Raw genomic sequence first — 57671 nt, 5'->3', positions numbered from 1 at the left:
ATCACGAAGAAACACTTGTAGTGCATTAACTTTTAACTGGAATTTTAGTAAAATTTAGCAGTCCATATTATTTGCGTAGCTTTATTTAAAGCAGGAATGCGTAAATAATTTTTTAAAAAAGAGGAATAACACCGTGCTAGAAGCTTACCGCCAACACGTTGAAGAACGTGCCGCACTCGGAGTCCCACCGAAGCCACTTGACGATGCTCAAACAGCTGCATTAGTTGAATTATTAAAAAACCCACCAGCTGGCGAAGAAGCATTTTTAGTTGATTTACTAGAAAACCGTGTTCCAGCGGGTGTTGACCAAGCTGCATACGTTAAAGCTGCTTTCTTAGCTGCTTTGGCAAAAGGTGAAGCGACTTCTCCACTAGTAACTAAAGAACGTGCGGTTTACCTACTAGGTACTATGCTTGGTGGTTATAACGTTGCTCCTTTAGTTGCACTTCTTGATGATGCAGAGCTTGGTGAATTAGCTGCTGACGCACTTAAGAAAACTCTTCTTGTATTTGATGCCTTCCACGACGTTGCTGATAAAGCAAAAGCGGGCAATGCGAATGCACAAGCAGTTATGCAATCTTGGGCAGATGCTGAATGGTTCACTAGCCGTAAAGACGTTCCTGAAGAAATCAAACTTACAGTTTTCAAAGTAACTGGCGAAACGAACACAGACGACTTGTCACCTGCACAAGACGCGTGGAGCCGTCCAGACATTCCGTTACATGCTAACGCAATGCTTAAAAACGTACGTGACGGTATCAATCCAGAAGTTCCTGGCGAAGTTGGTCCACTTAGCCAAATCAAAGAGCTTATCGCGAAAGGCAACCAAGTTGCTTACGTAGGTGACGTTGTTGGTACTGGTTCTTCTCGTAAGTCAGCAACTAACTCTGTACTTTGGTTCTTTGGTGACGAAATTGCTCACATTCCGAACAAAAAAGACGGTGGTTATTGCTTAGGTTCTAAAATCGCTCCGATTTTCTTCAACACAATGGAAGATGCTGGTGCATTGCCAGTAGAAATCGATGTTCAAAACATGAACATGGGCGACGAAATCACGCTTAAAATCGACCACGCTGCTGCTAAAGTAACTGCGTTCAAAGACGGCGTTCAAATCGCTGAATCTGAACTTAAAACTCCAGTTCTTTTAGATGAAGTACGTGCTGGTGGCCGTATCAACCTTATCGTTGGTCGTGGTTTAACAACTAAAGCTCGTGAAGCTCTTGGTCTTGCACCTTCAACTTTATTCCGTACTCCAGTTCAACCTGCAGCTACTGGTAAAGGCTTCACTCAAGCTCAAAAAATGGTTGGTCGCGCTTGTGGTCTTCCTGAAGGTCAAGGTGTACTTCCAGGTACTTACTGTGAACCTAAGATGACTACTGTTGGTTCTCAAGATACAACAGGTCCAATGACTCGTGACGAACTTAAAGATCTTGCTTGCCTAGGCTTCTCTGCTGACCTAGTTATGCAATCTTTCTGTCATACAGCTGCGTATCCAAAACCAGTTGACGTTCAAATGCAGCACACGCTTCCTGATTTCATTATGAACCGTGGTGGTGTTTCTCTACGTCCAGGTGATGGTATTATCCACTCTTGGTTAAACCGTATGCTTCTTCCAGATACAGTTGGTACTGGTGGTGACTCGCATACTCGTTTCCCAATCGGTATTTCATTCCCAGCGGGTTCTGGTCTTGTAGCGTTTGCTGCTGCAACTGGCGTTATGCCACTAGACATGCCTGAGTCTGTTCTTGTTAAGTTCAAAGGTAAAATGCAACCTGGTATCACTCTACGTGACCTAGTACATGCGATTCCTTACGTTGCGATCCAAGAAGGCGACTTAACTGTAGAGAAAAAAGGTAAGAAGAACATCTTCTCTGGCCGTATCCTTGAGATCGACCTTACAGAAATGGAAACTGACCTTACTGTTGAGCAAGCGTTCGAACTTTCTGACGCATCTGCTGAACGTTCAGCTGCTGGTTGTTCTATCACGCTTTCTGAAGAGAAAGTTGCTGAATACCTTAAATCAAACATTACTATGTTGAAATGGATGATTTCTGAAGGTTATGGCGATGCTCGTACTATGGCGCGCCGTGTAGAAAACATGGAGAAATGGTTAGCGAACCCAAGCCTAATCAAAGCAGATCCAGATGCTGAATACACTAAAGTGTATGAAATTGACCTTTCTACAATTACTGAACCAGTTCTTTGCTGCCCGAACGACCCAGATGACGCTAAATTGCTTTCTGACGTTGCTGGTACAAAAATTGACGAAGTATTCGTTGGTTCATGTATGACTAACATCGGTCACTTCCGTGCAGCTGGTAAACTTCTAGACAAAGTTCCTGGTGGTTCTTTATCTACTCGTCTATGGTTGGCTCCTCCAACTCGTATGGACGAACGTCAATTGATGGAAGAAGGTTTCTACAACATCTATGGTAAAGCTGGCGCTCGTACAGAAATGCCAGGTTGTTCATTATGTATGGGTAACCAAGCACGTGTAGCTCCGAACACTACTTGTGTATCGACTTCTACTCGTAACTTCCCGAACCGTCTAGGTCAAGGTGCGAACGTTTACTTAGCTTCTGCTGAGCTTGCTTCTGTTGCTGCTGTACTTGGTAAATTACCAACTCCAGCTGAGTACCAAGAATACGCAGCTCAAATTGATAGCATGTCTGCAGACATCTACCAATACTTAAGCTTCGACAAAATGGGCGACTATACTGACGCTGCTAAAGACGTTGATACTAAGAAAATTGCTGCTGCTCAATTGTCTTAATTGATTAAGTAGTTAATAAGAAAATCCCACGTCATGTGGGATTTTCTTTATATAAAATTGCAATAGAAATAGCAAAATAATATTTTAGAAATTAGACATATGAAACTAAAAAACATTACACTTATACTATTAACACTTTGTTCATCAAATATTTTTGCTGAGGTATCTTTTACAAAGCTAGCAAATATTAAGTTAGTTGATGAAAATGCATATCGAACAAACTCAGAAGTACAATCTGACATTGAAGATTTGATCCAAGCAAAAAAATTCAAAGAAATCTCAACTAACGCCAATCAACTCTTAAATAGCGAAGAATATAATTTTGATGGTAAATTTAAACACACAAGTTATTTAGATTCTTTTCTTAGAATCGTAAATAAGCATCGTGTAACATCTTCAAATTATTACAAAGAGAATATTGCTCAAGGACAGAAATGGATCAAAGCTGAACCAGAATCACCATTAGGTTATATTTATTATGCAATGTGGGTTAGGCAACAGGCTTGGAGTGTTAGAGGGGGAAGTTATAGTTCACAGGTATCGCAAAATAATATGCAATATTTTGCTGATAAATCAATGCAGAATTTAAATTTTCTAATGGAAAATTATGATGTCGCATCAAAAGATCCTTTTTATTACTACATTCTTTTAATGACGCTACGTGATTTAGGTTTTGAAGAAAATTATCTAAGAGCTTATCAAGATGGAATTGTAAAATATCCAAAACAGAGAGTTATTTATAATACATTTATGGAAAGTTTTGAGAAAAAGTGGTTTGGAGAAAATTATGATGCTATTCAAATGATTATTAATGATATACAGGAAATGAATCCTGCAGAAAAAGATTTTCATTATTATCATATTCTATATACAGTACATAACAATAAGTATGATTTGAAAAAACTAAATGTAAATTGGGCTAGGGTTGAGCAAGGTGCCGTAGATTCTTTAAGTAAACTTACTTCTTTGAGTAAAATAAATGATGTGCAAAAATTGTATTGCTCTTATCCTGGGAATAGAGTGAGGTTGGAACGGTTATTAAAATCCTTTAAACAAGGACAATTAGAAAAAAGCTATATAGAAAATAGTTTGAATAACTGTCAAAAATAGAAATAATCGCCTCTTAATTGGAGGCTTTTATTTATAAATGTTATTTACAGTTCTAAGAATACAACGTTTAATCACAACTAATATTATTTTACAGTAGCATAGATCAGTGCCCAAACAATCCCGATTCCTCTGTATTGGTGGCTTCCTCAACGGAACCCAAGTCAAAGACCAAGGCGAAAGCTTTGTCTGTGTCGAAAATGGCAAACAGGTGACTTACCAAAAAAAAGAAATCTTTAACCAAGATGCTTGGGATCAAGATTACTATGTCTGTGAAACCACCAGTGATAAAGAAGCGCATAACTGGGTATTCGACATCAAATAATATCTCAAAAATCTTTATATTCAGTCATAAACGACCAATGCTAAGTACATCACATGCGCTGAGCATTTTTATTTATTTCACTTATTAGGCTTCAAAAATGTGTAGTAGAAGAAAGGGGGGTAAATAGCTTATTTACATTTTTCTGGCTGAAAAAACTCCAATAATTATGTAAAAAGGTAAATAAAATTGAGCACTTAAGATTAAATTATGAATTATGAGCTAGATGCTTTTTTGACAATTGTCGTGGCGGTTTTGGTTTTATTTATCGGGTATTTCTTTGTACATAAAATTTCCATCCTGAAAAAATACAACATTCCTGAACCTGTAGCAGGTGGTCTAGTTGCAGCTGTAATTACTTTTATATTATTTAAAAACTTTAATATCACCGTAAATTTTGATGCAAAAATTCAGCAAATATTCATGCTGATGTTCTTTACATCTGTGGGTTTGAGCGCAAGTCTTGGAAAACTCAAAGAGGGTGGCAAGGCGTTAGTGCTGTTTTTAGGCTGTGTCATTATATTTGTCATACTGCAAAACATCGTTGGCATCAGTTTAGCCAAAATTTTAGGATTAGATCCGCTCATCGGCTTAATTACAGGTTCCGTAACACTTACAGGTGGTCACGGTACAGCAGGCGCATGGGGTACAGTCTTTGAACAAGATCATGGCATACAAGGTGCAGTCGTACTCGGTATGGCAAGTGCAACCTTCGGCTTGGTGATTGGCGGCATGATGGGCGGGCCAGTAGCGAAATTCCTCATCCGCCGTTTCCAATTAGCTGAAGAACTTGTACCCACATTAGGACGTAATGAAGCACCGCCTGCATCTGAAACGGCACCTTTCGAATATCCTGAAAAAACCCGTTTAATTACCGCAGATGATGCCGTCAAAACGATGGGGATGTTTGCCGTCTGTATCAGTTTTGCCTACTTCATGACGGACTTCGCTCGTGGACAGTGGTTTGAATTACCTACCTTCGTTTGGGCTTTGGCTTGCGGTGTATTTTTAAGAAATACCTTGGAGCTAGGCTTTAAAATAGAAATGTTTGATCGCTGTATCGATGTATTTGGTAACGCATCCTTGGCATTATTTTTATCCATGGCGCTGATGTCATTGCAGCTCTGGTTATTGGCAGATCTTGCAGGCCCGCTGTTGATTATTTTACTGGTACAAACCCTCGTTTTAGCACTGTATCTGTACTTTGTAACTTTTAGGATCATGGGAAAAAGCTATGACGCAGCCGTACTTTGTGCAGGGCAATGTGGTGTAAATTTGGGTGCAACACCGACAGCGATTGCTAATATTCAAGCAGTAACCAACACTTATGGGCCATCACATAAAGCCTTTTTGATCATACCTTTGACAGGGGCGTTTTTTGTAGATATTGTCAATGCTGTGGTCATTCAGGCAACGATAGGCTTCTTTGGTTAATACTATATATAGCTTTAAAAAATGCTAAAGCATCTAGATAGAGTGCTTTAGCATTTCATTTTTCACCATCTTATTGATCAAGAATAATAAACAATGAAAGTTTTAAAATATCATTTACCTTACATCAAATTGTTCATGCTATTTGTATTAACAGCACTTCCATTTTCTATAACCTTTTCAGCCGAAATTGATGTCCAAAAGACCATCGTTCAAGCAAAAAATAACGATAAACAGGCGCTGTATGATTTGGCTGTACTGAAACATATGGGGCTAGAAGGTGTGGAGATTAATCTGCCCGAAGCCATAGCGTTGTATAAACGTGCTTCTGCCTTAGGGCACCGCTCTGCAAATCAAAATTTGGGATTGATATATTACAAAGGTGTCGGTGTAAAAGTAGATTATGTGGAAGCTGCAAAATGGTTTGAGATTGGTGCTGAAAGAAATTTAGAAGATTCAAAGCGTATGCTTTTGATTATGCATAAATATGAACTCATTCCAAGGAATGAGAAAAAATTGGAAAGTCTTTTAATTGAATTTGCAAATAAAGGCAAGCAAGAAGATATCGAACAATTGGCCGACTATTATTACTATACAAAGAATGATCTACTACTTGCAGAAAAACCTACAGTACTTTTAGCAGAAAAAGGATTGGCAAAGTATCAGCACCGGTTAGGCATGATTTACTATACAGGTACAGATGGAAAGCCGAATTATAAAAAAGCTTATCCATGGATTTTAAAGGCTGCGGAAGCAAATGATTTGAACGGAAAAATTAGCGTAGCAAGTTTTTATTTAGGTGGGCTAGGCGTACAGCAAGATTTTGAAAAAGCTGCTGCATGGTTTAATTCGGCTTATGAGCAGGACCCTGTGAAAACATGTGAAATTCACAGTCTCGTTCTGTCAGAATTGAACAATGAAACACAACAATGTGAGCTGAGTAGAAAACAATAAAAAGCCCCATGGTTGGGGCTAGTCGTATCACTCGCGTGATACTCATATAAGGCTCATCTCATACTGTGTATATTAAAGCATAAAATTGAAAAAAATGCTGAGTAAATTGACATTTAAAACTTTGTTGTTTTAGGAAAAAGCGATCGCTATACTTTGCCATGAACATTTGTTCATTTCACTATAACCATAAAGAACTATATTGATGAAAGAATATAAAGTTGTTATCTATCAAGAAGGTATGCTGGGATCTTTGCTGCTTGGCTCTTCAAAAGTTGATCCTGTTAAATTCACCAATTTTTTAAATCAAAATGCACAGCAAGGCTGGGCTGTGATTACGATGGAAAAGGATATCCGTCGTATGCTGCTTTTTTGGAAGCGCGAAGCTTATGTAGTTGTTTTGGAGAGAGAAAAATGAAATACGGTGTCTTTAGTGCACTTATTATTTCAGTTTTATGGGGTTTATTAGCCATGGCTCAATTATGGTCTAAGTTGCTCAGTGTCGAAGTATTTACCAAACTAACCGTCACAGTAGCGATCTTAGAAGCCATCATTATTATTGCAACATTGGTCATACGTGAGTATTTGACAGATAAAAAATTGAAAAAAGATGGCTATATAGATTAGAACACATAAATAGGGCAATTGAGTGCTGAACTCAATTGCCCTTAAATTTTAAAGTCATCTTATAGATTAGATCTATATTGGCTCATTACTCAATCATCATGAGGTCAGCACTGCTGGCAGATTTTAATTGTCGTAGCGCAAAAATAGAGCGGGTGTGGCGTATACCTTTCATAGAATATAAGTTTTTACGCAAAAAACGCTCATAGTGTTCAGCATTTTTAACTGCAACTTTCACCAAATAATCATAATCGCCAGTGACTAAATGGGCCTCTACCACTTCTGGCATATTGGCTAAAGTTTCACTAAATTGATCTAAAATTTCATCATCGTGACGTTCTAATGTGATTTCAATAAAGAATAATTCATTGATCCCAATCGATTTTGGATTAATGTTGGCTGTATAGCCGTCGATAATTTTTAAATTTTCTAAACGCTTTAAGCGTGTCCAACACGGCGAAGAGGATAGACCAACACGTTCAGAAAGCTGGGCTATGGTGAGTCGTCCATCTTCTCTTAATGCGGATAATATTAAACGATCAATTCTGTCGAGGTTGTGTCGTGCTTCACTCATGCCAAAATAGAATATAATTGAGAAAAAATAGTTATATCATTTTTTGCAATAGTCGGCTGATGAAAATAAGTACACTTGGACGTTCAGTGCAGATTTTAAAGATAGAAAATAGAATATGTAAGCTGTCAGGCAGTTTGAATGAATCTAAAAGTAGAAATTATTGTGCAGTCCATAAAAAGACTACTCAGCCGGATTACTGACTGAGTGGCAAAAACTTAAGCGTGTAACTGTTGTTCAATGATCGGCCATAGGTTTTGATGTGATGATTTAAACATCAACATATGTCCGATGGCTTTATGACCTGTTTCTTTCGGTTTTAACTCAATCATTTGAGTCAAAGCATTCGGGTATAAACGTAGCAAGTCTTTGACATTGGCTTCCGTGGCGATTTCGTCATCAGAGCTCCATACGGCAGTGATCGGGCAGCTCACTTGTTGATGCTGAACAGTTTTGCCTAAGGCATTGATGACATAACCGGGTTTGCTACAAAATTCAGCCCATTCACGAGCTACATCTTTTGGCAAATTTTCACCCATGCCAATTGCATTGGTCGGGCCATAGCCAATGGTATGGCGTGCAATTGGGAAGATCACATTAAACATCACTGGAGCTAAAAGCTTGGTACGACCTTTAAGATCTTTGACATGCCCCGTAGAGCCAGAAACAGCAACCACTTTGGCAACTTTGTCATAATTTGGCACGATGCCTAATAGTTGTCCGCCTGCGCTATGACCGAGTAATATGACTTTAGGCGCCTGCGTTTTACTGATCAAGGCGTCGATTGCCGCAGGGATATCAAGCTGCCCCCATTGCACAATACTTGCTGTCGATTCTTTTAGAGGGCTGTGTAGCGACTCACCAATACCACGAAAATCAAAAACTAAAACGTCATAGCCTTGTTGGCTCAACCATGTTGCATAACTATTATAAAATTGCTTGGTAATACCTGTGGCTGGACAAATCAACACAGGTAAAACCTGTTTGAGCTCTGTCTGGTGCGGATAAAAGCGCGCACTCAGTGAATAACCGTCTTGGCAATGAATCGTGAGTTTTTCAGATGATGACATGATTCAAACTTCATGGGTGTATTCCGATGACTCTAATTTACACAAGTTCCAAAAAGAAACCTGAAAAGAGTATGACTCTAAAGTCATGTCATAACAGGTTTGAAGCAAGTACTATTGCAGAAGAAATACAGATAAAAATAATGCGTGTAATTGAACAATGGATGTAAATTAAAAATGGACATGCTTCAACTTTCGGGTGCAGTAAAAATTGCGATAGTCTTTAGTGGGATTTATTTATGGGTAGGTATGCTCACGGGGGTGTGGAAATATGCACAAATAAGACAGTCTGAACTGGCACGTGCGCATTATTATGTCGATATTGCACATCGGAGCAGTTTGTTATACGCCCCAGCGACGCTTATTTTAGCGGTATTGGCCTATTTTTCAGCACTTCCACATACACTCAATTTACTCTTTGTAATCATCAATTTGTTCTTTTTTAGCTTTTCGATTTTAAGCTATGTGCTGCATGGCTTTTTAGCTGATACCACCAATCAATTTAAAGTACCGCACGTCTTAGGCAAATGGCATTTACCTAAATGGATGATGAGTATGGCAATGCTTGGATTGGTGATTGGCGAGTTAATTGCAACACTCGGATTGCTCTTCGGAGTCATCGTTAAATTTTGGTTTTAAGCAAAGTAGTATCAAATAAAAATTGTATCAATTAGATTGGAGGCTAATCAGGAGATAAAAGCTTTTAAAGTGCAGACGATTGTTAGGTCGAAGAATTTATATAAACAAAATTTTAAGTTCTGCAGAATTGAAAATTTATGAGAAAAGGCTGATGATTTTCTGGTTATTTTAGGGATTATTTGTATTGTTATTTAAAAAGGATTAAATGATCGAGAAGGTAGGGATTGGCATCTTTTCTTTTTTCAAGATGGATGATGCCTCATCCATCTTCTAACTTAAAATTCTGTTGATTTTTGCTTTCGATATTTGTGGTCAATGACTGCCCATAAATAAAAGGCTACAGAGACAATAAGCGCATAAGCAAAGTATTCAGGTCTTAAATTTCCTTGTATTAAGCCTTGAATAAGTAGTGTCAGCATGAGAGCAATAGTGGTGCTTGTATAGGTCACCATGTTCTTATTTGCCTTCAGAGCGTTAATGAAGAATTGCTTTTTGAAATGTACTGATAACATCTCCACCCCTCCTTGTTGTTGTTTAGCCAAAACCCATGATTTTGGTCAGGTTTGAACTACTGTTGTACTTCGAAACTAGAAGTATTTCAATAGCAAATGTCATTATTTTGTCATAAAACTATGTTAGATCATCATATAAGAATAATCATTTTATTCATATACTAAATATTATGAATCTAAAGGTGTTGACTGGTGAGTAAAATGATCGATGCATAATATCTATGTATGAATAAGCAATATATATACCAACACGGGTATATCGGCTTTATGACACGAAACCGCATAGCTTACAGTCAGAATCGGGCTTAATCATGGAGTTTGTGTACAGTGTATTTTGCAGAAAGTATTTGTATTTTAACTATTATTATATTTTGTAGCCAAATGGCTGGCTTTGTTTCTCATTGTGAAAATAAAACTTAATCTCAAAGTTCAATGACTTAGCAATATTACGCTGTAGTAGGACAAATAAAAGTCAGTTTGGGTAAAACTCGACAATTATTGGTCACAGGTAAAATCGTCATTCGGGTAAAACTCCGATTTTAGACAGGTCAAAAAAGGTTATTTTTTAACTTTATCAATTACAGCAGCAATAATCAGCACAATCACTGATGGCATCAGCCATGCTAAATTTTGTTGAGCAAGTGGTAGATTGGCAATAACGCTTGGAAGTGCATCTTCGAAACCAGCCACTTTTAAACCATCAAAAATACCGAAAATAAACGCACATGCGGTAACAGGCGCAATAACTCTTGATGGTGAAATAAACCATTTAGAGCAGAAGCTAAGTAGGATAACTGCAATCGCAGGTGGATAAATCGCACTTAAAACAGGCACTGAAACAGCAATGAGTTTGGTTAAACCTAAGTTTGAAATAAGCAGTGAGAAGCCAACTAAAATGAATACAAAAACTTTGTATGGAATTTTAGTCAATTCTGAGAAATATTCAGCACATGCGCAGGTTAAGCCTATCGCGGTAACCATACATGCAACAAAAATCATCGCAGATAGGAAATAAGCGCCCATATCACCAAAAGCATGTTGTACATATGCATGCAGGATCACTGCACCATTTGTTGCATTTGGAGCAATATCATGGCTGCCCATACCGAGTTTGAATAAGCTGATATATACCAGTGTAAGTCCAATACCAGAAATAATACTGGCAATGACAGCATATTTGGTGACGAGCTTACTATCCGTTACGCCGCGTGAAGTAATGGCTTTGACGATCACAATACCAAAAACTAAAGCGCCTAATGTATCCATGGTTAAATAACCATTTACTACACCTTCAGAAACTGGTGCAGTTACGTAGTTATCAATTGCAGGTGGAATCACACCGGCAGGGATAAAGAACGCAGAGATACCCAGTATAACGAGGCCTAAAATCTTGAGTGGTGAAAGGAAATAACCTACGGTATCTAAAATTTTATTTGGGTAAAGTGAAACAATCGTCACCAATGCAAAATAAATCACGCTATAAATCAGCAGACTGTTTGCGCTGTTACCAAAATAAGAAGAGAAACCAATTTCATAAGAAACGGTAGCTGTACGAGGTGTTGCAAATAAAGGTCCAACAGCTAAGTAACACGCGACAGTAAGGATAATGCTGGCTGCTTTACCCAAAGGCGAACTTAAAACTTGAATAGAACCTTCAACACGCGACAAAGCAATAATCGTGATGACAGGTAGACCAACTGCGGTGATCAAGAAACCAAATGCAGCTAACCAAACATGTTCACCCGCTTGCTGTGCGACAATTGGTGGGAAAATAATGTTACCTGCACCAATAAACAGTGCGAAGGTCATAAAACCTAAGGCAACAATATCCCGTGTACGAAGACTTGTCATAAAGGGGAGATGAACTGTGAAAAAAGGCAATTTTAGTGCAATTAAGCTCGTTTTTGGAGCAAAATTTATAAATCGTATAGATAGTTTTTATAATACGAATTATGAATATATTGACAGATAAAATAATGTTTTATTTATATTCATGATAAATAAAAGAAATTTATTGTATATAAATTTTTTATAGGAATATGTTTAGCTATTAAGATTTATCAGATATAAATCAATTGTTCTAATTTTCAGCACTAAATAGGATGCTATAAGCCGAATAAATGCAGAAATATTGGCTGAATAAAACAAAAAAAATCTAAAAGGTCTATAATTCGGTGTATTCAAATTTGAGGATATTCAGATGAAAGCTTCCAAAATCACGATTAAAACCGAGCAAGATATTGAAAAATTACGCATTTCAGGTCGTTTAGCTGCTCAGGTTTTAGGGATGATCGGGGAGTATGTCAAGCCGGGCGTGACCACTGAATATCTGGACGATATTTGTAATGATTTTATCGTCAACACACTTAAAGTGATTCCTGCGAACGTTGGCTACTATGGCTATACCAAAACCACCTGCATTTCACCGAATGAAGTGGTTTGTCATGGTATTCCTTCGAAAGAAACCGTATTGAAAGATGGTGACATTATCAATATTGATGTTGCCATCATTAAAGATGGTTATTTTGGTGATACCAGTCGTATGTACTATGTGGGTGAGGTTTCGCCTGCGGCTAAAAAGTTAGTCGAAACTACCTACGAAGCCATGGTTGCAGGGATTCATGCAGTTAAACCGGGAGCAACTTTGGGGGATGTAGGCTATGCCATTCAACAAGTTGCTCATCGTGAAGGCTACAGTATTGTACGTGAATACTGTGGTCACGGGATTGGTAAGGTTTATCATGAGCAACCAAGCGTTTTACACTATGGTCAACCGGGTCAAGGTGTGATTCTGAAAAAAGGCATGGTCTTTACCATTGAACCGATGATTAACAGTGGTAAAGCGCGTACTAAAGAGTTAAAAGACGGCTGGACAGTAATTACTGCAGACCGTTCTTTATCGGCACAGTGGGAACATATGGTTGTTGTGACTGATACTGGTTTTGAGTTGTTATCTCCATGGCCAGAGGGTACAGGCGAATATCCCGCGATCTAAGCTCTGTAGTGGTGTTAATGCCATATCTGCTGTGTCTAAATGATTGAAGTTAAGTAAAATTATACAGTTGTATATTTTTTGACTTTAGTCTAGGAGTTCGTGGTGGTTATGGGCGTTATCGTTTTTAAGACTAACTACATTTCTCTAAGTCTTAATTTGTAAGGCTTTGCCTATAGCTCAAAAAATCAGTTAGAGCTATTAACGATTTAATAAAGATGTATTTTATTTATACAATAGCCCTACAGATTCTGCTGTAGTTTCTGATTTTACTTAGTTTTTAAGTTTTCGCTTACCCATCACATGGGTAAGCTTTTTTTTTGCTTAAAATTTAGCGTGTTCATGTTGGCTGAGTTTTTCAACTAAGTAATCAATGAATACACGCACAGCAGGTAGTAAGCCACGACGAGATGGATAAACTGCATGGAAAATACCATGTGCAGCTTTCCATTCAGGTAGTACACGAACTAAAGCACCTGATTTCACGTGATCGGACACAATACTGTCGGGTAATAACACCACGCCACAATCTTGGCAGGCCAGTGCAGCTAACATCGATAGGTCAGAGCCCATCACGGTTGGGTTAACTTTGATTTTTTTCTGATGATGCTGTGCATCGGTCACAATAATATGTTGATCGAGATGCTCATCCGCCATACTCAATATTTGATGCTGTGATAAATCTTCAGGTTGTTTGAGTTCACCAAATTTATTCAGATACGCCTGACTGGCAAATAAGTGCTGCTCAATCGTTTCAAATTTACGAATGACTAAATTGGGGTCATCGTCTAGATTTGAACGTACACGTAGCGCAAGATCGAAGCCTTCATTAATGATATCTACGCGGCGATTGGTCACCATCATTTGCACTTTAATTTCTGGATATTGCTTTAAAAATTCAGGCAATATTTTGGTCATTTCATTTTGCGCGATGGAAACAGGTAAGCTGACTTTAATTAAGCCGCGCGGCTGCGTGCTGAGATGATCAACCAAATCGTGTGCGGCTTGAGCGGCATTCATCATAACTTGTGCATGGCGATAGATATTCATACCAATATCTGTAACAGCAAAATGTCGTGAACTACGTTGAATCAGGCGGACACCTAAACGTTCTTCTAAGTTATAGACCCGACGACTCAGTTTTGATTTTGGAATATCTGTTGCACGTTCGGCTGCACTAAAACCACCATGTTCGACCACTTGGGCAAAACAATAAAAATCATCTAGATCACTCAGCACTGGTCTTATTCCATATTTGCAACGATTTTGCTAATTAACTTGAATTGTTTCATGAAGTCAATCACGTTTTGTAGTTTTTCATGTGAGAAGATTGAGCAAAATTGCCAAGACTAAAGTCGGGTTAACCTTATAATCGTTTCACATTAGCATGACCAAACAATAAATGTGGTGTATACATCTTTTAAATAACCGAATTTGAAGGATGTGATTTGAGTGTCGTCCTGATATATTCAAATAAAAGACCATTATGAAAGAAATTCGACATTAAAGGACAATGTCATGGAATTAAGACATTTACGTTACTTTGTCGCCGTTGTAGAAGAACAGAGTTTTACGAAGGCTGCTGAAAAGCTATTTATTGCTCAACCTCCTTTAAGTCGTCAAATTCAAAATTTAGAAGAAGAGTTGGGTGCGCAGCTTTTTGAGCGTGGCAGCCGTCCTTTGAGAACCACCACCATTGGACGTTTCTTTTATCAGCAAGCCGTGAAATTACTTTCAAATGCAGAAGAAATTAAGCTCATTACGCAGCGGGCCAGTGCTACAGAACGTACCATTAATATTGGGTATGGCGGTTCCTTACTCTGTGGTTTATTACCTCGAATCGTTTATTTGTTCCGCCAGCAATATCCACACTTAAATGTAAATTTAATTGAACTGAGTGCAGTTGATCAGATTCAGGCATTAAAAGAAGGTCGGGTTGATGCATGCTTTAGCCGAGTTCGTGTGTCGGATCAGGCGGTTAAACGTGTGCTATTACGTGAAGAGCCACTAATTGTTGCGGTGCATTCGAGCCATCCTTTATCTTCACAGCAGCAGATTGCATTAAATAATCTCAAAGATGAGCAGATTTTTATCTATCCAGCAACGGATGGTCAAAGTTATGCAACGTTGATCAAGTCGTTGTTTTTAGAATATGGTATGGAGCCGAAACGCTTTAACACTCAAGCAGATTTGCAACAATCACTTGGCATGGTTGCCGCAGGCGAAGGCATTTGTATTGTTCCTGAATCTGTACAAATTATGCAGTTTAGGCATGTGAATTATGTGAAATTATCGGATAGTGCGGCCATTAGCCAAATTTACTTGATCGTGCGGAATGATGATGAAGGGGAATTGGCGCGTCCTTTATTTGACTGTGTTTACCAAGTGTATGACTTAGAAGCAATTGAATACGATCGTCGAGTTTTCTAACACTTGTTAGAGCATTAAAAATAATTTGATTTTGAAATTAATTTTTAAGTTACTTATTAAGTAACACCATCCTGTATATAAAAAAACAGGCTCATTCTTGAAAGTATTGAGCCTGTTTTTTATTCAGTCTTACTAGATCGATTGTTTTAAAAACTTGGTGATTTCACGGCTAAATTTGACCGGTTCACTGAGCAATGGCGTATGTCCCGATTTTTTAAAAATAATCTGCTCAGCATTGACTAGGCTGTCAGCAATAATTTTTTGACCTTGGGCAGGATAGAGGATCGATTTTGCCCCTGTGAAAAAAGTCGTCGGTGCGGTGAGTGCTGCAATGGCTTCACGATAATCTTCAGTATGGTTCAAATAATTTTGAATATACCAATATAAATAGGCCACACTTTGTGATGGTAACATCAGCTTCTGTAAAGTTGGTTGTTGGTATGCAAAACGGAAAGCGGATAAAGCATAAGGATTGCTATTTTGTAAGTCTATGAATCTTAACCAAGCGTTGACCAGACCTTGACGGTCATGTTTATTCATCTGGTGTGCAAATGGCACGGAGAGGTTAGTTGCAAGTACCTTCGATATGTCTTCTAAAATACTCAAAAACTCAGTGTAGCGTTTGCCATATAAACCATATTGCCAATCTTCATCTACTCTAATTTTAGGCGTTTGATCGATGTGCAAATAACGTTTAATTTTTTCAGCAAACTGACCGTATTTTAAACCGTGCATGGTGGTCGTTGCCCCCATGGAGTAGGCAATGACCGTGATTTTATCGTAACCAAGTTGGGAAACTAAGCTGTCAATATCTCGCCAATGGCTTGAAATGGTATCCATATTTGGAATTTGACAATGTTTAGAGCCGCCAAATCCACGCCAGTCTGGAATGATAAATTTAAAGTGTTTTCGGTGTTGATATAGAAAAGGGTGCCATTGCCAACTTTGCATGCCGAGTCCAGATAAAACCAGGATGGGTTCTCCTTGACCATATTCACGAACATACAGTTGTTGTTGATCTGGCATTGTATAGTGCGGCATGCGGCTTCCTATTTATTTTTTTGTTTTAGCGATTAAATTTATGCAACTGTGGAATGATGGTTTCAAGCCATTTGATCCAACCGATTTCCAAATCAATTCCAAGCTGTAAAATCATTTTATGAATGTACAAAGTACGGTCTTCATCATGCGCATGTGCAAAGTCTTTTGCAAAAATAGACTGGTACACTTTTAGTTTTTCTTTGTGAATTTCTAGATGACGTTCTAATTCGGGTAATACGCCATTTGTACCCAGCTGAGCTTCTGCACGTAAACGAACCATCAACTCTTCACGTAATTGAGCCGGAGGGCTTTGCTCAACCATCCAATTGGCTAATTCAACACGTCCAAGCTGTTCAACTTGGTAGGTTTTTTTACGGGTTGTACTGTGCTCATCTTCAATGGTGCTGATCCAGCCTTTTTGCTGCATGCCACTGAGTTCACGGTAGATTTGCTGATGTGTTGCATTCCAAAAAAAGCCCATAGAGCGGTCAAAACGGCGTGCAAGGTCAATTCCTGTACTCGGTTTTTCAAGTAAGCTCGTCAGTAAAACATGGGCTAAAGACATATATGGCTCAGTCAAAATAGTTTTGTACTTTTTATTATGCAACATGTTGCATAAAAATCAAATCTCGCATATAAATTAGTGCAACAAGTTGCAAAAGCTTGTGTGCGTAGATGGAAATAGAAAGCTCGTATACAAGTGAAGATAAAAATAGCCAGCTTTTCAGCACGCTAAGGAGAAAAAATGTCAAATTATCCAAATTTATTGGCACCACTAGATTTAGGTTTTACAACGCTAAAGAACCGTGTATTGATGGGTTCTATGCATATCGGCCTTGAAGAAGCACCGGGTGGCTATGAACGCATGGCTGCTTTTTATGCAGAACGTGCGAAAGGTGGTGTAGGTCTGATTGTAACCGGTGGTATTTCTCCCAATGATGATGGTGTGACATTTGCTGGTGGTTCAAAATTAGACTCTTTAGAAGAAGCAGAAAAACATAAAGTGATTACGCAGGCGGTACATGATGCTGGCGGTAAAATTGCGATGCAGATTTTGCATACAGGTCGTTACTCGTATCAAGCCAATAATGTTGCACCTTCATCTATTCAAGCACCAATTAACCCAGTAAAACCGCAAGCTTTAAGCACAGCAGACGTCGAACGCACAATCAATGATTTTGCCAAATGTGCTCAGTTAGCACAGACAGCGGGTTATGATGGTGTAGAGGTCATGGGGTCAGAAGGTTATTTAATTAATGAGTTTATTGCTGCACGTACCAACCACCGTGATGATGAATGGGGTGGCAGTTATGAAAACCGGATTCGTTTTCCAATTGAGATCGTGCGTCGTACGCGTGAATTAGTCGGTGAAAATTTTATTATTATTTACCGTCTTTCTATGCTGGATCTGGTTGAAGGTGGTTCGACTTTTGAAGAAGTTGTGCAACTTGCAAAAGCCATTGAAAAAGCCGGTGCAACTATTATCAATACCGGTATTGGCTGGCACGAAGCACGTATTCCGACCATTGCAACCAAAGTGCCACGTGCTGCATTTACATGGGTGACCAAGAAATTAAAAGGTCTTGTGAATGTTCCTTTAATCACCTCAAACCGTATCAATACTCCTGAAATGGCTGAGCACGTACTTGCTTCGGGTGATGCGGATATGGTGTCCATGGCACGTCCAATGCTGGCTGACCCACGTTTTGTAGAAAAAGCAGAACAAGGTCGTAGTGATGAAATTAATACCTGTATTGGTTGTAACCAAGCCTGTCTAGATCATATTTTCTCGATGAAAATTGCAACATGTTTGGTTAACCCTCAAGCTTGCTATGAAACTGAACTGATTTTTAAAGAATCTGCACAGGTGAAAAATATTGCTGTGATTGGTGCGGGGCCTGCAGGTTTAAGCTTTGCAACTTATGCTGCAGAGCGTGGTCATAACATAACTATTTTTGAAGCATCGAGCCAAATTGGTGGACAGTTTAATATTGCGAAAACGATTCCTGGTAAAGAAGAGTTTTATGAAACGCTGCGTTATTTCAAACGTAAAATAGAACTATTGCCTCAGATTAAATTGGTATTGAACCATACAGCAACGTATGAAGAATTAGCTCAGTCTGATTTTGATGACATCGTGGTGGCGACGGGTGTAACACCGCGTCAGTTAGATATAGATGGTATTGATCATCCAAAAGTATTGAGCTATTTACAGGTATTACGTGAACGTCAACCTGTTGGCAAACGTGTAGCAATCATTGGTGCAGGCGGTATTGGTTTCGATACGGCTGAATATTTAACGCATGAAGGTGAAAGCGGAAGTCTCAATCCTGAGAAATTTTATGATGAATGGGGAATTGATACCACTTATGCACAAGTCGGTGGCTTGAAACATCCAGACGTCGAAGAATCGCCGCGTGAAGTGTATTTATTGCAACGTAAGGCTAAATCGGTTGGTGCTGGCTTAGGTAAAACCACGGGTTGGATTCACCGTACAGGTTTAAAACACCGTGATGTGAAAATGATCGCGGGTGCAAGCTACGACAAAATTGATGATCAAGGTTTGCATATTACCGTTGATGGTCAACCACGTATTTTAGATGTTGATCATGTGGTTATTTGTGCAGGTCAGGAATCCTATACCGCGATGTATGAACAGCTACAAGCAGATGGAAAAAATGTGCATCTGATTGGTGGTGCGAAAGAAGCAGGTGAGTTAGATGCTAAACGTGCCATTCGTCAAGGTGCAGATTTGGCTGCGGTGATTTAATCAGCCTCATACTAAACCACGACAACTTCATTCAATTTAATATGCAGTTGTCGTGCTTCCTCTCCATTTGGGAGAGGAGTTTGAGGAAAGGGAAATGATTCATCAAAAAAAAGGACATAAACATGACTATTGAAACAACAAAAAAATCTGTTGCACGTTGGCACGAAATGCTTAACACACGGGATATGAATATTTTAAATGAACTCTTGGCAGAGGATGTGGTGTTTCGTTCACCTGTCGCGTTTAACCCATATCCAGGTAAGCCTGTAGTAACTTTTATTTTGACCAATGTGATTCAAATTTTTGAAAATTTTACTTACCACCGTGAGTTTTATAGTGAGGATGGCCTCAATGTTGTACTTGAGTTTTCTGCCAATGTTGGCGAGAAAAAGTTAAAAGGGATCGACATGATTCAGTTTAATGAACAAGGTCAGATGATTGATTTTGAAGTCATGCTTCGTCCAAAAAGTGGCTTGGAAGCATTGGCGGCGAAAATGGGTGAGCGCATTATGCAATATCAGCCTTAAATCTGCTGATTTTAAATGCTCATCACAGAATGATAAAAAGCATGATGAATATTGTCATGCTTTTTGCTTATGAGGCTTAAGCAAACAAATATTGCTAGCGAGATACGGTTTTGTAGATACATTTTTTTACTGGGCATTGTTAGTCAAAGTGAAAAGATTGAAATGATTTGCTGTGGTGCGAAGCGAGGTGAAGGTAAGGTCAATGAATAATGTGATGCATAAAGGGCGTCAGGCTCTTTTAAACTTTGTAGATCATGCAATTGGTGCAGAATTACCACAGCTTTATTATCATCCTGAAGGGCAAATGAAAGATGTGCTGCCGAAGTTAAAGCAACTACATGAAAAATATCGTCCTACGCCTTGGTTGTCGAATACTCATGCACATTTACTGTATTTTGATGTCATTAAAAAGCGCCAAGTAAAGCTCAAATACGACGCCATAGAGCAACTAACCATGGCTGATGGTGGAATCACAGCCATTGCATGGTTGGGTTTGGATTTACCTGCAGATGTGCCAACTGTGGTGCTCATGCATACGATTACGGGAACGCCTGAAAGTATGCGAGAAGTGGTTCGGGATCTTCATCTATATACAGGTTGGCGCATTGCACTGTGTTTAAGACGTGGTCATGCCAATTTACCTATGCCTGTTGCCAAAATAAACTTATTTGGTTCAACAGATGACTTACGTGAACAGATTGCCTTTATTCAGCAGAAATTTCCAGAATCGAGTTTGTATGGCGTCGGTTCATCTGCAGGAACGGGGCTATTGGTTCGCTATTTAGGCGAACAAGGTGAGGAAACACCACTTAAAGCGGCTTTTGCTTTATGTCCGGGCTATGACACTGAGCTTGGCTTTAAAAATGTCCATCCTTTTTACAGTAAAATGATGACCAAGAAGCTCTTTCAGAAGTTTGTAGAACCCTATTCTGCAACATGGTCATCAACACCATCTTTAATAGAAGTCCTAAAAAGTAAAGATCTGGCGCAGTTTGAACGTACATATTTTCAAATGGCGGGTTTTACTGATTATGAAAGTTATGCCAAATCCACCAACCCAATTTATGTATTTGAAAATCTTAAAATTCCTTTGATGATTTTAAATGCCGAAGACGATCCTATTTGCCACATTCAAAACTTTGAACCCTATAAAGAATTAATCCGTTCTTTGCCGAATGTAGTGGTGGTGACCACTAAAAAAGGCAGTCACTGTGGTTATTATGAAGGTCTAGTGGAAACCCATTCATGGGCAACCAAATTGATGGCAGATTTTTTAAAGTTATATGCGAACTAAAAAATAGCCTACTTTGGGTAGGCTATTTTAAGTGTGTGTTACTCGGCTTGTGCGCAACATGCAGTTGTTTGAGGTTTAAGCTTCATTTGAATCAGTACTAAAATCAATGCTATAGCGCTCAGTGTAGCGCCTGCATAAGACACCGCGGCATAGCTGAGGTTAAGATTTAGCACGGCGGCACCAGCAACAGCGCCCAAAGCATTTCCAAGATTAAATGCACCAATGTTCACTGAAGAGGCGAGGCCTGGTGCATCGTGAGCTACTGTCATAACACGCATTTGTAAAGGTGGTACGACGGCAAAGGCTGCTGCTCCCCAGATGATTAATGCAATCGCTGCGCCAATGGTGGTGGTTGCTAAAATTGGAAATAACAGCATCATCAGCATCAGTAAGACTAAAAAGCCAATCAAGGTCTTATCTAAGGATTGATCGGCAAACTTACCACCGAAATGGTTACCAATTGAAAATCCGATCCCGATTAGGACCAACATGAAAGTGATAAGTTCAGGGCTTGCATGAGTAAAGACTTTTAAACTTGGTGCGATATAGGTATAGAGCGCGAACATAGCTCCAGCACTCATGACCGTGGTGAGCAGTGCTAAAACAACAGGCATGCGTGTTAATACTTTTAACTCTGCTCGTACATCAGGTTTTTCGGTCTGTTGCTGATGGGGTAGTGCTTTCCATAATGCCAACATGGTGATGATGCCCAATAAGGTAATAGCGGCAAAAGACATACGCCAACCGATATTTTGTCCTACCCACGTTGCGAGTGGTACACCGCCAATATTGGCGATGGTCAAGCCTATAAACATCATGGCAACAGCACTGGCTTGTTTATCTTTAGGTACGACACTCGCAGCAACGACAGAACCTAAGCCAAAAAATGCACCATGATTTAAGCTAGTCACCAAACGTGCAGCCATTAAACCGAGATAATTGGGTGCAATCGTTGCCAAAATATTACCGATGGTAAAGATTGCCATAAGTAAAATAAGGGCAGTACGTTTTGGAAAACGTGCTAACCATAAGGTCATCAATGGGGCACCAATCATGACGCCAACGGCATAGGCACTAATCAGTAAGCCCGTTTGAGGAATAGATACCGATAAATCTGCTGCGATTTCAGGCAAAAAACCCATCGGTGAAAATTCTGTTGTGCCAATTGCAAAAGCACCTACGGCTAATGCAATTAATGGAAAATTGAATTTCATATTAAATATCCCAAACTGGAGCAAGTTCAGGTGGGTTCACTTCACGCGCATTTCTGTCGAGTGTGGCAATGGCCTGCATTTGTTCTGATGTTAAATGAATGTCTTGAGCTTTTAAATTACTGATTAAATGTTCACGTTGGGTTGAAGATGGAATTACGGCATAACCTTTTTGTAATGCCCATGCGAGTGCAATTTGGGCCGTAGTGACTTGAGTCGAAGTAACTTGGTGTTCGGCTGCAATGTTTAACAGCGTTGGATCTTGCAAAACTTTGCCATAGGCCAAAGTCATATAGGATGTGACATCTATATTGTTCGCTTGCAGATAATTGGCCAAGTTTTGATTTTGCAAATATGGGCTAAGTTCAATTTGATTGGTTGCAATATTTTCTAGCCCGATGTGATCAATGGCTTGTTGAGTGAGCTCTATATTAAAATTAGATACACCAATATGCTCAGTCAATCCTTGTTTTTTTGCCTCATGTAAATGTCCCATTAATTCAGGAATATCGACTCCAAGTGCAGGTGCAGGCCAATGAATAAGTGTGAGGTTAACTGCATCCGTCCTTAATTTAATTAAGCTGTCTTTTAGACTGGGTATCAGTTTGTCGGCAGTATAATTTTCAGTCCAAATTTTCGTGGTTAAGAAAATATCAGCTCTATTGACCTGACTTTCATGGAGTGCTTGGCCTACTTCTGCTTCATTACCGTAAATTTGTGCGGTGTCTACAGCACGATATCCAAGCTCTAAGGCTGTTTTAATTGAGTGAATGACAGTATCACCTGTCAAACGGAAGGTGCCGACACCAAATTGGGGAACAATCATCAGGAATTCTCTTTTTTGAATTGATGCTATTGTGCTGCTAATTTTATTGAAGAAAAATGCATGAATTTGGAATATATTATTGATTAAAAATCACGAATTCGAATAAGCAATGAAATCGACTATTGAAGAGCTGCAGGCTTTTACTGTTATTGTAGATAGCGGCTCTATTATCAAAGCAGCAGAAAGACTGGATCAAACAGCATCTGGTGTAAGCCGCGCATTACAGCGTCTGGAATCTAAATTAAATGTAACCCTGTTAGAACGAACAACCCGCAAAATTAAGCTGACGCAAGAGGGGCAATTGTTTTTAGCTAAAACACGGCGGATATTGAATGATTTGAGCGAAGCGGAAGATTCTCTGCTGAAATTAGATGCAGATACATCGGGTTTGGTGCGAGTCGATTCTGCGATTTCGTTTATTCTGCATATGATCGTTCCCTTGATTCCAGAATTTAATGCGCGTTATCCGCATATACAGATTGAATTGGTGAATCATGATCAAGTGATTGACTTATTAGAGCATAAAGCGGATGTTGCAATTCGCTTTGGAAAATTAAACGACTCCAGTTTGCATGCAAAACTTATCTACAAGAGTCGACTGTGTTTGGTGGCGAGTCCTGTATATCTTCAGCAGCATGGACGTCCGCAAAATGCTGAAGAGCTAACCGCACATGCTTTACTTGGATTTAGTCAAATTACCCATATGAATACTTGGCCGATCCAAGTCGCAGGGAAACCTCTGACGATCCGCCCCAACATCAAGGCGTCAAATGGTGAAACGATACGTGAGCTTGCGATTCATGGGATGGGCATCGCTTGTCTATCAATTTTTATGTTAGAAAAAGATATTGCAGAAGGGCGATTGGTACAACTTTTAGACGATCAAATTGAACCGCATGAACAGCTTATTCATGCTGTCTATTATCAACAAGAGCATTTACCGAAACGTGTTCGTTTATTTATTGAATATTTAGCTGAAAAATTACAAGAATAGTTGTGAGAAAAAACAGTGCATCGTCGGGTACAGATTTTTATTTACATAGAAACAATAAAAAACCCGACTTTTGCCGGGTTTTTTTGATCATTTGTTTGATAAAACTTCGATCTTAGTTCTCTAAAGCTGGTGTTGCAGCAGCAATGGCAGCAGCCACGGCGTCATCTTCAGACTGTGCAGAACCTGAGTTTTGTTTAGGTTGAGCAGCTTGTGCAGGTTTTTCTGCCGCTTTAGGAGCTTCTGCTTTTGGAGCAGGAGTTTCTGCAGGAGGAGTAGGTTCACGACGAATTTCAGTTGTTGTATTCGGTGTTTCTTCACGAATAACTTCAACTTGCTGCTGAGTCGGTTCTTCAACAACTGCTTGTTCTTCAACTGGTTCTAATTGTGTAGGTACAGATGCTGTTGGTTCAGATGCTGTAACTTCAACCTGTTCCTGTTCTTCTTCTTTTGGTGCTTCTTTTTTTACACATGCTGTAAGAAGTAGACCTGTTGCGATTGCACCGCAGATTAAAAGTTTCTTATTCATAATTACACAAAACAAAAAAGTGTGGATTGGATAACTGCATTATAACAGCAAATAAGAATATAGAAATGATAAGAACTTACTCTAAATTTTTATGATAATTGCTGTTACAATAGCCAATTGTTAATTGTTCTATGAATTGATGCGGAATGACTTTGCTTTCTTGGTACAGAGTAAAGTAAAATCGCACAACATTGTAGGCCAATTTAGGCTCCATTGTACGAGAAACTTAATGACCCATTTTATTTTCGTTACTGGTGGTGTTGTATCATCACTAGGTAAAGGTATTTCAGCTGCATCAGTGGCTGCGCTTTTAGAAGCCCGTGGTTTAAAAGTAACCATGGTAAAAATGGATCCATACATTAATGTCGATCCAGGGACTATGAGTCCATTCCAACACGGTGAAGTTTTTGTCACAGAGGATGGTGCTGAAACTGACTTAGACTTGGGTTATTACGAACGTTTCTTGCGTCGTGCGAAAATGACCAAACTGAACAACTTTACTTCAGGACGAGTGTACCAAGATGTCTTGAATAAAGAACGTCGTGGTGACTACCTCGGTGGTACAGTTCAAGTTATTCCACATATTACTGACAATATTAAAGAACGTGTTCTTCGCGCAGGTGAAGGCTATGACGTTGCGATCGTTGAGATCGGCGGTACAGTAGGTGACATTGAATCTCTCCCATTCATGGAATCTGTACGTCAACTTATGGTCGAACTAGGTCATAAGCGCACAATGTTAATGCACTTAACTTTACTCCCATACATTAAGTCAGCTGCGGAATTAAAAACTAAACCAACTCAACACTCTGTAAAAGAGCTTTTGTCGATTGGTATTCAACCAGACATCCTGATCTGCCGTACAGAGCATGATGTTGATGCTGACACTACACGTAAAATTGCGTTATTTACGAACGTTGAAGCACGTGCAGTTGTGGTATGTAAAGATGCGCGTTCTATTTACCAAATTCCACGTACTTTCTATGAACAAAACGTTGATGATTTAATCTGTGAACGTTTTGGCTATAACGATCTTCCAGAAGCTGATCTTACAGACTGGGATAACGTTGTAGATGCATTACTGAACCCTGAATACACAGTTCGTGTAGCGATGGTTGGTAAATACGTTGAACTTCCAGATGCATACAAATCTGTAAACGAAGCGCTTTTACATGCGGGTATTCAAAACCGTGTGAAAGTTCAGATTGATTATGTCAATGCAGAAGAACTTGAAAGCCAAGATGTAAACGACGTATTAAAAGACGCGGATGCAATCTTAGTGCCGGGTGGCTTCGGTGAACGTGGTACAGAAGGCAAAATGAAAGCGATTCGTTTTGCACGTGAAAACGGTGTGCCATTCCTTGGCATCTGTTTAGGTATGCAGTTGGCTGTGATCGAATATGCGCGCAACGTTGCGGGTATTAGTGATGCAACTTCAACTGAATTTAACCGTTCTACAAAATCACCATTGATTGGTTTAATCACTGAATGGTTAGATGAGCGCGGCGAAGTTCAACAACGTAATGCAGATTCTGACTTAGGCGGCACAATGCGTCTGGGTGCTCAAAAATCTGAATTGGTTGCCGGAACAAAAACTGCACAAGTTTACGGTTCTGAAGAGATCGTTGAACGTCATCGTCACCGTTATGAAATGAACAACCGTTATATCCCAGTGCTTGAAGAAAAAGGCATGAAGATTTCAGGTTATTCTCCAGTACAGCGTCTTGTTGAAACTGTTGAAATTCCTGAACATCCTTGGTTTATTGCTGTACAATTCCATCCGGAATTTACAAGTTCACCACGTGATGGACACCCATTATTCGCAGGCTTTATTGATGCTGCTAAAAAGCAGTACCAAAAAGCGAAATAATGTGTTTTTGACTAAACCAGGAAGAGTTTAAATGTCACAATTAAAACCACAGGAAATTGTACGTTTAGGCGATATACAAATGGCAAATCATTTGCCATTTGTACTATTCGGCGGCATGAACGTACTTGAGTCAAAAGACCTTGCTTTTGAAATTGCTGAAACATATGTGGATATCTGCAAACGCTTGGATATTCCGTATGTGTTTAAAGCAAGTTTTGATAAAGCCAATCGTTCAAGCTTGAACTCTTTCCGTGGCCCAGGCCTGGAAAAAGGAATCGAGTGGTTAGCTGACATTAAAAAACACTTTAATGTGCCGATTATTACTGATGTACATGAACCATACCAAGCTGCGCCTGTTGCTGAAGTTGCGGATATTATCCAACTTCCTGCATTTTTAAGCCGTCAAACTGACTTGGTTGATGCAATGGCAAAAACCAATGCCATTATCAACATTAAAAAGGCACAGTTCCTTGCACCGCATGAAATGCGTCACATTTTGCATAAGTGCTTAGAAGCAGGGAATGACAAACTGATTCTTTGTGAACGTGGTTCAGCATTTGGTTACAACAATTTAGTTGTAGACATGTTGGGCTTTGACATCATGAAAGAAATGAATGTCCCGGTGTTCTTTGATGTTACACATGCGCTTCAAACGCCGGGTGGTCGTGCGGATTCTGCAGGTGGTCGTCGTGCACAAATCACGACACTGGCACGTGCAGGTATGGCGACTGGTTTAGCAGGTTTGTTCTTAGAAGCTCATCCAGATCCAGAAAATGCCAAATGTGATGGTCCATGTGCGCTACGCATGTCACAGTTGGAACCTTTCTTGGCACAGTTAAAAGAGCTCGATACCTTAGTTAAAGGTTTCGCAAAGTTAGACACACACTAATTCGATACACATTGATGCGTCACTTTTGACGCATCATTTTTATTAATCAACTGAGGAATTGTTCATGAGCCAAATCGTTGACATTCGTGCACGTGAAATTTTGGACTCTCGTGGTAACCCTACCATCGAAGCAGACGTAATCTTAGCCTCTGGCGTTGTAGGCCGTGCATGTGCACCATCTGGTGCTTCAACTGGTTCTCGTGAAGCTTTAGAACTTCGTGACGGCGACAAAGCTCGTTACTTAGGTAAAGGCGTTAAAACTGCGGTTAACAACGTTAACACAGTAATTCGTGATGCATTGTTGGGTAAATCAGTATTCGAACAAAAAGACATTGACAACACAATGATCGCGCTTGACGGTACTGAAAACAAAGAAAAATTAGGTGCGAACGCAACTTTAGCGGTATCGCTAGCTGCTGCACGCGCTGCTGCTGACGAAAAGAAAATTCCACTTTTTCAATACATCGCAGACCTTCGTAATAACAGCATTTTGACTATGCCTGTTCCAATGATGAACATCCTAAATGGTGGTTCACATGCAGACAACAACGTAGACATTCAAGAATTTATGATTGAGCCAGTTGGCTTTACTTCATTCTCTGAAGCTTTACGCGCTGGTGCTGAAATTTTCCATTCTTTAAAATCAGTTTTAAAGAAACAAGGTCTAAATACTGCAGTTGGTGATGAAGGTGGTTTTGCACCGAACCTTCGTTCTAACGAAGAAGCAATCACAGTAATTCTTGAAGCAATTGAAAAAACTGGCTACAAAGCAGGTTCTGACATTATGCTTGCGCTTGACTGTGCATCTTCAGAATTCTACAAAGATGGTCAATACATCCTTGCAGGTGAAGGCAATAAAGCATTCACAAGCAACCAATTTGCTGACTACCTTGCTGGTTTTGCAAAACAATACCCAATCATCTCAATTGAAGATGGTTTAGACGAGTCTGATTGGGAAGGTTGGTCTTACCTTACTTCAATCCTTGGCGACAAAATCCAATTGGTTGGTGATGACCTATTCGTTACGAATCCTAAGATTCTTCAACGTGGTATCAACGAAAAAGTGGGTAACTCTATTCTGATCAAGTACAACCAAATCGGTACGTTGACTGAAACTCTAGATGCAATCTACCTTGCAAAAGCAAACGGTTACACTACAGTAATTTCACACCGTTCTGGTGAAACTGAAGATTCAACTATTGCAGATCTTGCAGTGGGTACAGCAGCGGGTCAAATCAAAACTGGTTCACTTTGCCGTTCTGACCGTGTAGCGAAATATAACCAATTACTTCGTATTGAAGAATTGACTAATGCTGCATATCGCGGTAAAGCTGAGTTCAAAGGTTTGAACTAAGCAGATCATGCTATCTATGTTAAATGTATTTGACTCCAAAGCGAGTAAAGCATTGTTGGGCCTTGCGATCTTTTTGATCGCAGGGTTTCAATATTTATACTGGTTCGGTGAAGGTGGTTATCATCAACATCAACAACTGAGTCAGAAAATACAACAACAAGTCGAACTCAATAACGAATTAAAAGAACGAAATCGCGTACTTGCAGCTGAAGTATACGATTTAAAAAATGGCGTTGAAGCTATTGAAGAGCATGCTCGTCTAGATTTAGGTTTAATTAAACCGCATGAAACTTTCGTACAGATGAGTACGATTAGTACTCAGTACAAACCAATTTATATTGATCCAAACGCAAAAGTAGACCTACGTACCAATGAGTCAGAACCAGCCGAACTTCCACCCGAACCTTAAATTGTGGGCTATTATTCCTGCTGCTGGTTCAGGAAGTCGATTTTCTAAAACTGAACTAAAACAATATCAAAACATTGCGGGTCTAACTGTGCTTGAACACACAGTTGCGCGTCTTAACCAATTACCTTTAACAGGCTATGTATTGGCTATAGGCGAGCAAGATAATATTGCTCAGACTTTGGCATTAGCTAATCAAGAGAAAGTACATTTTTGTTTAGGTGGTTCAGAGCGTGTGCATTCTGTACTCAATGCATTGCAATATCTATCTAAGATTGCCAATGTTGATGATTGGGTATTTGTTCATGATGCAGCAAGACCATGTGTCTCGCAGTCGAGTTTAGAAAATTTAGTTCAATCGGCAGTCGATTCTGAGCAAAGTGCGATTCTCGCCATCCCTGTACGCGACACCTTAAAACAAGTTGAAACGCCACCACAAATATCAACAACGGTAGATCGTTCAACTTTATGGCAAGCGCAAACACCACAAATTGCCAAATTGGGTATGCTTAAAAATGCCATTGAACAAGCGCTTGCCGCTGGTGCGACCATCACAGATGAAGCTAGTGCCTTAGAATTTGTCGGTGAGCAAGTTAATGTCGTGCAAGGTCGTTCGGACAATATTAAAATTACCTATCCTGATGATTTAGAGTTGGCACGTTTAATTTTAGCGTCTCAAGTGAATAGATGATTATTTCAAGGAATATTTAAGGGGCAGTGATTTTTACTGTCGCTTTAATCTATAATTCCCGCATCCTTTTTAGATCTGTTTCGCAATGATCCCTTCTCAACAGTATCGTTTTTTACGTCAGTCATTACGCGATGGCCGCAGTATAAAACACGATTCTTCTCGATGGGCTAAACTTCATTTAGACCCGTGGTTACTTTGCTTCTTGGTACTCAATGCAATATTGGGGCTGATGGTTGTCTATAGTGCGACCGCGGAAGATTCGGGAATGGTACTACGTCAAGCCACAAGTTTTGGTGTGGGCTTTATTGTGATGCTGATCTGCGCGCAAATTCCACCCAAAGTTTACCAATCTATGAGTCCGTACTTATATGCCATCGGTATATTTTTACTGTTGTTGGTTTTGGTCATTGGTGAAAAAAGGATGGGGGCGAAACGCTGGATTAGCTTACCGGGTATCGGCAGTATGCAGCCGAGTGAGTTTATGAAATTTGCCATGCCACTGATGATGGCGTGGTATTTTGCGCGAAAACCTTTTCCACCGAAATTTTTACAAATTGTCGGGGCATTAATTTTATTATTGATTCCATTTGCATTGGTCGCTTTACAGCCTGACTTGAATATCGGTTTGATTATTCCGGGTATTTTTGTTTTATTTTTAAGTGGTATGTCTTGGCGTTTAATTGCAGGTGCTTTAACCGCCTTTGCAATTGCAGCACCTGTACTTTGGATGTTTTTTTTACAGGAATATCAGAAAAAACGTGTACTGACGTTATTTGACCCTGAATCTGACGCGCTTGGTGCAGGTTGGAACATTATTCAATCTAAAATTGCCATTGGATCAGGTGGTTTAATGGGTAAGGGTTATACCGAAGGGACGCAGTCGCACTTGGGCTATCTGCCAGAGCATCATACTGACTTTATTATGTCGACCTATGCTGAAGAGTTTGGCTTTATTGGTGTATTTCTTTTATTTAGTTTGTTTACAGCAATTATTGTTCGCTGTTTGATTATTGGACTAAATTCTTTCCATAATTTTGGGCGTTTGTATGCAGGGGCGATGGGCTTAACTTTCTTCTTCTTTGTATTTTTGAACTCAGGTATGGTTAGTGGTATCTTGCCTGTAACAGGCGATCCATTGCCCTTGATGAGTTATGGGGGAACAGCAGTCATATCCATGCTTGCAGGTATGGGGATTGTGATGTCGATTCATACGCATCGTTAAATAGAATAGATTACATTAAGCCGGATTTATATCCGGTTTTTTGCTTGAGATTTAAAATAATCGAGATAAAACTTCTAAAAATTGATTATTGCAATATTCATGAAATGTGATACCTCATTTAAAAAACACCATTCGGTGGAATGGTGCTTCTTCTATAGTTAGGGCTTTGATTTGAAAAAATTAAACGTTTTTTGTATAACGTGTATTATTTAAACTTTAGGAAATCCTAATTCAACGTTTGCTCTTTTATAATTTTTCGTGCATCTAAAATATGTACCAATACAAGAGTAAATAGGAGACTTAAAGCATATTTAAAATATTGAATAAACAAAATAAATACTGGTTTAGCTGAATATAAAGCTTTTTTAAAAGCATATCCTTTAGTTCCTATTTCAGGCTGCATTGGATCACTCGGAAACCAAGTTAAGCTGATACAAATGATAAAAAAAATGAAGAAACAAAGCATAGTTGCACTGTACATTGCGAGACCATCACGAGTTCTTATCTGTTTAATAACAGCGTTTTGTACCTGTAATTGGATATCTGGTTTTAAGCCAAAAAACTTTCGGCTGAAAAATATAAGAAAAATTGTAATCCAAGTACATAAAGCAAAAAAATCATTTAAAAACCTATGTTTTGATGAAACTTGAAGCTGTTGTGTATTGGAAAAAATCCCGCTGAACTCGAAATCAAAGCAAATTACCATTAAGGCTACAACAAAGGGGAAAATCACAAAATAATAAAATGGAGCAATATTATCTAAGTAATTCGTAATAGAGTTTGTTTTGTATATAGCCATTAAAGAAATTCTTAATTCTCATATATATCTGATTATAAATGAGATATATAAAAGCATAAAACAGATATACGATTTTATTTAACATAATGGTGCTCATACAAACTCTGAAGTGTGCAACTAGGATCGAATTTTTTTATTTATCTGTGGGATTTGAAACTGTTTTGTAGTTTCAATCAAAAATAAAGCCCTCAATTGAGGGCTTTATTTAGATATTAATTAATGTAGGAACCATGTGTAGTAGCCCCATAACATCAGTGGCCAAGCGAGGAAGGGGCTAAAAAGCCATTTCCAGAACCAATGGTGTGGCATAAAACCCACACCATGCACAAAACCACCTGAAATACCTATCATGATGAACATCAGCGCTCGATGGCTATATCCACCATTGTCATCCAGCATGGCAGCAGGATGTACAAGTAACACGGCTGCCAAAGGAAAAGCTAACAGGCAGGAAATGACCATTGCAAATTTATTTGGCTTCTTTTCTACAAGTGATTTTTCTACAGCAGCATCAGTCATTTGTTATTCCTCATCTAGATCTTGATGATGTTCGATGTAAAGCGCACTAAGTACACCCGCAAAACATGCCATCAAAATACCGAGAATCCAAGCAAAATACCACATCGTCTTTTCTCCTTAGACACAGCCTTAGTATAGGCTGTGTGAATTCTCTTCAATATGTTTGTTAGTGACCACACCCCACATCTTGTAGTAACACCAAGTTGTGTAGCAAAGGATAATTGGGACAAAAATACACGCGGCAACTGTCATCACAGTCAGGGTGTTTTTACTTGATACCGCATCCCACATAGTCAAACTTACAGTTGGGTTGATACTCGATGGCATAAGGAAAGGGAACAATGCAAAACCAGCAGTTAAGATTGCGCCAATGACTGCCAAGCTTGAACCAAGGAAGCTAAAACCTGCTTTACCTTTACCTGCGGCAAGGATAATGATCAAAGCACCTAAAATAGCCATGATTGGCGCAATCATAGTAATCGGATAAGTACTGTAATTGTTCATCCAACCTGGGTTGGCATTGGTGATCACTTCTTTAGCCAATGGGTTAGCAACGCCATTAGTGTCAAACGGTTGAGCTAATGTGTAGCCTTGGATATTACCGAAGTATAACCATGCGCCTGCAAGTAAGAAGCAAACTAAGAATACGATACCCATAAGCTGAGTCGCTTTTGCAGAGCGTGCACGTAGGTCGCCGTCTGTACGAAGCATGAGCCATGCACCACCATGAGCGCAAAGCATAGATAAACTCACAATACCGCAAACTAAAGCAAATGGGTTAAGCAGCGCAAAGAAGCTACCTGTATAAGTCGAGCGAACAGTTTCGTCCATAGTGAATGGAACACCAAGGAACATATTACCAAATGCAACACCAAATACGAGGGCAGGAACGGCACCACCAATTGCTAGTCCCCAATCCCAAGAATTACGCCACTTGGTATTTTCAAGTTTAGAACGGTAGTCAAAACCGACTGGACGTAAGAAGAGAGCGAAGAGTACCAGTAACAGTGCCCAGTACATGCCTGAGAATGCAGTTGCATATACCATTGGCCATGCTGCAAACAGCGCACCACCGGCAGTAATAAACCAAACTTGGTTACCGTCCCAGTGTGGGGCAATCGTATTGATTGCCGCACGACGTTCTTCGTCTTTTTTACCTACGAATGGCATGATCGCCATTGAGCCCATATCGAAGCCATCGGTGAGGGCGAAGCCGATCAGTAGGACACCGACTAATACCCACCAAATGATTTTGAGTAATTCATATTCGATCATGCTTGAGCCTCCTCATTTGCCTTTTTTGCAGCTTCAAGTTTCTCGAAGTGGTATTTACCAGTATGTAGAGAACTTGGGCCAAGGCGTGAGAATTTAATCATTAAGTACATTTCAATGATCAGCAGTACAGTGTAGAACGCTGCTAATGCAAGGATAGAACCCCATACATCACCTGTACTTAAGCTAGAAGCTGAAAGATGTGTAGGTAGAACTTCACCAATAGTCCAAGGTTGACGACCAACTTCGGCAACATACCAACCTGTTTGTGCAGCAATCCAAGGTAAAGGTAGAGCAAACAAAGCAAACTTTAATAACCAAGGTTTGTTTTCTGCATTACGTTTACCGACAGCAAAGGTAGCAAGTACGAACAGCAGGAGCATTAAGAAGCCAGAAGCAACCATTGCACGGAATGCCCAGAACAAGCTTGGAACATGTGGAATAGTGTCTTTTGCAGCAGCTTTGATTTGTTCGTCAGAAGCATCGACAACTTTGTCTGTGTATTTTTTCAGAAGCAGACCATAACCTAAGTCTTTTTGAGACTCAGCAAATGCTGCTTTAAGTTCAGGAGACGTATCGCCTGCACGAAGTTGTTCTAACTGTGAGTAAGCCACCATACCGTTACGAATACGCGCTTCGTGTTGTACGATCAGGTCTTTAATACCTGTCACTTCTTTATCAGTTGAACGTGTTGCGATAATCCCCATGACATAAGGAATTTTGATCGCGTAGTCAGTAGACATGGTTTCTTTATTTGGAATACCAAACAAAGTAAATGGCGCTGGAGCTGGGTGAGTGTCCCATTCAGCTTCAATTGCAGCAAGTTTAGTTTTTTGTACGTCACCAATTTCATAACCAGATTCATCACCCAGTAAGATCACTGAAAGTGTAGACGCTAAACCAAAGATAGCAGCGATAGCGAATGAACGACGCGCAAATGGCAAGTCACGCTTTTTCAATAAGTAGTAACTTGAAATTGCCAGTACGAAAATAGCACCAGTCACATAACCTGCAGATACGGTATGTACGAATTTAACCTGAGCCACAGGGTTGAAAATTAGTGCACCGAAGTCCACCATTTCCATACGCATGGTTTCATAGTTAAACGCGGAACCGACAGGGTTTTGCATCCAACCATTGGCCACTAAAATCCATAGTGCAGACATGTTCGAGCCAAGTGCAACTAACCAAGTGACAGCCAAATGCTGAACTTTAGATAGGCGATCCCAGCCGAAGAAGAATAAACCAATAAATGTTGATTCAAGGAAGAATGCCATCAGACCTTCAATGGCTAATGGTGCACCGAAAATATCACCGACATAGTGTGAGTAATACGCCCAGTTAGTACCGAACTGAAACTCCATGGTCAAACCAGTAGTAACACCTAATGCGAAGTTAATACCGAAGAGTTTTCCCCAGAATTTAGTCATGTCTTTATAAATTTCTTTGCCAGAAATCACATAGGTGGTTTCCATAATGGCAAGAATAAAAGCCAGACCTAAAGTCAGTGGAACAAAAATAAAGTGATACATCGCGGTCATTGCAAATTGGAACCGCGAAAGATCGACCACGCTTTCAGAAATCATCAACGTGTCTCCTTGATTTGGGAAGGACTGCCAGCAATATGCTCGGCAACTTGATTGTCAAAGTTTTTAGGGATAGTAGGGGCGTCAAACCAGATGTTCTTAATGATCATTAAAATAATCACTTTAATTATTAGTATTGCGGTTATTTCTCTGACCACACGACGATTTAAATCTTTGAATTTTAAGCTCATGGAGATAAGCCTATTCTTTAAACTTGTACTATATTATTAACAAATATATACAAAAAGCAAATAGGTTGAACAGTTAAAATAAAAATATATTATTAAGTAATTTAAATACAATTACTTATAGTGCTTATTAGTTAAAAAATAAACTAATTTTTTTATTTTAAATACTTGACTAAAACACTTGTGTTTAATTATTTTAAATCCGACTAAAACGCTTATATTTATATTTTAAATCCTGACTAATTTACTATATTTACTAAAAGTTACATTATTAATAATGAGAATCTTTATTGAGTGAATAAGATTTTTATTTTTATGTTTAAGTTTTGCTAAAAAAAGGGCTATTCATGTAGTGCTGTTAAACGATCTCTATATGGTTAATGTTAAAGAGGCTGGACTAAGTTTTTTAAATACTTTTTAAATATTTGATACATGATGAACTTAGCTTATTTTAGTCTTGAGACACTACATTTGAGTAAAAAAAAGACATACCGGAGTATGTCTTTTTTAGGGGGTATTGCAGCTTAGAAGTCGTAACGCAGACCAAGAGAAAGTGCAGTTGCATTTTCATCACCGATCCCTGAAATACCGTTACCGAAGCTACGACCTTCTTTCCAAGGGTTAAGTTTAGAGTTTTTGTCGTTAAGCACAGTTGCTAGGTTGCCGTATACGCGTAAAGTGCTATCCAACTTATGTTCTACACCCACACCGATCAAGCTTGCATTAGCATCATCAGCATCTACGTCACGGTAGAAGTATTCACCGCGTACTGAGGTTTTAGGCGTTACTTTATATTCGCCAGCTACACCAAAAACTTGAGCATCTGGGTTGGCTGTATCGTTGTCGTGTTTCGCAATTTGGTATAAAGCACCCAAGTTAAATTCTTCAGTTAACTTATATGCACCGGCAATACGGAATGCATCTCGACTTGCGCCACCTGCTGCGTTTGCTGCATTTTCATCATACTTTTCGTATGCTGCTGCAAAATCAATTGGACCTTCTTTATAGGTTAGAGCAAGGTCATAGGCTTTGTTGTCATCTTTGCCTTCGCCATCTGCTTCACGGTCAATTTGTGTACCTGAATGCATCGACATTGCAGCTAATACATTGAAACCACCGCCAAATTTTGGAGATTTATATTCAATGGTGTTTTCATTACGTTCATCAAATTTTAAGTTGCCGACACGTGTTACGTTACGAACGTCACCAACCATGTCGCCGAAGAAGTTCACAGGGCTACGTGCGACTTTAAATGGGCTGTCAAAACGACCTACACGTGCTTGACCATAAGTTGAACTTTTTAAACCCACGAATGTGTCACGTGTTGAAAAATCTACACCTTTGCTGTCTTGGCTACCGCTTGCAAAGTTTACTTCTTGCTCAATTTGAGCGAATACGTTGAGGTCATCATTAATTTTTTGATCTACTTTGAAGCCTAAGCGTGAAGCGTTAGAAGAAAGACCAACTTCGTTGTAATCTTTACCATCATCTAGATAGTCAAGAGAGACATGTGCACGGCCATAAATTTTTACATCTGCAGCAGATGCCATCATTGGTGTAAGAATTGTTGCCCCGATTGCTAATGCACATAGAGTTTTTTTCATTTGAAGCTCCAGAAGACTTTTCCAGTCATATCAATATGTTTTATCAGTAGCTTGGCTAGAAGTAATTTCGCTATCTAATGGCGCTAAGTATTCATTACAAATAAGACAGTTCTATTAAGGAAATATTTCAAAACGGTGAAAGGTGATTTTTGGTTTAAATTACTTTTATACTTATAAAAATGAATATGTATTAAACACTTATAGTTATATTGAAGATTGATTTTTTCAGCTAAAAAGTACTTGGGACAATATTCTAGACATAAAAAATGGAGCTGAAGCTCCATTGATCATCACTTTAAACTCAATTGAACTTAAAGTGCTGCTTTGATTTTTTCGCCAATGGCTTTGATTTTTTCCATGTCGCCCATCTGTGCGGCATGTTTACCTAATTCATGCACTGAAGTCGGAATCAGGTGGAAATGCACATGCGGAACAGTTTGACCCGCAGCAGCGCCAGACAACTGCATCAATACGATACCTTTCACGTCTAAGGCTTTTTCCATTGCTTTCGCAACTTTTTGAGCGACCTGAATGGTATAAGCAGCCGCTTCTGGATCTAAATCAAGCAGCGTAATAGCAGGGGTTTTAGGAATTACGAGCGTATGACCTTCGGCCTGTGGCATGACATCCATAAAAGCGAGTACTTGATCATCTTCATAGACTTTAAACGCAGGAAGTTCTCCACGTAAAATCCGAGCAAAAATATTTTGATCATCATAAGTCATTGCTAAATTCCTTGTGCGAATTGAATCGTAATTATTTACAGTTCAATTCTTTCTGGCGATCTTTGATCGCGTCAAGTCGTTGTTGCTCTTTTTCTGAAAATTTAGGCTTAGTTGTGTAGCAATTGTCATTGCCGAACTTCGCTTTAGCATCAGGATCTTTAAAGCAAAAACCTTTCGATGCATAAATCACGTCATGGTCATTTTTCAACTTTTGGCATTCTTGCTCAGATGCTAAAACAGCAGTAGAAGCCCCGATTAAAGTTACAGCACCTAGCAAAGTTGCAAGGGTAAATTTGTTCATGCGAGTTTCCTCTGTCATTTGTAACAATGTGTGTTATGACACTAGAGTACAATATGATGGTTATTTATCGTTATTCAATGGCGAGTTATTACTCAATTGTAATTTTACTCCATTTTTCATACATAATCATAGCGCTTGAAAAATCACTGTTTTCTTCAGCTTGATCGCTTGCTGCTTGGATTAAATTTTGCGTCAAAGAGAGCACCGGTGCTGAAAGTTTTGCTTGGCGCACAAGATCAACAGCAATTCCCGTATCTTTTGCAAGTAATGGAAGTGCAAAGGTTAATGGGAAGCTACGATTCAGTACGCGTTGCGGTAAAACTGTTTCAGTCACATTACTTTTACCGCTCGACGCATTAATACAATCGAGTGCTTCATGTAAGTCTACGCCATGCGCTTTTAAGGTGGTGAATCCTTCAGCAACTGCACAAAGATTTACAGCCATTAACATGTTGTTTACAGCTTTCACAGCAAAACCCGCACCCGGTTCACCCACATGTTTAATCAGTCTGCCAAATGTTTGGATCGCAGGTAATGCACGTTCAAAGGCTGCTGCGTCACCACCAATCATGACGGTTAATGTTCCCGTTTCAGCGCCAATGGTTTGTCCACTCACAGGGGCGTCTAAGAACGAAACGTTTTGTTGCTTTAAGGCTGCAGCGAGTTTTTTTGCAGATTCTGGCACACCGCTGGTACAGTCGACCCAAATCGAGCCTGATTTCAGCGTCACACTCGCAATTAAATTTTCAACATCTTGGCTGATGGGTAGGCATGAAAAAATAATGTCCGCTTGTACTGCTTGCTCTAATGCAACCGCTTGCGTACCAAATTCAGCAGCATGTTGCTCTGCCTTGGTAAAGTTTCGATTCCAGACATAAACCGTGTCGAACTGTTTTGGTAGGTGCGCTGCCATACGGTAACCCATTGCGCCCAATCCGATAAATGCAACTGACTGAATCATCTTTACCCTCTAAATTTTTATTTCAATAAACTGGATCTTTGTGTAAGCCACTGGGTCAAAGTTGGCCAAAATTGATTGGCACTTTTTTGACTCGACATTAGGCCGAGGTGACCACCGGGAATGAGAGTAAACGTGACATCTTGACTACTTGTCAATTCGCCTAAAGGACTTGCTGCATCAGCAGTAACGATTTGATCGGTAGAACCCGCGCCAATCAACAAAGAGCAGTGGATATTTTTTAATTTAATAACTTTATCTTTCAATTGAATAATGCCGTTTTTAAGTGGATTTTGTAGCCAAACATTGAACACCATGTCTTGGTTAATCCCACCCGGATAGTCAATCATGTGATTGAGAAAATCGCCCATGGTTGCATGTTCATACAGGTCATGTAGATTGTCTAAGTTAGATAAAAATTGTTTTTGGCTTTTGAACCAACCCATTGGATCAACGATTTTAAATCCAATCGCATTGAGTACGCCCGGTGTATGGATAAAATGTTTAGGAATTTTCCCAGTGTAGACCGTATCTTGTAAATTCTTACTACGTGAAAGCAAGCGATTGGTTTTTTGAAATAACTTTCCGATACGACCTGAAGCATAGCTATCAATCGGTGCGCCCATCACCATTAGATTTTTAACATGTTCAGGTTGGTGTAATGCGGTATATAGCGTTACAAAGACTCCAGCCATGCTCCAACCGTGTAGCGAGATGTATTGACTATCTGCATGTTTACAAATTTGATCAATACAATGTGGAATCACATCATCAATAAACGATAGAAAATTTAAGAAACGATCTTGATAGTTTAATTTTCCCCATTCCAACAAATAGACATCAAAGCCACTATGTTGAAAATGTTTCACCAATGAGCGATATGGATACAAATCATAAATCGCCATATTGATGGCCAGTGGAGCAACAAACACTAAGGGTTCTTTGTATTTACGATCAGGCGAAGCGTAATACCGAACTTTTGCATGTTTATATTCAGTAATTACTTCATAGGGTGTCGATTGAGAAAGGACCAACGATTTTGCATTAAACACACGTGTAGACAGGTGTTTAATTTTCTTTTGCTGCGCCAGAAATTTCTGTTTGAAAGGGTGCATAACTGTCAATTGCCTAAGTCCTTGTAGGATTGGTCGAAGTCTAAGCGATAATTTCGTATTTTACCTTGACCTTAAATAGCTTAGACGCTCAAAATATTGGCAATTCTTCACAAAGGCAGTTCTTCGCGACTGAGTAATACAGATGAGCCAACAAGACGACATCGAATATCAATTAGAGACTTTAGCGATTCGTACAGGTCATACTCGTACTTTTGAGGGTGAACATAGTGAGCCAATTTTCCTGACTTCATCATTTGTTTGTGAAAGTGCAGCAGATGCCGCAGCAAAATTTTCAGGTCAAATTGAAGGCAATACCTATTCACGTTATACCAATCCAACTGTACAAGCGTTCGAAAAACGTTTAGCTGTTTTGGATGGTGCTGAAGCCGCTGTTGCGACAAGTTCAGGTATGGCGGGCGTACACGCGATCACTTTGGCATATTTGAAAGCTGGTGATCATGTGGTGTGTTCACGTGCTGTCTTTGGTTCGATCATTTCTCTGTTTGAAAAATATGTCATCAAATTTGGCGTTGACGTTACTTTTGTTGATTTGGAAGATTTAGATGCTTGGAAACAAGCGATTCGTCCAACGACACGCTTATTGTTTATTGAAACACCGTCAAACCCATTAGCTCAAGTAGGGGATTTACAAGCCATTGCTGATATTGCACATGCGCATGGGGCATTATTTGCAGTCGATAATACTTTCTGTACACCGGTGTTACAGCAACCGATTAAATTTGGTGCGGACCTCGTGATTTATTCATCAACTAAATACATTGATGGACAAGGTCGTGCGCTCGGTGGTGCTGTTGTAGGTAGTGCAAAATTGATGGAAGAGATTACAGGTGTTATTCGTACACTGGGTAACTCGATGAGTCCATTCAATGCATGGATCTTCCTGAAAGGCCTAGAAACTTTAAGCTTACGTATGAAAGCCCACTGTGCAAGTGCTCAAACTTTAGCTGAATGGTTAGATGCACACCCGAAAGTTGAAAAAGTGTACTATGCGGGACTTCCAAATCACGAAGGTCATGAGTTGGCGAAAAAACAACAAAAAGGCTTTGGCGGAGTTGTGTCGTTTGTTGCCAAAGGCGAACGTGAAGGTGCTTGGACTGTGATTGATAATACCAAGTTCCTTTCTATTACAAGTAACTTGGGTGATGTAAAGTCAACAATTACCCATCCTGCAACGACTTCTCATGGCAGAATGTCAGCAGAAGCGAAAAAAGCAGCAGGGATTAGCGAAGGTTTAATTCGCGTATCTGTTGGTTTAGAGGATATTAATGATATTATTCGCGATCTTTCACGCGGTTTAGATCTTATCTAAAGTGAATTCATCAGTTTTGTTCGGAGATTTTTATGAACATTAATATGCTCATGCAGCAAGCTCAACGCATGCAAAAAGAAGTAGAGAGCAACATTAAAAAAGCCAAGGAAGAGCTTGCACAAGTTGAAGTTCACGCTGAAGCAGGTGGTGGTCTGGTTAAAGTTACTATGACTGCACGTCATGTAGTGAAACGTATCGAAATCAATCCTGAACTACTTCAAGATGATGCAGATATGATTGAAGACTTAATTGCAGCAGCAATGAATGATGCTTCACGTCAAGCTGAAGCGATTTCAGAAGAAAAACTGAAATCTGCAAACTCTGGTATGGGTCTTCCACCAGGTCTTTCAGGTTTATTCTAAGGAATACGTTAAATGTTTAGTGATCGTTTTGATCAACTTGTACAGGCATTGCGTATTTTACCAAGCGTTGGGCCAAAGTCGGCTCAACGAATGGCACTGCACTTAATCATGAAAAATAGGGAAGGCGCTGTTGGTCTGGCACATGCCTTGACTGAAGCAACCAACTATATTCATGAATGTTCCATTTGCCATTCATTGACTGAAGATGAGGTATGCAACATATGCGTCTCGTCAGAACGTGATGATCAACTGCTTTGTGTGGTTGAATCTCCTGCAGATGTCATGGCAATCGAGCAAAGTGGCAGTTTTAGAGGGAAATATCATGTATTGGGTGGGCATTTGTCGCCACTCGATGGTATTGGCCCCGACGAAATTGGTATCCCATATTTAATTCAACGACTAAGTGATGGTAAAGTGCAGGAAGTGATCTTGGCGACCAATGCAACGGTTGAAGGTCAAGCGACAGCACATTATTTGGTTGAAGCGACTAAACATTTACCAATACAAATGACCCGTATTGCACAGGGAGTACCACAGGGTGGTGAGCTTGAATATGTGGATAGTCATACTTTAAGTCAGGCCGTGCATAACCGAATGCGAATGAAGTAACTATAGAGCGAAACTCGTTTCGCTTTGTATAATTTTCACTTAATTATTTATACTTAATAACGATTAAAGTTTTTGTTTACAATGAATAAAAAAGCCAATTAAAGGAAATAAGTCACTAAAATAACGTTTTTCCTTATAGATAAATAATATATATCAGTTAATATAAGCTCATAGAGCATCTAAATTTAGACTCAGCAACTTATGTATCAATTCATTCAAAATCAGCCAGATTTAAATTGCGTTTTAAATCTTATGGACCAAAGCTCGATTTACGGACTCGACACCGAGTTTATAAAAGTAGATACCCTGTGGCCCAAACTTGGACTTTTCCAAATTAATGTACAAAATCAGGTGTATTTACTTGATGGTACAACCCTCGATTTAACCCAATTCTGGCAAAAATTATTTGCGGCTCAGCAAAACATTTTTCATGCTTGTAGTGAAGATATCGACCTGATTTATCACTATGCACAGCATAAGTCTTTAGAAAATGTCTTTGATACCCAAGTTGGGATGTCATTTTTAGGGCATGGCTTACAAGTCAGCTATCAAAATGCCTTAAAAACTATGCTCGATGTAGATATAGATAAAGATCAGACACGTTCAGATTGGTTGGCTCGTCCACTCAGTGCCGAGCAATTGAACTATGCAGCGAATGATGTACATTATTTAATGAATTTAAGCCATACGATTCAAAATGAGTTGGCTGCGAAAAGTTTATTAAATTGTGTGCTTGAGGACTGCAAAAATTTAACTTATGAAATTGGCACTGAAACGCCGATCCATATGCTGTATCACGATATTGGTAATTATCGACATTCACGTCGTCAGCTCATGCAAATTCAGCAATTGGCCGTTTGGCGTGAGCAAATGGTGAAAGCCTTAAATCAGCCACGTAGCTTTATTCTTAAAAACTCAACCATCATTGATATGGTAGAAAAAAATCCAAAAAATAATTTTCAATTGAGTGCGGTGAAAGATATTCGTCCGAACATTGTGCGTGAGCATGGTAAAATTATTTTAGATTTGTTGAAGTTTTTACCAGAACAAGCTGAATGGCCGCTGCGTATGGCACGTCCAATTCGTCATTCGTCTCAGGATATTGGTTCGCGCGTCGATACAGTCATTCAGCGTGCAGTACAAGAAACCTCTGTGCCTAAAGAAGTTTTAATGCGTAAAAAATGGTTAAATGCTTTGTATCAGCATGTGGTTTTTCATAATGATGAACAAGATTTACCGAGCTATTTGTTGGGCTGGCGCTATGATTTGCTGACGAAGCCTTTAATTGAAGTACTGCATGCCGATGAAAGCTATCTTTCTGGTCAAATGAAAGTGATGGAATAAGTTCTGATTGATTAAAGAACTATCACTTATACAAATTCACGACTGATGCGTTAATAAACACTAATGTATCAGTCTTTTTTTTGATGTATCCTTTGCCTTGCGTTTAATGAGTATTGATTCAATTATGTACTGTTCTATCTACAAATCGAGCAAAAAAGATGAAATGTATCTTTATATTGCTCGTCCTGAAGTTAATGAAAACGAAACTGAAGCGACAGATCCGCTTGCAGTAATGCCTGATGCTTTACGTACAGCGTTTGGTCGTGCCACATTTGTCATGGATCTAGAACTTAGTGAATCACGCAAACTTGCACGTGTGAACGTATTGCATGTCATAGATTCAATTGAAACAAAAGGGTTCTTTATTCAAATGCCTCCAGAAGGTTTAATTGACCCAAATGCGGTTGAGCCAGAAGGCTTGCGCGGCGCTTAAGTTAATTCAGGAGTTGTGAAAATGAATGGTGTAGTATCGGTATTGGACTCAATTCCTGAAAGCAGTATTGCAATTACGGTTTACCTAGGTGGGGCTGTAATTGCTTTGTTGTGTTGGTATGGGCTGATGAAGCGCTTACCCAAAACGATCGGTGCCATTGGTTGGCTTATCGTATTTGCTATTTTATTAACACCAACCGTTTCTGAAGGTTCAAATGCAGCAATCGCACCTGCGATTTTTGGTTTGATTTTTGGTGTATTAACAAAAGATCAGCCATTGGTTTGGTTGAATCTATCGCTGATTCTCTTTGTGGTGGGTATTGGTTTAGTCCTCGGTTATTTTTGGACCAAATACAATGCAGCGAAACCACAGCACGTTGTAAACAAGAAAATTTCACCGCTTTAAATAAAAAAATAAGGTTATGTCATGTCTGTTGAAACTCAACAATTTACTGGTACAGATCAATATATTGCGACCGATAGCTTAAAACTTGCAGTAAAAGCTGCACGTTCATTGCAAAAGCCACTTTTGGTTAAAGGTGAGCCGGGGACAGGTAAGACACTTTTAGCCGAACAAGTGGCTGAAAGCTTAGGGCTTAAGCTCATTACGTGGCATATCAAATCAACGACCAAGGCTCAACAAGGTTTGTACGAGTACGACGCCGTATCTCGTCTGCGTGATAGTCAGTTGGGCGATGACCGTGTTTATGACATCAAAAACTATATTAAGCCGGGTAAGCTTTGGGAAGCGTTCACCAGTGAAGAACGTTGTGTACTTCTAATTGACGAGATTGATAAAGCAGATATCGAATTCCCTAATGATTTGCTGCATGAACTCGATAAAATGTCCTTCTTTGTGTATGAGACGGGTGAAACGATTACGGCAACACAACGTCCAATCGTGATCATTACTTCAAATAATGAAAAAGAACTTCCAGATGCCTTTTTGCGTCGTTGTTTCTTCCATTATATTGAATTCCCGGACGAAGCAACCATGCGTGAAATCATCGATGTGCATTTTGAAAATATTTCAAATACCTTGGTTTCCGAAGCACTACAAATCTTCTTTAAATTACGTCAAGTTCCGGGTTTAAAGAAACCACCTTCAACCTCTGAGTTGATTGATTGGTTGAGTTTGCTGATGGCGGATGATATGCCAGAAGATATTTTACGCAATACAGATAAATCAAAATCAATTCCACCGCTTTATGGTGCCTTGATTAAGAATGAACAAGATGTGCAATTACTTGAGCGTCTAGCATTTATGTCACGTCGTTAATTGATATCAATTCTTTAAAAGATTTAAAAGCCGGTTATCCGGCTTTTATTTTGAGCATTAAAAAATATAAAGGTGAATTATGCAGACAAATGCATACGTATCTCGTGTACACATAGCTGTACCTAGGAGATTAAAGCCGACTGTACTTTTGTTGGCTGCGAGCTTGTATTTATCTGGGTATAGCTATGCGATGGATGATGCTCAGTTTGAACAGCAGCATCAACAGCTACTCCAGGATGCGTATTGGGCGCAAGTTGCAGAACATCAACTTAAAGAAAAGCTCATTGATCAATCAGATCATCTCGCAGCTCAAACGGCCATTCAGCAAAAGGCCTGTGCTGCAACTTGAGCTAAAATACTATGATTTTGTGATCTTGAATCTAAGTGACTTTAACCGCTATAGAAACCATCAAGGTTTTCATAAAATCGTATCTATTGAACATTTGCAGCAAGATCGCCTCAATGTTCAGCACAAATATGAAACTCTTAAACAATCGCTTAACAATAGAAATGCGACTTGCGAATAAATCATGCTATATGTGTTTCTTTGGATAGTAGGGCAACGTATATGAACACGCAGAACAAGCTTTTGGCTTTACTTGTAGGGATCAATTTTTCATAATGGTGGATGTAAGGCAAGACTCAGTTGCAGATGAAATAACAAGATCACATGCATTCACACTGGATTTGACCTCCTGATATTTAATTTTTTATTGGATTTTATTCGCCTATGTTTGTGCGATTGTTTTATACCCTTCGAAAATACGGTGTTCCTGTTTCAACTCGTGAATTGATTGACTTGAACCAAGCAGTGGCAGCAGGGCTAGTCTTTGCAGATCAAAATGAATTTTATCAGCTTGCAAAAACCGTCATGGTCAAAGATGAGCGTTACTTTGATAAGTTCGACCGTGCAATGAAAGATTATTTTGACGGTATTGCTACCTTTGATTTAGATGAGCTATTAAATCAGGTGCATAAACTGCCAAAGGATTGGTTTGATCTAGAGCTCATCGAAAAGCATTTGACACCAGAACAACGAGAAGAACTAAAAAAAGCTGGATCATTAGAAGAACTGATGAAAATGCTTGAAGAGCGTTTGCGCGAGCAGCATAAAAAGCATCAAGGTGGTAATCGGATGATAGGTACGGGCGGTACCTCGCCCTTTGGTGCCTATGGTGACCATCCTGAAGGTGTGCGTATCGGTGGGCCTGGTCGTAAACGATCTGCGGTGAAAGTGTGGGAACAACGACAATACCGAAACCTAGATGATGAGCAGATTCTCGGAAGTCGTCAGATGCAGATGGCTTTGCGTCGTTTGCGTAAATTTGCCCGCCAAGGTGCAGCAGAAGAGCTAGATATCGACGGAACCATTCGTGAAACAGCCAAACAAGGAATTTTGGATGTGCAGTTGGTTCCTGAACGACGTAACCGCATTAAAGTCTTGATGCTGTTTGATGTTGGGGGCTCGATGGATTCACATATTGCCCAATGTGAGAAGCTCTTTACCGCGGCTAAAACTGAATTTAAAACCTTAGAGTATTTCTATTTCCATAACTGTTTATATGACTATGTGTGGAAAGATAATATTCGCCGTTCAAGCACGCGTATGAATACTTGGGATCTATTCAATACCTATGGGCGAGATTACCGCGTCATCGTGGTCGGTGATGCAAGTATGGCACCGTATGAGTTGAACTCTGTAGGTGGTTCTGTGGAGTATATGAATGATGAAGCGGGTCAGGTGTGGTTACAGCGCTTACGCAATCATTTTGATAAAACAGCATGGTTAAACCCCGAAGAAGAAAGTTATTGGCATTACACCCAAACCATAGCTGCGATAAAACACATCTTTGAAGATCATATGTTCCCGATGACTCTAAAAGGTGTGGAAGATATGACGAAATATTTAGCGCGCTAAAGCTTTAAAAAACGATACTTTTTCTTATCAATGATGTTTATATTACTTACACCAATTTTGCATTGTTTCTTATTTTCAAAATTGGATAGTATTTAAAAGTCTTTGTTTTGCATACAACATGAAGGAAATATGATGGATCATCAAATTAATGGTATCGCATTACCTAATGAAGAAGGTTTCTTCGGTGAATACGGTGGGCAGTTCATTCCACCAGATTTAAAACAGGCAATGGATGACATTAATGTTGCTTATGAGCAAATTCGTCATACAGAAGAATTTCAAAATGAATTGAAAGAGTTGTTTGCGCACTATGTTGGACGTCCAAGCCCATTGTTTTATGCGAAGCGCTTGTCTGACAAATTAGGTGGTGCACAAATCTACCTCAAGCGTGAAGACCTCAACCATACTGGCGCGCATAAAATTAACCACTGCCTTGGCGAAGCCTTATTAGCAAAATACATGGGTAAAACCAAAGTGATTGCTGAAACCGGCGCAGGTCAGCATGGTGTAGCATTGGCAACGGCTTGTGCCTTAGTGGGCATTCCATGTGAAATTCACATGGGGCAAGTGGATATTGAAAAAGAACATCCAAACGTAGTGAAAATGAAGATTTTAGGTGCCAACCTAATCTCTGTCACTCGTGGGACAGCTACGCTTAAAGATGCAGTAGATAGCGCTTTTGAAGAATACTTAAAAGATCCAACCAATTTTATTTATGCGATTGGTTCAGTGGTTGGCCCACACCCATTCCCGAAAATGGTTCGTGACTTCCAGTCAATTATTGGTGATGAAATTAAAGTTCAAGCCAATGATCGATTTGGTGCAAATCCTGACTATGTCGTTGCATGCGTGGGTGGTGGATCCAATGCTGTTGGTGCATTTACAGCATTCCTGAATGACTCCGATGTAAAACTTGTAGGCGTAGAGCCTGCAGGTCATGGTTTAAATACCAATATGCATTCTGCAACATTGACACTGGGTAAGCCAAGTCAAATTCATGGCATGGCATGTTATGTCCTTGAAGATGAACAGGGTGAACCATTACCAGTGCATTCAATTGCATCGGGTTTGGATTATCCAGGAGTGGGGCCACAACATAGCTTGTTAAAAGACCTAGGCCGTGTTGAATATACAACAGCGACAGACCAAGAATGTTTAGATGCATTTATAGCGCTTTCACGTGTGGAAGGTATTGTTCCTGCACTAGAAAGTTCACATGCGGTTGCTTGGGCAATTCGTGAAGCACCAAAACTTGCCAAAGATGTGAAGATTGTGGTTAACGTTTCAGGCCGTGGCGATAAAGACTCAGACTATGTGGCTGAAAAATTAGGTTTAAATTAATTACTGCCATTAAAAAAGACTAAGCTGCTCATCATCTGTTGATGGTGCAAAAATCTTTTGCAGTTGTATAGGCCGATCTATATTCGAAGTATCCCAGTTTTTAACTGGGATATTTTTTTTGACATAATTTTTATAAAAAGTGTGGTTAACGCTTGATGTAATTGGAATTAACTCTGGATGTAGCGCATAAATAATTGCCTTTGCATCTAAAATTTCAGCGACAGCAGAAGCAATCTCAAAATTGATCGTACGTCGGTGGTATTGCAGCAGTTCATCGTCTTTCATCGATAACATTAAGCGTTCTAATTCTAAAATGATGGCATCTAGTTGGTCTAATTTATCTAAAGCGGATTCAAACATAAGAAAGGAAATTGAGAAAAGTAATTAATTTGTAATGTTTATGTCATTACAAAATGTGAGTTATATAAATTATTGATATTTGGAATTCCCCCTTAAAGCTTATCAAGGGGGATTTTTGAGTTTAGCCAGAAATATATTGTTGAAGTTGTTCGATCAGTTTGCGTTGATCATCCATTGCTGCTTTTACAAGGTCGCCGATGGAGATTAAGCCAGTTAATTTCTGTTCCTCAACGACAGGTAAATGACGTAAATGGCGATCTGTCATGAGTTCTAAACATTCTTCGACAGTCGCTGCACTTGTGACAGTGATGACACTTCCCGTCATAATCTCGCTGACAGAGGTATCGAAAGAAGTTCTTTCCATCAGGGCGATTTTACGTGTGTAGTCACGCTCAGACAAAATACCAACGACTGTGCCTTCATGGGTCACAACGAGGGCACCAATGCCTTTTTGTGCCATCAGGGAAATGGCTTCGAGTACAGTCGCATCTGGAGTGATGGTGTAGATTTCTTGAAAAGCTTTGTCTTTAAGTACTTGGGCAACTGTAGTCATATTTTCATTCCTTTATAGTAGTTTTTGTTTAATTTAAATTAGCGCGAAAATTGAAAAAAGCAAATATTTTTCAGTGCATGCTTAGGTCAAAACATGCACTGAGGGTTTTATGCGATTTGTATTTTGTCATTATTAAAAAAGAATAAACGCATTTGCGATGTTGTGAGCTTGAGACGGATGTGGCTAGAGCTATGCAACGCAGGGATGACTTTAAGGCGTGTTAATGTCGGTAATAGCGATGCCTCAAAATCCTCTGGTGTAATGCGTCGTGGAGTGTAGTTGGGCCAATGCTTTTTGGCATATTTATGCGCTTGAATGCCATTTAGCCAAAACGGGAAGATAATATGATCTTGATCGCTGGTCATTGCCCAACCTTGTTGGTGGTAGAGACCCCAAAGGACTCCACAGTACATCATGGTTTTTAAAATACTAATTTTGAAAAATAAATCTTTTGGAATAGGTTTATATTGCTTTAATTTAGACATCATATGCAGCGTGTTGTTGATGTTGCTCCTATTGTAGGAAATTCTTATGAAAAAGCTGTGTAAGCTTTGAACTTGATTGTAAGAATTTATGTAGTTAAAAGTTGAAGGGTGTAAAAAACGCCACCTTAGTGACGTTTTGTTATGCTTGCAAGGTGGCCATGTTCTGCCAATATTGCGCTTTGAGTGAGTCACGTTCTACGCGGAAGCCTTGATAATAAAGTTCAGCCAAAAATAACGCTGCTTTACCATGTCCAGCACGAGCTGCATCTTCCAATTCATGAACTGCATCGCTGAAGTTCATTTGAGATTGAATTGTGTTTACCGCATTTGCGTATACATGTTCGAGTTCATGTTGAGAGAATTGTTGAATCATATTTAACTCCTTATTCTAATTATGATCATTAAGGGCTCATTCTTTAGCCCTATTAACTAATTTAACTAAGTATTATTAAACTAATATTACAATTATCTTGAATTGTCAACTATTCACGTAAATATTTCTAATTTGCTATAGTTTACATGATTAAACAATGGACAATTGTTTTCGTGAGTAAAATACTATCATAAGAAGTTGTAGATAATAAGGAGAAGTAAATGACAAGAGTTTTAGACGGTTTAACTTTAGATTATCCTCCGACATTAGCGCAAATTGTGGAGTTGGCACATCTACATCGTCGCAATCTTGATGAAGCAATTTTTCATCAAGAAATTCATTTAGGGGATTTTGGTTTGGCACAGCGCAAACGTGTATATGATTTCACACGGGATTTAGATAAGGCACAGCGCTTAGAATTTTACAATGCATATAATGGCGAATTACTCAAAATCGCCGATGATGATGATTTACATCCTGCGCATGCAGAGGGTGGAATGAGTATTTTTGCAGTATTTATCGTTTTGGCGATTATTGCATTGATTCTTTATTTTGCGGTGATACGTACCATTATTCATTAAATTGTTTAGCTAACTCACAGACTGAAACAGTGGACTGATGCAGTTTTAAGCGCTGTGACTTGAACTTCTTGAACGTCAGCCATACACTACTTTGAACCTGAGGTAGTGTATGACTATTGATTTAGAAAAAATTATTCAATTCAAATCTAAAATACAGCTAGAGCAAATTTATAATATCTTTGTTTCAGTCATGATCGTGGTGATTTTGGTATTGGCTGTGATTGCCTTATATCGTCCTATTTCTGTACAGCAATACCAAAACGTGTCACGACTTGCGTTGCAGCAAAGTTATCCTGAAACACAGGAAATGGCGATGCTGCTGAGACAGCAAGATCGCATTCGTGTGGGTGCTTATCTTAAATTGATGCATGCTTATCAGATGGAATCTGTGCGGGCACATCAACTTCCGGCTTTGGCAGAGGAACAGCCTTAGTTGCAGGGATTATCTTGGTTGGAGTTGCTTGTGCATTATCCTCTAATATCTGCTGTACTTCATTTTTATCTAAGGTTTTGCTCACCACAATCACCGTCATATTTTCAGGGTGCATGTAAGTACGAACCGCATTTTGTACATCAGCTACAGTTATTTTTTCCAATAATTTAGGGTACTGGGTCAAATAATCTGGATCTTGTTGATAAAACCCCAATAGACCAAGCTGTGCATTGATTGTTGCATTACTGCTGTAATTATTTGGAAAAGCACGCAGCATACCTGCTTTGGTTTCTTCCATTTGTTTTTGATCAATAGGCATTTTGACAAAATCATTAAAAGCCTTATGTGCCACTTGAATACTATCTATCAGCTGATCTTGACGTGTTCCATAGCTAAAACTAAAGATACCGGGTGCTTGGCTAAAGCTAAATGCACTATAGGCACCATAAGTATAGCCACGTTTAACGCGAAGCTCTTGCATGAGGACCGAGTTAAAACCTCCACCACCAAACATTCGATTAGCTACTTCTAGGGCTAATCGATCTTTGTTATCACGTGTCGCTCCTAAATGTCCAAACATGACGTTGGCTTGGGTGGAATTGTAGGGAAGATGGATGATATCAAACCCTTGTTTTTCTTCTGGTTGTGCAAGTGCCTTAGCTTTTTCACCTTGGTTTAAGTTTCCGGAAATACGTTCTGCAAGGTTTTGTGCTTCTTTTTTGCTGAGTTTGCCTGTAATGGCAATATTCATGTTTTGAGCAACTAAAAATTGATTACGAAACTTCTTTAAAATGTCAGGGGTGATTTTTTTGATACTGCCATTGGTTCCAGTAATCGGTTCTGCATATGGGTGTGTGCCGTATACAGCCCGATAGAAACGAATATTCATTAAGCGACTTGGGCTTTCTTGGAGTTGTTTCTGACCAGCTTGGTTATTGCTGAGTGCTAAGTTGAGACTGGAGTTTTTAAAAGTCGCATTTTTAATCACATCCATCATCATACTTAAAGCAGGTTCTAATTTTTTAGGGTCTGACAATACGCGTAGCCGAACGACAAACATATCTCGATGTGCTTGTACGCTAAATTGAGCACCTGTTTGGTCAAAAACTGAGGCAATTTGTGTTGCATTGTATTTTTCTGTGCCTTCATCTATTAAACGTGCAGCCATGTTTGCTACACCATACAAGCCTTTTCCGACTTCTTCATCACGAGCAGAACCTGCATTAAAGGTCAGTTGAATATCCACCATAGGTAGATCTTGTGATTCAACAAACAGGCTATTTACGCCATTTCGGTTTTTCAGCACTTGAACAAGCGGAGCACGGTAGTCTTTATCAATCTGTAAATTCTTTAAACTTTGCAGCATGGGGATAGATTGTAATTGGCTCGGATTATCGTTGAGGTCGGGAACATTTTCCGTATAAGTTTCTGCATGGAGGAGTGAGCCAAACGCAGTGAGTAAGCTTAGAGATAAAATTTTCGTAATAGTCATCACTAATCCTTACAAGACGCTTTCTGTGTTTTGGGTTGAGTTAGTCTGTTGCTCTGGAGTAACAACTTCCGTTTGAGCTGGTTTTGTAGTTTGATCTGCTTTATTTGAGGTTGTTGGAACCTCCGTCTGTTCTGGAAGCAGATACATGGTGCTTAAATTTTCTTTGACAAAATACGCATTTGCGACACGTTGAATATCTTGTGCGCTGACGTTTTCATATAGTTTTGGTAATTCGTCCATTAGCCTGAAACTGAGCCCATTGACTTCTAAGTTACCGATCGTCTTGGCTTGGCTGCTGATGTCATCTTGGTTATAGACTAAATTGGAGACAAAACGTGTGGTGATACGTTCAACTTCAGGTGTTTTGACTAATTCTGTTTTTAAAGTGTCGATTTCATCTTGTATCGCTTTTTGCGCTTGTTCCATTTTGACGCCATCGGCAGGGAGTGCTGAAATGGTAAACAAGCTGTCTCCACGATTGTATGGATCATAAGAAACACTTACAGCAGTAAGTAATTTTCTATCGCGTACCAGTTTGTCTTGTAGGCGCGATGAGATGCCGCTGTCTAAAATATTGCGAATAATATTGAGAGCATAAGCATCTTGTGGGTTTTTTGCGGTAGCTAGTGAGCGTACATTCCACGCCATATACAAATTGGGCACTTGTACGGGTAAATTTAGTTCCATATGACGATAGCCCACACGCTCGAATTCCATCACATCGTTACGATCAGGTGTTTTACGTGATGGAATATCACCAAAGTATTTTTGAACTTGACGTATTGCTGCTTCGGCATCGACATCACCGACAATCACCAAAATGGCGTTGTTTGGGGTATACCAATCTTTATACCACTGTTTTAAATCAGCTAATTTGATGTTTTGCAGATTTTTCATGTGTCCAATGACGGGTTGACGATAGTGACTGGTTGGATAAGAGATCCATTTGAAACGTTCATAAGCCAAAGAACGAGGGTTATCATCTGTACGCTGTCTGCGTTCTTCCATAACCACTTTAATTTCAGGCTCGAAATCTTGTTGTTGCAATCGTAAATTACTCATACGATCCGCTTCGAGCTCCAGCGCCATAGGGAAGTAGGCTTTAGGATACAACTGATAATAATTGGTGTAATTGGTAAAGGTTGCAGCGTTGATGCTGCCGCCATAGATACGGCTGAGACGTGTAAATTCATCATTAGGAACTTTGGTGGTTCCTTTAAACATCATATGTTCGAGCGCGTGGGAGATCCCTAATAGATTGCCCGACTCATCACTACTACCCACACGGTACCAAATATGGGTCATTACCATCGGCGCACGGTGGTCTTCACGGATAATGACCTTTAAACCATTTTTAAGGGTGGTTTCAAAGGTGCTACGTGTTAATTGGGTACGTGTGTCTGCATGTAGATTGGGTGCAGACCAAAGGCAACTGCTGATGACACAGATAGGAAGCGCAGAGCGAAATAAAGTTTTAAAAAAATAAGGAGAAAATCTGTTTTTATGGGACACAAAGGAATCCATTAAAATGCATTTTATAGCTATCTAGTTTTCCTAAAGTTAATTTTGATTGCAAGTTCAACATGTTGTTTTTTAGTGTGCTTCGCTCTGACAGGCGTGTAGCGACTCAATTTAAGATAACTTATGATAGAATCGGTTTTTTTAACGCAGTGCTTTTCAAGGATTCGGCATGCAACAGCAATCTCATGGGCAGAATAAATTTTTGATTGATGCTGATATCGGTGATGACGATGTCACGCTACCGAGTTTACCTGCGGTAAATGTGCCGATTATCGAGACACCGAAAGTACAGCAAGAAGTTGCTGCACCATTACAAGAAACAGAGTCAAAAACTGAAGACTCGAAGGTGAAAGGCGGCTTCTTTAGTCGTATGAAAGAAGGTCTAGCAAAGTCACGTAAGAACTTTGCAGACGGCATGGTGAATATCCTGATCGGTGGGAAGGAAATTGACGATGAACTTTTAGAGGAAGTTGAAGAGCAACTTTTGGTTGCTGACATTGGTGTCGATGCAACCAAAACGATTATTGCGAACTTAACTGAACGTACTGAACGTGGCGATTTAATTTACTCGCACTCTTTATATAAAGCGCTTCAAGAAGAACTGGTGGCATTACTTGCACCACGTGTTAAACCGCTACATATCGACAGCAATAAAAATCCGTATGTGATTTTGGTTGTTGGTGTGAATGGTGTGGGTAAAACCACCACGATTGGTAAATTAGCGAAACGCTTACAAGGTGAAGGTAAAAAAGTAATGTTGGCTGCTGGTGATACATTCCGTGCAGCAGCCACAGAACAATTACAAATTTGGGGTGAACGTAATAATATTGCCGTTGTGGCTCAAGGTCATGGTGCAGATTCTGCTTCAGTTATTTTTGATGCATTTGAAAGTGCTCGTGCAAAAGGCGTAGACGTGCTGATTGCAGACACCGCAGGTCGTTTACATAACAAAGGACATCTAATGCAAGAGTTGTCTAAAGTAAAACGTGTAATGCAAAAAATTGATGCTACAGCTCCGCATGAAGTGATGTTAGTGGTAGATGCAGGCACAGGTCAAAATGCCATTAACCAAGTTGAAATGTTTGATGAGGCAGTAGGGCTTACAGGTCTAACCATTACTAAGCTTGATGGTACAGCAAAAGGTGGTGTGTTATTCAATATTGCAAGCCGTACCCATGTGCCAATTCGTTTTATTGGTGTAGGTGAGAAAATTGATGACTTGCGTCCATTCTCAGCTAAATCATTTGTCGCAGCATTATTTGAAACTGATAAATAAAATGCGTTAAATGTCACATAAACTCCGCAAAATGCGGAGTTTTTTGTTTTTGAGCTTACTGATTGATTTAAAAAGCAACATGTGAATAAATCATAGTCAAAATTCAGCCTAATAAACCCTTAGAATAAGTAAGGAATTGTTGTTTATATATAAAAATTGCTTTGGGGTGTTTAGGGTGGCGTTACTCGATAAAATTGGTCATGTATTGACTGCGGATATCACTAAAGATTTTAAATTAAAAAAGAAAAATACTGACCAAGAAGTAGAAGCGTCATTTGTCGACCAACTAAAGAAACGTCGCAGTATTTACGAGCTTGGAAAGAAGGTACATTATAGTCAGGCTTATTTGGCGGAACTGATTCAAGAGTCTGTAAGAAGTTGTCCATCTGCATATAATTCGCAAAGCACACGTATTGTGGTTTTATTTGGCGAATCTCATCAAAAATTTTGGGACATTGTAAAAGACGTACAACGCAAGAATGTTGCGAGTTATATTTTTGAAGGTGTGGCGCTCAAAATAGATCAATGTGCAGCTGGCCTGGGAACTGTACTTTTCTATGAAGATCAAGCTGTGATTCAACAATTACAAAAGAAAGTGCCATTAAGTGCAGAAGATTTTCCAGTGTGGTCGGAGCAAACGTCTGGCATGGCCCAATTCGCAGTATGGACTTCGATCGCAGATGCAGGTCTAGGCGCATGTTTACAGCACTATAATCCACACATTGATTATGCTGTTGCCGAACACTTTGATATTTCAAGACAATGGCTGCTACGTGCGCAGTTGGTCTTTGGTTCAATTGAAGGCCAAGCGCCTGAACGCTTAGAACCAGAAGATCAAGATCAGTTTAGAATTTATGAGTAATTTCTATGTTCTGTATGTTGCTTTGATTTCTGCCGTACTAAAGACAGTGAAACCAAAATCTGAATGTAAGTGGGTTGTAGGTATTTAGATGCTTGCAACTGATTGTTCTAGAAATAAGACACAATGTTGTAAATATAGTCATGCAACTGTTAAAAACATCACCTATTATAAATCTCAACTTAGTCAGCTAATTGAAAATAAAAAGAGGTCTTGTAATGTCATTCTTGAATCAAATCGAACAACGTCGCACAATCTATTCTATTGGTAATAACGTGAGTTTATCGCAAGATGAAATTGAGCAAACCATTAAAAATGCTGTACGTTTAAGTCCGTCATCATTTAACTCTCAAACGTCTCGTGTCGTTATTCTGTTTGGTGATGCACATCAAAAATTCTGGAATATCGTACGTGAAACTTTACGTAAAATTGTACCTGCAGATGCATTTGAAGGAACCAATGGCAAGATTAATAGTTTTGCAGCAGGTTTTGGTACAGCATTATTTTATGAAGATCAGGCTGTAGTAAAAGCTCTCCAAGAACAATTTGCACTTTATGCAGATAATTTCCCAGTATGGTCTGAACACTCAACAGCGATTGCTCAATTTGCTACTTGGACGGCTTTGGCTGAAAAAAATATCGGTGCATCATTGCAACATTACAATCCAATTGTTGATGCTGAAACAGCTGCGGCATTTGATGTGCCAGATCAATGGAAACTACGTGCACAACTTGTTTTCGGTTCGATTGAAGCGCCTGCAGGCGAAAAAACCTTTATTGCAGATGAAGAACGATTCAAAACATTTAAGTAATGATGGTGTGATGAATTAAAAAGGATGCATTAAGCATCCTTTTTTTATATGCAAAATTCTTGAATGAATATCAAAATAATGTCTTGAAACAAAATATACAGTGATTAGACTTCTTTCATAATTCATTTTTTGCTCAGCTCTAAATTATAGATTCCCGCAATTAAATTGAATCTTAAGCCCAGTCTTTTTCCTCGATTACGATAT

The 57671-nt window shown here is 39.4% G+C and carries 61 protein-coding genes and 1 pseudogene; 35 read left to right on the top strand and 27 right to left on the bottom strand.

Annotated features, from left to right (window positions below; all coding sequences use genetic code 11):
- Positions 1–133 precede the first annotated feature (133 nt).
- From AC25JC_RS03710 to AC25JC_RS03680, 7 genes are all read left to right on the top strand, one after another.
- On the top strand, positions 134–2773 hold the full coding sequence (locus AC25JC_RS03710) for a bifunctional aconitate hydratase 2/2-methylisocitrate dehydratase (RefSeq protein ID WP_180004960.1): 2640 nt from the start codon (positions 134–136) through the stop codon (positions 2771–2773).
- Between the two features lie 99 nt (positions 2774–2872).
- Positions 2873–3883 (top strand): hypothetical protein, encoded by a 1011-nt coding sequence (locus tag AC25JC_RS03705; RefSeq protein WP_180040398.1) that lies wholly within the window; start codon positions 2873–2875, stop codon positions 3881–3883.
- Positions 3884–3989: 106 nt separating this feature from the next.
- A complete protein-coding gene (locus AC25JC_RS03700) occupies positions 3990–4205 on the top strand; it encodes a hypothetical protein (protein ID WP_486923476.1) in 216 nt (71 codons plus the stop codon).
- A 207-nt stretch (positions 4206–4412) separates the two neighbouring features.
- Positions 4413–5636, top strand: coding sequence for a sodium/glutamate symporter (gene gltS, locus AC25JC_RS03695; protein ID WP_486923475.1), 1224 nt, complete (start codon positions 4413–4415; stop codon positions 5634–5636).
- A 93-nt stretch (positions 5637–5729) separates the two neighbouring features.
- On the top strand, positions 5730–6587 hold the full coding sequence (locus AC25JC_RS03690) for a tetratricopeptide repeat protein (protein ID WP_486923474.1): 858 nt from the start codon (positions 5730–5732) through the stop codon (positions 6585–6587).
- 202 nt (positions 6588–6789) lie between these two features.
- On the top strand, positions 6790–7002 hold the full coding sequence (locus tag AC25JC_RS03685) for a DUF4177 domain-containing protein (protein ID WP_078193931.1): 213 nt from the start codon (positions 6790–6792) through the stop codon (positions 7000–7002).
- Entirely contained in the window at positions 6999–7211 is a 213-nt protein-coding gene (locus AC25JC_RS03680; protein ID WP_486923473.1) for a hypothetical protein, read from the top strand. The genes AC25JC_RS03685 and AC25JC_RS03680 overlap by 4 nt, the downstream gene beginning before the upstream one ends.
- Before the next feature lie 85 nt (positions 7212–7296).
- Here AC25JC_RS03680 and AC25JC_RS03675 read toward each other — a convergent pair whose 3' ends face one another.
- On the bottom strand, positions 7297–7782 hold the full coding sequence (locus AC25JC_RS03675; RefSeq protein ID WP_078188537.1) for an Lrp/AsnC family transcriptional regulator: 486 nt from the start codon (positions 7780–7782) through the stop codon (positions 7297–7299).
- A gap of 215 nt (positions 7783–7997) precedes the next feature.
- Positions 7998–8849, bottom strand: a complete 852-nt coding sequence (locus tag AC25JC_RS03670) for an alpha/beta hydrolase family protein (protein ID WP_486923472.1) — start codon at positions 8847–8849, stop codon at positions 7998–8000.
- Positions 8850–9023: 174 nt separating this feature from the next.
- On the opposite strand from AC25JC_RS03670, the gene AC25JC_RS03665 reads away from it, so the two are divergent.
- The gene (locus tag AC25JC_RS03665) at positions 9024–9485 is read left to right on the top strand and encodes a hypothetical protein (RefSeq protein ID WP_180107444.1); all 462 of its coding nucleotides are present in this window, start codon (positions 9024–9026) and stop codon (positions 9483–9485) included.
- A gap of 275 nt (positions 9486–9760) precedes the next feature.
- Here AC25JC_RS03665 and AC25JC_RS03660 read toward each other — a convergent pair whose 3' ends face one another.
- Together AC25JC_RS03660 and brnQ are read right to left on the bottom strand one after the other, a co-directional pair.
- Positions 9761–9997 (bottom strand): hypothetical protein, encoded by a 237-nt coding sequence (locus AC25JC_RS03660; protein ID WP_078188534.1) that lies wholly within the window; start codon positions 9995–9997, stop codon positions 9761–9763.
- Positions 9998–10555: 558 nt separating this feature from the next.
- Positions 10556–11848 (bottom strand): branched-chain amino acid transport system II carrier protein, encoded by a 1293-nt coding sequence (brnQ, locus tag AC25JC_RS03655; protein WP_111884967.1) that lies wholly within the window; start codon positions 11846–11848, stop codon positions 10556–10558.
- 349 nt (positions 11849–12197) lie between these two features.
- Here brnQ and map point away from each other — a divergent pair, with 349 nt between their 5' ends.
- Entirely contained in the window at positions 12198–12992 is a 795-nt protein-coding gene (gene map / locus AC25JC_RS03650; protein WP_486923471.1) for a type I methionyl aminopeptidase, read from the top strand.
- 321 nt (positions 12993–13313) lie between these two features.
- Here map and AC25JC_RS03645 read toward each other — a convergent pair whose 3' ends face one another.
- Positions 13314–14228 carry a LysR substrate-binding domain-containing protein gene (locus tag AC25JC_RS03645; RefSeq protein ID WP_078188531.1) on the bottom strand — a complete coding sequence of 305 codons (915 nt, stop codon included), beginning with the start codon at positions 14226–14228 and terminating at the stop codon, positions 13314–13316.
- Positions 14229–14507: 279 nt separating this feature from the next.
- Here AC25JC_RS03645 and AC25JC_RS03640 point away from each other — a divergent pair, with 279 nt between their 5' ends.
- Entirely contained in the window at positions 14508–15419 is a 912-nt protein-coding gene (locus AC25JC_RS03640; protein WP_078188530.1) for a LysR family transcriptional regulator, read from the top strand.
- 132 nt (positions 15420–15551) lie between these two features.
- Here the strand turns inward: AC25JC_RS03640 and AC25JC_RS03635 are convergent, their stop codons facing one another.
- Positions 15552–16460 carry an alpha/beta fold hydrolase gene (locus AC25JC_RS03635; RefSeq protein WP_486923470.1) on the bottom strand — a complete coding sequence of 303 codons (909 nt, stop codon included), beginning with the start codon at positions 16458–16460 and terminating at the stop codon, positions 15552–15554.
- 25 nt (positions 16461–16485) lie between these two features.
- Positions 16486–17025: a PadR family transcriptional regulator gene (locus AC25JC_RS03630; RefSeq protein WP_180022122.1), complete on the bottom strand. Its 540-nt coding sequence runs from the start codon at positions 17023–17025 to the stop codon at positions 16486–16488.
- Positions 17026–17205: 180 nt separating this feature from the next.
- On the opposite strand from AC25JC_RS03630, the gene AC25JC_RS03625 reads away from it, so the two are divergent.
- From AC25JC_RS03625 to AC25JC_RS03615, 3 genes are all read left to right on the top strand, one after another.
- Entirely contained in the window at positions 17206–19230 is a 2025-nt protein-coding gene (locus tag AC25JC_RS03625; RefSeq protein ID WP_180177349.1) for an NADPH-dependent 2,4-dienoyl-CoA reductase, read from the top strand.
- 122 nt (positions 19231–19352) lie between these two features.
- On the top strand, positions 19353–19757 hold the full coding sequence (locus AC25JC_RS03620; RefSeq protein ID WP_078193923.1) for a nuclear transport factor 2 family protein: 405 nt from the start codon (positions 19353–19355) through the stop codon (positions 19755–19757).
- Between the two features lie 202 nt (positions 19758–19959).
- Positions 19960–21051 (top strand): YheT family hydrolase, encoded by a 1092-nt coding sequence (locus AC25JC_RS03615; protein WP_486923469.1) that lies wholly within the window; start codon positions 19960–19962, stop codon positions 21049–21051.
- A gap of 38 nt (positions 21052–21089) precedes the next feature.
- Here AC25JC_RS03615 and AC25JC_RS03610 read toward each other — a convergent pair whose 3' ends face one another.
- Positions 21090–22265 (bottom strand): MFS transporter, encoded by a 1176-nt coding sequence (locus tag AC25JC_RS03610; RefSeq protein ID WP_486923468.1) that lies wholly within the window; start codon positions 22263–22265, stop codon positions 21090–21092.
- 1 nt (position 22266) lies between these two features.
- Entirely contained in the window at positions 22267–23088 is an 822-nt protein-coding gene (gene dkgB, locus AC25JC_RS03605; RefSeq protein WP_486923467.1) for a 2,5-didehydrogluconate reductase DkgB, read from the bottom strand.
- 109 nt (positions 23089–23197) lie between these two features.
- Here dkgB and AC25JC_RS03600 point away from each other — a divergent pair, with 109 nt between their 5' ends.
- The gene (locus AC25JC_RS03600; RefSeq protein ID WP_180107429.1) at positions 23198–24082 is read left to right on the top strand and encodes a LysR family transcriptional regulator; all 885 of its coding nucleotides are present in this window, start codon (positions 23198–23200) and stop codon (positions 24080–24082) included.
- A gap of 112 nt (positions 24083–24194) precedes the next feature.
- On the opposite strand, the gene AC25JC_RS03595 is transcribed toward AC25JC_RS03600, so the two are convergent.
- A complete protein-coding gene (locus AC25JC_RS03595) occupies positions 24195–24608 on the bottom strand; it encodes an internalin (protein ID WP_486923466.1) in 414 nt (137 codons plus the stop codon).
- Between the two features lie 229 nt (positions 24609–24837).
- Between AC25JC_RS03595 and pyrG the strand changes: the two genes are divergently transcribed.
- The 6 genes from pyrG (at position 24838) to rodA (ending at position 31040) form a co-directional block, all read left to right on the top strand.
- Positions 24838–26478 carry a CTP synthase gene (gene pyrG, locus AC25JC_RS03590; RefSeq protein ID WP_078188523.1) on the top strand — a complete coding sequence of 547 codons (1641 nt, stop codon included), beginning with the start codon at positions 24838–24840 and terminating at the stop codon, positions 26476–26478.
- Positions 26479–26509: 31 nt separating this feature from the next.
- Positions 26510–27367 (top strand): 3-deoxy-8-phosphooctulonate synthase, encoded by an 858-nt coding sequence (kdsA, locus tag AC25JC_RS03585; protein WP_486923465.1) that lies wholly within the window; start codon positions 26510–26512, stop codon positions 27365–27367.
- A gap of 64 nt (positions 27368–27431) precedes the next feature.
- Positions 27432–28721 (top strand): phosphopyruvate hydratase, encoded by a 1290-nt coding sequence (eno, locus tag AC25JC_RS03580; protein ID WP_078188521.1) that lies wholly within the window; start codon positions 27432–27434, stop codon positions 28719–28721.
- 16 nt (positions 28722–28737) lie between these two features.
- Positions 28738–29130: a septum formation initiator family protein gene (locus AC25JC_RS03575; RefSeq protein ID WP_078193918.1), complete on the top strand. Its 393-nt coding sequence runs from the start codon at positions 28738–28740 to the stop codon at positions 29128–29130.
- Positions 29093–29818: a 2-C-methyl-D-erythritol 4-phosphate cytidylyltransferase gene (gene ispD / locus AC25JC_RS03570; RefSeq protein WP_486923464.1), complete on the top strand. Its 726-nt coding sequence runs from the start codon at positions 29093–29095 to the stop codon at positions 29816–29818. The genes AC25JC_RS03575 and ispD overlap by 38 nt, the downstream gene beginning before the upstream one ends.
- Before the next feature lie 85 nt (positions 29819–29903).
- Complete coding sequence (gene rodA, locus AC25JC_RS03565; protein WP_180007840.1) at positions 29904–31040, top strand: rod shape-determining protein RodA; 1137 nt, start codon at positions 29904–29906, stop codon at positions 31038–31040.
- Between the two features lie 226 nt (positions 31041–31266).
- Here rodA and AC25JC_RS03560 read toward each other — a convergent pair whose 3' ends face one another.
- From AC25JC_RS03560 to AC25JC_RS03510, 11 genes are all read right to left on the bottom strand, one after another.
- On the bottom strand, positions 31267–31839 hold the full coding sequence (locus AC25JC_RS03560; protein ID WP_180157470.1) for a hypothetical protein: 573 nt from the start codon (positions 31837–31839) through the stop codon (positions 31267–31269).
- A 216-nt stretch (positions 31840–32055) separates the two neighbouring features.
- Positions 32056–32358, bottom strand: a complete 303-nt coding sequence (locus tag AC25JC_RS03555; protein ID WP_180157468.1) for a cyd operon YbgE family protein — start codon at positions 32356–32358, stop codon at positions 32056–32058.
- A 3-nt stretch (positions 32359–32361) separates the two neighbouring features.
- Positions 32362–32463: a cytochrome bd-I oxidase subunit CydX gene (gene cydX, locus AC25JC_RS03550; protein ID WP_002120988.1), complete on the bottom strand. Its 102-nt coding sequence runs from the start codon at positions 32461–32463 to the stop codon at positions 32362–32364.
- 24 nt (positions 32464–32487) lie between these two features.
- Positions 32488–33633, bottom strand: coding sequence for a cytochrome d ubiquinol oxidase subunit II (gene cydB / locus AC25JC_RS03545; RefSeq protein WP_078188515.1), 1146 nt, complete (start codon positions 33631–33633; stop codon positions 32488–32490).
- Complete coding sequence (locus AC25JC_RS03540) at positions 33630–35216, bottom strand: cytochrome ubiquinol oxidase subunit I (RefSeq protein WP_078188514.1); 1587 nt, start codon at positions 35214–35216, stop codon at positions 33630–33632. Before AC25JC_RS03540 ends, cydB begins: the two co-directional genes overlap by 4 nt.
- Positions 35216–35407, bottom strand: a complete 192-nt coding sequence (cydP, locus tag AC25JC_RS03535) for a cytochrome oxidase putative small subunit CydP (protein ID WP_078188513.1) — start codon at positions 35405–35407, stop codon at positions 35216–35218. Before cydP ends, AC25JC_RS03540 begins: the two co-directional genes overlap by 1 nt.
- Before the next feature lie 521 nt (positions 35408–35928).
- Entirely contained in the window at positions 35929–37008 is a 1080-nt protein-coding gene (locus AC25JC_RS03530; protein ID WP_078188512.1) for a porin, read from the bottom strand.
- Positions 37009–37319: 311 nt separating this feature from the next.
- Complete coding sequence (locus AC25JC_RS03525; protein WP_078188511.1) at positions 37320–37733, bottom strand: HIT family protein; 414 nt, start codon at positions 37731–37733, stop codon at positions 37320–37322.
- A 31-nt stretch (positions 37734–37764) separates the two neighbouring features.
- Positions 37765–38034, bottom strand: coding sequence for a YARHG domain-containing protein (locus AC25JC_RS03520; RefSeq protein WP_078188510.1), 270 nt, complete (start codon positions 38032–38034; stop codon positions 37765–37767).
- 88 nt (positions 38035–38122) lie between these two features.
- Entirely contained in the window at positions 38123–38995 is an 873-nt protein-coding gene (locus AC25JC_RS03515) for an NAD(P)-dependent oxidoreductase (RefSeq protein WP_180116482.1), read from the bottom strand.
- A gap of 17 nt (positions 38996–39012) precedes the next feature.
- Entirely contained in the window at positions 39013–40107 is a 1095-nt protein-coding gene (locus tag AC25JC_RS03510; RefSeq protein ID WP_486923463.1) for an alpha/beta fold hydrolase, read from the bottom strand.
- 142 nt (positions 40108–40249) lie between these two features.
- On the opposite strand from AC25JC_RS03510, the gene AC25JC_RS03505 reads away from it, so the two are divergent.
- The 10 genes from AC25JC_RS03505 (at position 40250) to trpB (ending at position 48722) form a co-directional block, all read left to right on the top strand.
- On the top strand, positions 40250–41437 hold the full coding sequence (locus AC25JC_RS03505; RefSeq protein ID WP_180040989.1) for an O-succinylhomoserine sulfhydrylase: 1188 nt from the start codon (positions 40250–40252) through the stop codon (positions 41435–41437).
- Positions 41438–41469: 32 nt separating this feature from the next.
- Positions 41470–41799, top strand: a complete 330-nt coding sequence (locus tag AC25JC_RS03500) for a YbaB/EbfC family nucleoid-associated protein (protein ID WP_180074039.1) — start codon at positions 41470–41472, stop codon at positions 41797–41799.
- Positions 41800–41811: 12 nt separating this feature from the next.
- Positions 41812–42408, top strand: coding sequence for a recombination mediator RecR (recR, locus tag AC25JC_RS03495; protein ID WP_078188505.1), 597 nt, complete (start codon positions 41812–41814; stop codon positions 42406–42408).
- Positions 42409–42609: 201 nt separating this feature from the next.
- Positions 42610–43752 (top strand): ribonuclease D, encoded by a 1143-nt coding sequence (locus AC25JC_RS03490; protein WP_486923462.1) that lies wholly within the window; start codon positions 42610–42612, stop codon positions 43750–43752.
- Between the two features lie 124 nt (positions 43753–43876).
- Positions 43877–44185 carry a YcgL domain-containing protein gene (locus AC25JC_RS03485; RefSeq protein ID WP_180011296.1) on the top strand — a complete coding sequence of 103 codons (309 nt, stop codon included), beginning with the start codon at positions 43877–43879 and terminating at the stop codon, positions 44183–44185.
- Positions 44186–44206: 21 nt separating this feature from the next.
- On the top strand, positions 44207–44590 hold the full coding sequence (locus AC25JC_RS03480) for a hypothetical protein (RefSeq protein WP_078193907.1): 384 nt from the start codon (positions 44207–44209) through the stop codon (positions 44588–44590).
- A gap of 21 nt (positions 44591–44611) precedes the next feature.
- The gene (locus AC25JC_RS03475; protein ID WP_078188501.1) at positions 44612–45463 is read left to right on the top strand and encodes an AAA family ATPase; all 852 of its coding nucleotides are present in this window, start codon (positions 44612–44614) and stop codon (positions 45461–45463) included.
- A 79-nt stretch (positions 45464–45542) separates the two neighbouring features.
- Positions 45543–45812: a hypothetical protein gene (locus tag AC25JC_RS03470; protein ID WP_180157460.1), complete on the top strand. Its 270-nt coding sequence runs from the start codon at positions 45543–45545 to the stop codon at positions 45810–45812.
- Between the two features lie 381 nt (positions 45813–46193).
- A complete protein-coding gene (locus AC25JC_RS03465) occupies positions 46194–47381 on the top strand; it encodes a vWA domain-containing protein (RefSeq protein ID WP_078193904.1) in 1188 nt (395 codons plus the stop codon).
- A gap of 132 nt (positions 47382–47513) precedes the next feature.
- Positions 47514–48722, top strand: a complete 1209-nt coding sequence (trpB, locus tag AC25JC_RS03460) for a tryptophan synthase subunit beta (RefSeq protein ID WP_180133185.1) — start codon at positions 47514–47516, stop codon at positions 48720–48722.
- Between the two features lie 9 nt (positions 48723–48731).
- Here trpB and AC25JC_RS03455 read toward each other — a convergent pair whose 3' ends face one another.
- The 4 genes from AC25JC_RS03455 to AC25JC_RS03440 form a co-directional block, all read right to left on the bottom strand.
- Positions 48732–49082 carry a hypothetical protein gene (locus AC25JC_RS03455; protein WP_486923461.1) on the bottom strand — a complete coding sequence of 117 codons (351 nt, stop codon included), beginning with the start codon at positions 49080–49082 and terminating at the stop codon, positions 48732–48734.
- 121 nt (positions 49083–49203) lie between these two features.
- Positions 49204–49635: a CBS domain-containing protein gene (locus AC25JC_RS03450; protein WP_180116485.1), complete on the bottom strand. Its 432-nt coding sequence runs from the start codon at positions 49633–49635 to the stop codon at positions 49204–49206.
- Positions 49636–49742: 107 nt separating this feature from the next.
- Positions 49743–50120, bottom strand: a complete 378-nt coding sequence (locus AC25JC_RS03445) for a DUF2750 domain-containing protein (protein ID WP_180035766.1) — start codon at positions 50118–50120, stop codon at positions 49743–49745.
- 139 nt (positions 50121–50259) lie between these two features.
- The gene (locus AC25JC_RS03440) at positions 50260–50493 is read right to left on the bottom strand and encodes an SEL1-like repeat protein (protein WP_078188494.1); all 234 of its coding nucleotides are present in this window, start codon (positions 50491–50493) and stop codon (positions 50260–50262) included.
- A gap of 221 nt (positions 50494–50714) precedes the next feature.
- Here AC25JC_RS03440 and AC25JC_RS03435 point away from each other — a divergent pair, with 221 nt between their 5' ends.
- Together AC25JC_RS03435 and AC25JC_RS03430 are read left to right on the top strand one after the other, a co-directional pair.
- On the top strand, positions 50715–51074 hold the full coding sequence (locus tag AC25JC_RS03435; RefSeq protein WP_111884936.1) for a hypothetical protein: 360 nt from the start codon (positions 50715–50717) through the stop codon (positions 51072–51074).
- Between the two features lie 109 nt (positions 51075–51183).
- Positions 51184–51507 (top strand): hypothetical protein, encoded by a 324-nt coding sequence (locus tag AC25JC_RS03430; protein ID WP_111884935.1) that lies wholly within the window; start codon positions 51184–51186, stop codon positions 51505–51507.
- Here the strand turns inward: AC25JC_RS03430 and AC25JC_RS03425 are convergent.
- Together AC25JC_RS03425 and AC25JC_RS03420 are read right to left on the bottom strand one after the other, a co-directional pair.
- The gene (locus AC25JC_RS03425; RefSeq protein ID WP_486923460.1) at positions 51431–53002 is read right to left on the bottom strand and encodes a M16 family metallopeptidase; all 1572 of its coding nucleotides are present in this window, start codon (positions 53000–53002) and stop codon (positions 51431–51433) included. The genes AC25JC_RS03430 and AC25JC_RS03425 overlap by 77 nt on opposite strands.
- Positions 53003–53125: 123 nt before the next feature.
- A pseudogene (locus tag AC25JC_RS03420) lies at positions 53126–54439 on the bottom strand (M16 family metallopeptidase); the annotation flags it as partial.
- Positions 54440–54689: 250 nt separating this feature from the next.
- Here AC25JC_RS03420 and ftsY point away from each other — a divergent pair.
- The 3 genes from ftsY (at position 54690) to AC25JC_RS03405 (ending at position 57467) form a co-directional block, all read left to right on the top strand.
- Positions 54690–55796 carry a signal recognition particle-docking protein FtsY gene (ftsY, locus tag AC25JC_RS03415; RefSeq protein WP_486923459.1) on the top strand — a complete coding sequence of 369 codons (1107 nt, stop codon included), beginning with the start codon at positions 54690–54692 and terminating at the stop codon, positions 55794–55796.
- 175 nt (positions 55797–55971) lie between these two features.
- Positions 55972–56658 carry a nitroreductase family protein gene (locus tag AC25JC_RS03410; RefSeq protein WP_486923458.1) on the top strand — a complete coding sequence of 229 codons (687 nt, stop codon included), beginning with the start codon at positions 55972–55974 and terminating at the stop codon, positions 56656–56658.
- Between the two features lie 215 nt (positions 56659–56873).
- Complete coding sequence (locus AC25JC_RS03405) at positions 56874–57467, top strand: nitroreductase family protein (RefSeq protein WP_180007270.1); 594 nt, start codon at positions 56874–56876, stop codon at positions 57465–57467.
- Positions 57468–57671: the final 204 nt, after the last annotated feature.

It is taken from the genome of Acinetobacter sp. P37 (assembly GCF_057480965.1).
This window is presented reverse-complemented; position numbering and strand designations above follow the sequence as displayed.

Coding starts and splice junctions, on each gene's coding strand:
- AC25JC_RS03705 (WP_180040398.1), top strand. CDS start 2,873: ATGAAACTAAAAAACATTACACTTATACTATTAACACTTTGTTCATCA.
- gltS (WP_486923475.1), top strand. CDS start 4,413: ATGAATTATGAGCTAGATGCTTTTTTGACAATTGTCGTGGCGGTTTTG.
- AC25JC_RS03690 (WP_486923474.1), top strand. CDS start 5,730: ATGAAAGTTTTAAAATATCATTTACCTTACATCAAATTGTTCATGCTA.
- AC25JC_RS03685 (WP_078193931.1), top strand. CDS start 6,790: ATGAAAGAATATAAAGTTGTTATCTATCAAGAAGGTATGCTGGGATCT.
- AC25JC_RS03680 (WP_486923473.1), top strand. CDS start 6,999: ATGAAATACGGTGTCTTTAGTGCACTTATTATTTCAGTTTTATGGGGT.
- AC25JC_RS03675 (WP_078188537.1), bottom strand. CDS start 7,782: ATGAGTGAAGCACGACACAACCTCGACAGAATTGATCGTTTAATATTA.
- AC25JC_RS03670 (WP_486923472.1), bottom strand. CDS start 8,849: ATGTCATCATCTGAAAAACTCACGATTCATTGCCAAGACGGTTATTCA.
- AC25JC_RS03665 (WP_180107444.1), top strand. CDS start 9,024: ATGGACATGCTTCAACTTTCGGGTGCAGTAAAAATTGCGATAGTCTTT.
- AC25JC_RS03660 (WP_078188534.1), bottom strand. CDS start 9,997: ATGTTATCAGTACATTTCAAAAAGCAATTCTTCATTAACGCTCTGAAG.
- brnQ (WP_111884967.1), bottom strand. CDS start 11,848: ATGACAAGTCTTCGTACACGGGATATTGTTGCCTTAGGTTTTATGACC.
- map (WP_486923471.1), top strand. CDS start 12,198: ATGAAAGCTTCCAAAATCACGATTAAAACCGAGCAAGATATTGAAAAA.
- AC25JC_RS03640 (WP_078188530.1), top strand. CDS start 14,508: ATGGAATTAAGACATTTACGTTACTTTGTCGCCGTTGTAGAAGAACAG.
- AC25JC_RS03635 (WP_486923470.1), bottom strand. CDS start 16,460: ATGCCGCACTATACAATGCCAGATCAACAACAACTGTATGTTCGTGAA.
- AC25JC_RS03630 (WP_180022122.1), bottom strand. CDS start 17,025: ATGTCTTTAGCCCATGTTTTACTGACGAGCTTACTTGAAAAACCGAGT.
- AC25JC_RS03625 (WP_180177349.1), top strand. CDS start 17,206: ATGTCAAATTATCCAAATTTATTGGCACCACTAGATTTAGGTTTTACA.
- AC25JC_RS03620 (WP_078193923.1), top strand. CDS start 19,353: ATGACTATTGAAACAACAAAAAAATCTGTTGCACGTTGGCACGAAATG.
- AC25JC_RS03615 (WP_486923469.1), top strand. CDS start 19,960: ATGAATAATGTGATGCATAAAGGGCGTCAGGCTCTTTTAAACTTTGTA.
- AC25JC_RS03610 (WP_486923468.1), bottom strand. CDS start 22,265: ATGAAATTCAATTTTCCATTAATTGCATTAGCCGTAGGTGCTTTTGCA.
- dkgB (WP_486923467.1), bottom strand. CDS start 23,088: ATGATTGTTCCCCAATTTGGTGTCGGCACCTTCCGTTTGACAGGTGAT.
- AC25JC_RS03600 (WP_180107429.1), top strand. CDS start 23,198: ATGAAATCGACTATTGAAGAGCTGCAGGCTTTTACTGTTATTGTAGAT.
- AC25JC_RS03595 (WP_486923466.1), bottom strand. CDS start 24,608: ATGAATAAGAAACTTTTAATCTGCGGTGCAATCGCAACAGGTCTACTT.
- pyrG (WP_078188523.1), top strand. CDS start 24,838: ATGACCCATTTTATTTTCGTTACTGGTGGTGTTGTATCATCACTAGGT.
- kdsA (WP_486923465.1), top strand. CDS start 26,510: ATGTCACAATTAAAACCACAGGAAATTGTACGTTTAGGCGATATACAA.
- eno (WP_078188521.1), top strand. CDS start 27,432: ATGAGCCAAATCGTTGACATTCGTGCACGTGAAATTTTGGACTCTCGT.
- AC25JC_RS03575 (WP_078193918.1), top strand. CDS start 28,738: ATGTTAAATGTATTTGACTCCAAAGCGAGTAAAGCATTGTTGGGCCTT.
- ispD (WP_486923464.1), top strand. CDS start 29,093: ATGAGTCAGAACCAGCCGAACTTCCACCCGAACCTTAAATTGTGGGCT.
- rodA (WP_180007840.1), top strand. CDS start 29,904: ATGATCCCTTCTCAACAGTATCGTTTTTTACGTCAGTCATTACGCGAT.
- AC25JC_RS03560 (WP_180157470.1), bottom strand. CDS start 31,839: ATGGCTATATACAAAACAAACTCTATTACGAATTACTTAGATAATATT.
- AC25JC_RS03555 (WP_180157468.1), bottom strand. CDS start 32,358: ATGACTGATGCTGCTGTAGAAAAATCACTTGTAGAAAAGAAGCCAAAT.
- cydX (WP_002120988.1), bottom strand. CDS start 32,463: ATGTGGTATTTTGCTTGGATTCTCGGTATTTTGATGGCATGTTTTGCG.
- cydB (WP_078188515.1), bottom strand. CDS start 33,633: ATGATCGAATATGAATTACTCAAAATCATTTGGTGGGTATTAGTCGGT.
- AC25JC_RS03540 (WP_078188514.1), bottom strand. CDS start 35,216: ATGATTTCTGAAAGCGTGGTCGATCTTTCGCGGTTCCAATTTGCAATG.
- cydP (WP_078188513.1), bottom strand. CDS start 35,407: ATGAGCTTAAAATTCAAAGATTTAAATCGTCGTGTGGTCAGAGAAATA.
- AC25JC_RS03530 (WP_078188512.1), bottom strand. CDS start 37,008: ATGAAAAAAACTCTATGTGCATTAGCAATCGGGGCAACAATTCTTACA.
- AC25JC_RS03525 (WP_078188511.1), bottom strand. CDS start 37,733: ATGACTTATGATGATCAAAATATTTTTGCTCGGATTTTACGTGGAGAA.
- AC25JC_RS03520 (WP_078188510.1), bottom strand. CDS start 38,034: ATGAACAAATTTACCCTTGCAACTTTGCTAGGTGCTGTAACTTTAATC.
- AC25JC_RS03515 (WP_180116482.1), bottom strand. CDS start 38,995: ATGATTCAGTCAGTTGCATTTATCGGATTGGGCGCAATGGGTTACCGT.
- AC25JC_RS03510 (WP_486923463.1), bottom strand. CDS start 40,107: ATGCACCCTTTCAAACAGAAATTTCTGGCGCAGCAAAAGAAAATTAAA.
- AC25JC_RS03505 (WP_180040989.1), top strand. CDS start 40,250: ATGAGCCAACAAGACGACATCGAATATCAATTAGAGACTTTAGCGATT.
- AC25JC_RS03500 (WP_180074039.1), top strand. CDS start 41,470: ATGAACATTAATATGCTCATGCAGCAAGCTCAACGCATGCAAAAAGAA.
- recR (WP_078188505.1), top strand. CDS start 41,812: ATGTTTAGTGATCGTTTTGATCAACTTGTACAGGCATTGCGTATTTTA.
- AC25JC_RS03490 (WP_486923462.1), top strand. CDS start 42,610: ATGTATCAATTCATTCAAAATCAGCCAGATTTAAATTGCGTTTTAAAT.
- AC25JC_RS03485 (WP_180011296.1), top strand. CDS start 43,877: ATGTACTGTTCTATCTACAAATCGAGCAAAAAAGATGAAATGTATCTT.
- AC25JC_RS03480 (WP_078193907.1), top strand. CDS start 44,207: ATGAATGGTGTAGTATCGGTATTGGACTCAATTCCTGAAAGCAGTATT.
- AC25JC_RS03475 (WP_078188501.1), top strand. CDS start 44,612: ATGTCTGTTGAAACTCAACAATTTACTGGTACAGATCAATATATTGCG.
- AC25JC_RS03470 (WP_180157460.1), top strand. CDS start 45,543: ATGCAGACAAATGCATACGTATCTCGTGTACACATAGCTGTACCTAGG.
- AC25JC_RS03465 (WP_078193904.1), top strand. CDS start 46,194: ATGTTTGTGCGATTGTTTTATACCCTTCGAAAATACGGTGTTCCTGTT.
- trpB (WP_180133185.1), top strand. CDS start 47,514: ATGGATCATCAAATTAATGGTATCGCATTACCTAATGAAGAAGGTTTC.
- AC25JC_RS03455 (WP_486923461.1), bottom strand. CDS start 49,082: ATGTTTGAATCCGCTTTAGATAAATTAGACCAACTAGATGCCATCATT.
- AC25JC_RS03450 (WP_180116485.1), bottom strand. CDS start 49,635: ATGACTACAGTTGCCCAAGTACTTAAAGACAAAGCTTTTCAAGAAATC.
- AC25JC_RS03445 (WP_180035766.1), bottom strand. CDS start 50,120: ATGTCTAAATTAAAGCAATATAAACCTATTCCAAAAGATTTATTTTTC.
- AC25JC_RS03440 (WP_078188494.1), bottom strand. CDS start 50,493: ATGATTCAACAATTCTCTCAACATGAACTCGAACATGTATACGCAAAT.
- AC25JC_RS03435 (WP_111884936.1), top strand. CDS start 50,715: ATGACAAGAGTTTTAGACGGTTTAACTTTAGATTATCCTCCGACATTA.
- AC25JC_RS03430 (WP_111884935.1), top strand. CDS start 51,184: ATGACTATTGATTTAGAAAAAATTATTCAATTCAAATCTAAAATACAG.
- ftsY (WP_486923459.1), top strand. CDS start 54,690: ATGCAACAGCAATCTCATGGGCAGAATAAATTTTTGATTGATGCTGAT.
- AC25JC_RS03405 (WP_180007270.1), top strand. CDS start 56,874: ATGTCATTCTTGAATCAAATCGAACAACGTCGCACAATCTATTCTATT.